The sequence below is a fragment of the Rhodobacteraceae bacterium M382 genome (assembly GCA_025141015.1).
GTDB classification, from domain to species: Bacteria; Pseudomonadota; Alphaproteobacteria; order Rhodobacterales; family Rhodobacteraceae; genus Aliisedimentitalea; species Aliisedimentitalea scapharcae.
Genome location: CP081101.1, coordinates 1 through 57,671, shown reverse-complemented (window position 1 = coordinate 57,671; position 57,671 = coordinate 1). Strand labels below are relative to the sequence as shown.

The following is a 57,671-nucleotide window of genomic DNA, read 5'->3' as shown; positions in this document are numbered from 1 at the left end:
TTGGGGGACGGCATGGCCAGATTGTCAAATGCGGCGATGCTGATTGCGATTGGGTTGATGGGCTATCTTCTCATCCTTGGACCCACTTCTTTTCTGATGAACGGTATAGTGGCCGGGTTTGGGCGATATATATTTGGCGCCTTGCCCGCCGGATTTTCGACAGCCGCGTTTTTTGACGGATCTGTTGTCGACTGGTTTCACGGATGGACGCTGAACTATATGATCTGGTGGTTGGCCTGGTCCCCATTTGTCGGCATTTTCATCGCCCGGATTTCCAAAGGACGAACGATCCGCGAATTCCTGCTGGGGGTCATTGTTGCTCCAACCTTGTTCTCAATTCTGTGGTTTGGCGTATTTGGCGGTTTGGGATTTTTTGATGCGCTACAGCAGGACGCGGCGCTGTCGACGGTGAACAGCGAAAATCTCGATGCGACGACCTTTGCTCTGTTGCAGCGCTTTCCTCTGGATGGGCTGACCCGGACAGCAACAGTGATTGCAGCCTTCTTGTTTGTCGTGACCAGCGTCGTCAGCGCGGGCTTCACGCTGGCCATGATCGGTACGGGCGGGAACGAAAACCCCTCGCCCAGAATTCGAACCATATGGGGCGGTATCCTTGGTGCTCTCGGCTTTGCCATGGTTCTTGTCGGGGACATGTCGCTGGTGCGCTCAATCATTGCCCTGTCCGCAATTGCATTCGTGTTCATCGTTCCCATTCTGGTGCTGTGTTTGCTGAGATCCCTGCAAAAGGAGCCGCGAACATGAGTGGCACGTTGATCGACACCCTGCTGAACCTCGTGGTGTTTGCCTATATCGGCCTTCTTATCTGGCTAGCCAGTCGACCGAATACTTAGGTTCGGGTTTTTGGCCCTGGTTCACGTCCAGGTATTGGCGGCAATCATTTTGCGAAAACCGGGATAATTCGCTCCTGAAGCTGGGCCAAAGTACGTGCCTTGGTGATCATAAAGTCACCAGTGACCTGGTTCGGGCGCTCAATTTTTGGCCAAACCCATCTAAGTCAGAAAAAATGCTGCAATTGCATTGCTGCACTGCGGCATGGCGGCTAGATCTATTGGTGACCAGGAACAATAGCGTTCCACCGGTCAACACAGAGTACTGCCGCCCATCCTGCCCCTTCCTCCTCCCGCGGGCGAGATGGGCGGCTTTTTTCAGCCCGGACCACGGGGCAGGAAACAGGACAACATGTGGGTCCCCCACGCGTCAGTACTGCTCCTGAGTTTTGGACGTGGCGGGGACTTGTCCCACTCAAAAATCCGCGTTTTCCAAATTCGTATCCCTTGGGATTGTCAGGTTCCTGATGCTCTCCTCTTCCCGCCTCGCCTGTTCTGGGGGGCCAGATCCGAATGAAGAAATCACGCCTGGCACCACTCGAAACTTTGACAGGCTGCCGGTATCAAGCAAAAACATCCCCAACCGGCCTTTGTCACATTTCAAGACCAGCCGCGAACAGGCTATAGAAGACCCAAGCACCAGAACACGCCGAGACGCGATGATCGTCCGCTATCAGACAGGATAACGCCTTTGACATACGCACCGCCCCTTCAAAATTCTGCTCTTGAAGCCGAAATCCTCATGCTGTCCCGACAGGAACAAACCGGCCCCTTGTCTGACTGGTTCGCCCAGACATTCCAGAGTCAGATCGAAAGCGGCGTTTTTGCCCAACCTTTGGTTCTCCGGCAGGATTTGAATGTGTTGATCGACAAGGTCCGCGACTATGGCAAGGCGAGCGGGCTGTCGACGGTGATCATCGGCATGTCCGGCGGGGTCGACAGTGCGCTGACTGCGGCTCTGTTTCGCGAGGCAGGGTGGCGTGTGGTCGGCTATACAATGCCAATTCTGCAGAACCCGGCCGAAACCGAACGTGGCGTCGAAGCCTGTCGCAGTCTGGGTATCGAGCACGCCCAAATTGATCTGACTGACCAATACCGATCAATGGTTCAGGCGTTGCAGCCGGTGGATCAGTCGCTGTCCAATGCAGAGTCACGCGCGGCTCGCATTCGTCATGGCAACATTCGCGCCCGACTTCGGATGATCACACTGTACAATCAGGCACACAGCTTGAGAGGGCTGGTTGCCAGCACGGACAACTTCTCTGAACTGTCTGCGGGTTTCTGGACGATCAATGGTGACGTGGGTGATCTCGCGCCCGTGCAATCCCTGATGAAATCCTGGGAAGTGCCGTGGATGGCACGCGAGATCGGCGTACCGGAAACGATCTGGCGCGCCAAGCCGACAGATGGCTTGGGTATCGACGATGGTGACGAGGCACAGATTGGAGCCACCTATCTGCAATGGGATATTGCCGTGCGCGCGTTGATGAAGCTGTTTGCTGACACTGTTGCACCCGGCACTGACAAATGGTCCGAAGCCCTGGACGCGACACATGATCATGCAGCCTGTCGTATTCTTGAAACGGTCGAAACCCGTCTAAGAGCAACACGCTTCAAACGTGCGGGGTCGCAGATGTTGGCCCACCCACGCGAACCCCGGTTCGAATGTCTGACGCGGGTTGATGCAGCTTAGGGGCTGGAGTGGCCAATCATTTACCAACAGGAGAGTGGGCCCGCCTTGACGGATCAAAGCGGGCCAATGGCCGTTCACCGCAAGGCGAAAGACCGGGAGGGAATGCCGAGTTTCGGGGCAAATCCTGATGGTCCGCCTTGAGATGTGCGACCTCTGCAAGACATCAAACGACACTGTGGCATTAATTCTCAATGGATTTACCGCTGCCGGCACCGCAGAGATTTGCAAACTACGCAGGTACTCGGCGCGGCCCTTTGGGTGTGTGATCATTCTCTCTGACAAAACTACTGTGGAACTCTGATCTGCAACGTCACTCTTGGGGCGTTTGGCATTCCCCGCGAACCCCCTCATTCAGGGGACGACCCAGGCCATGATCACACCGCGGCCGGACACCTACCAGGCTGTCAGGGTCCTTCATTGGGGGGGGGGGCCTTTGGGCTGTACTTCCGGGCGACCTGACCCCATTTACGGTCCTTGGCTAATCGCAAAAATGGCCATAATGTGCAGCATCAGAGACTGAGAGAGGCCTCTCACCCAACCATTTTTTTCTTATTACAAAAGAGGGTCCATTTTGGATTGTCATTCTAATCACAGTGTTTTTCTGCGCGCGAATGGATCTTTGGCATGTTGGTGTGATGCAGGTAGCAAGCTGACCCTCAAAGCCTATGACCCGACCGTCAATTATTCCAAAGACGTCGTTTTTGGCCCGGTCTTTTCAGGTCTTAGAGGCAAACTCCAAAAGGGGGAGATGCCATTTCCCGACTATTGCCGCGATTGTATGGTGCTGGCCAGCGGGGCGTGTTTCAATCGGCAATGGGAGGAAAAAAAGGAGATTCACATTTTCCAGGTTGAAGCTTCGATCGCTTGCATTTTGGAATGTCCTGGCTGCATGACATTGGCCGCGCGAAAAAAGAACCATGGTCGGCCCTGGCATCTTGAAGTGGAAATCTTTGAAAAATACCTCTCGGACTTCAAGAACGATGGTGTTTCCATACGAACGATCGACTTTCAAGGACATGGAGAGCCGCTCCTGAACCGGAATGTCTGGAAGATGGCTGGGCTTGCCAAATCCTATTTTCCACAGGCCAACATCACCATGTGTACCGTTGCCCATGGAAAATACGACCGTAGTCAAATTCATTCAGGGATAGATGAGGTCATGTTTGCGATTGATGGCATTGATCAGACGAGTTTTGAAGAAAACCGGATCCGCGGCAACTTTGACAAGGCCTACACCTTCATGAAGTCGTTCTGCCAAGGCGTCATAAACGAAGGCCGCGAGATCAAAACCATTTGGAAATACATCCTCTTTGATTGCAACAACAGCCCGGAACAGTTGATCAGAGCTCAGGAAATGGCTGCCGAGGCGGGGGTCCAGGAGATCCTATTCGTCAATACCCAACTAGGCCCTAAATCATCCAAGGTTTTTTCTCTCGACGAGATTCCCAAGGTCGACAATGGAGTCAAAGTCAGCATATCGGGTTACCTCAACAATTTTGGCGACACGCTCCATGGAATTGACAAGGCGCGGTTTGCCCTTCTGCAAAACGACCCGGATGCCGCCGGGTCCCACCTTCTTTATGCAGCGAACATGATCCGACGGCGCTTTGAGGGAAGCGAACAGGGTGACGTCCTCCCCAAAGATTACCAGGCGCTGATATACGAGATCCTGAATCTCGGCGAACACGACCTGTTCACGCCAGAGATCCGCTCAAAGATCAGAGCAAACTTTCATCTGATCGCGGGCAAGCTCGATATAGGTGCCCTTTCTGCCAAGGACCTCATCATCCAGTGGAAGTCGGAAGAAATTCTCAGGCTGGTCGGCTTGGTCTATGGGACGGACAGGCGCAGAATTTTCACCATCGCCAGTGAAAAGATGGAATATGGGTTCAACACCTTGGGAAGCAAACTCGCCCTGCAGACCCTTTTGGCAAAGAACCGTATTATCAAGCGCAAGTCACAGAGAGTTCTCAAGCTCGCTCAGCGGCTTGATCAGCAACCCGGGCCTGGCGTCTCTGTCATATAAAGGGCCTTTGTTTGATCGCGCATCTTGCACGTTCCGCCGGGTGGGTGCGCTTTCCCGTTTTGACATGTTTAATCGACGTATCAGCAGGTGATTGAGGTGAACAGGATGCCAGCGCGTGGCACGGATTTGTTTTCGAACTTTTATATCGAGAAGAACCATTTTTTCGAAGTTGATGTTTTCCCCGACACGACATCGATCTGGGACATTGGTTCAGTTATCCCTGAGAAGAAAATGATTGCTGCGTATCCCGGATTGCCAAATCCAATGAGTTTTGAGGCCCCGTTGGCGGGTTGGGCAATGCTTGATCCTTATGGGGTTCGCCTTCCAACCGGCAGTTGGCTTAGGGCAGAAGGTCTCTTCAATTCGGAACGGCAAATGGCCGACACACGGCTGACCACGCAAAATTGGGTCATCAGCGCAGCCAAATTCTCCCTGTTCGGCACCGCCGAAGACGATGTTCTGGATGACACGACTGCCACCACCGGCAGCCGTTTAGAAGGGCTGGATGGCGACGATCTCCTAATCGGCAGCACCCATGACGACCGGCTCTCGGGGGATGCAGGGGCCGATACGCTGATCGGTGGGCCGGGTCTGGATACGCTGATCGGCGGCGAAGGGCATGACGTTATCTATGGCGGTTTGTCAGAGGGTTCTTCTGAGACGGATCTGGCTGACCGCATTCTGGCCGGATATGGCAATGATTTTGCTGATGGCGGCTATGGCAATGACCTGTTGCGTGGCGGTGTTGGCAATGACACGCTGCTGGGCGGGTTCGGGTCGGACACGCTGATCGGCGGCGAAGGGCATGATGTGCTGACCGGCTCGGCGCTCAGCGATGTGATCTTTGGCAACTCAGGCGCGGATTTCATCAATGGCGGGTTTGGGCATGATCGGTTGAATGGCGGTTGGGGCGCGGATCGGTTTTTCCATCTGGGAACTGCGGGGCACGGGTCGGACTGGATTCAGGATTATTCAGCCGCCGACCGGGACGTATTACACTTTGGCGGCACTGCAACCGCAGACCAGTTCCAGCTCCAATTCGTCGAAACACCCGGAGCGGGTAAAGATGGGATTGCCGAAGCCTTTGTGACGTATCGCCCCACGGGCCAAATCCTGTGGGCCTTGGTTGATGGCCAGAACCAAAAAGCGATCAACCTTTTGCTCAACGGTGAAACAATCACCCTGCCCGCGCCAAACAACGTTATGGTAGGCGGCCCCGGGGTGGATTCATTCATTGGCGGACCCGGCATTGATGTTGTCAATTACCAACAAGAAACGGGGCCGCATGGCGTAACAGTCAACCTGAGCGCTTCTGTCAAAGACGTCGATGGGGTTCTGTTAGCCGCCCAAACTGCGAGCGATACATACGGAACTGAAGGCGAGCATCTCGAAGGCATCGAGACGCTACATGGCACACGCCAAAATGATATCCTGATCGGTTCTGACACCGACAAGCTGGAAACCTTTTATACCTACGGCGGTGCAAATTATATCGATGCCGGTGATGGTCATAGCCGGATTCATTTGCGCGGCGATCTGGACGGAACCATTGTTAATGTGGGAACCAGTCAAACAAACACCCGCGACGTGCTTGTTTTTGGGTTTGCCAACAACGCCATTGAAACAACCGGACATATCACGATCACTGGCCAAGGCAGCGCAGGATCTCGATTTCACCACCATCTCGTTTTTGAAGCGTTGCATGACGGAGTGACTGTCAATCTCGGCGGAACCACGGGATCTGATCTGAGTGTCGCCTATGGCGCGACCTGGGCAGGCGGGAGTTTGGATTTTACCAAAAGCCCACATTTCCTCGAAGTGGAGGGCAGCCAGTTTCCAGACGTCATAATCGGTGGAAATCCCAATCACAATTATCTGGAATGGCTTCACGGCAACAAGGGTGCCGACACAATTCATGGCGGAAGCGGTACCGATGACACGGTCGTTTATGAGTACGAAAAAGGAACGAGAGGGGTCGTGGTATATCTTGATGATGGCGGAGCAACATCAGGCCATAGCAAGGCGGCGCTGGAAGATTCCTATGGCTTTGCGGTGACGTCAAACGGCTATGCAACCGACCGATACGGCGATACCGATACACTGGTGAACATTGACGATGTCAGGGCCACATCGAGCGACGATTACCTGGTCGGCAGCGCCGGGGACAATTCATTCTGGGGGTTGGCTGGCGATGATACGATCAACGGCGGTGCCGGAATCGACGCCGTGCATTATCGCGGCGATATCTTTTTCACAGAGGTTGGCGACCCCGCTCTGACAACATCTGGTATCACTGCAAACCTGTTCTTGGGTACCGTCTCCAATGATGGGTACAGCGGTACAGATACGCTGATCAATATTGAAAACCTCTTTGCCACGGACCACGCAGATCGTGTCATCGGCAACGATGCAGACAATCGGTTGCGCGGCTATTCGGGGCACGATCATCTTTCAGGCCTGCGAGGCAATGATACGCTGATTGGCGACGGGGGCAACGACACTCTGGATGGCCTGGAAGGCAATGACGTTCTGATCGGCCTGACTGGAAATGACAGTCTCGCCGGTGGTTCAGGCAGAGATACCTTTGATTTCGACGTCCTGATGGGCGATGACGTGATTGCAGATTTTGAAATAGATCTGGACCGACTGCGGTTCACCACGGCGCTCGCAGGTGATCAATCTGTGAATGACATCGCACAAAATGCCGAACTGACGTCACGAGGTTTGGAAATTACCTTTGACGGGAATGGAAGTCTCCTTCTTGTCGGGCTGACTCTGACCGACCCGTTGGAGCTAGCCGATCGCATATTCTTGTTTTAGATTTGCAAAGCACCGCCAGTCTCTGGCACGGATCAGCCATCCAAACAGTGTTTTGCAAACCTGACAAAGGCCTGAACCAATGGGTTCTCTCGGTTTGATGAATGATACAGACACCACAGTTCTGACACCTCGGGAACCTCTACGTCTGACAGGGTAACCAGCCCATCGGTGATACGGGCCAATCCAGGGAGCGCGGCCAGTCCCAAACCCGATTTTGCGGCCTGTACCAAAAGGTTCATGGAGTCGAATTGCGTCACGGTATCTGGGTTGGAAACCTGTTGCGAAAACCATTTGCGCACCGGGTGGTTTGTCAGCGTCCCTCCCGGAATCAACCAATCTCCACCCTGGATCGCACGGCCCGACAATTTCACCTTGGGCTGATAATTCGACCCATGGACAAGTTTGTAATCCAACGGGCGTAAAAAGTGGCCAATTAAATCACCTGGCGGGTTGGACGACGGACGCACAGCGACGTCAAACCCTCGTTCCCACATCTTGGCAAACTGATTGGATGTATTGAATTCGATGTGTGTACCCGGATATTTTGCACGAAACTGGTCAATGTTTGGCAAAATGTAACAGGACAATATCACATCCGTCGTGGTTACTCTCAGCTTCTCAAATCGGGCCAAATCCAACTGAGACGCAATATTGTCCGCATGTCGCAGGGTTTCGCTGATCTCTCGGCCTTTTTCGGCCAGTTCGCGGGTCAAACCCAAGGGTTCAAACCCCGATTTGGAGCGCGAAAACAACGGGGTTCCCAACCGGGTTTCAATGCGTTTGATAGCTCGAAACACCGAAGAACTATCCCGCCCCAACCAGGCGGCTGCCCTGTCCAGAGTCTGTTCCCGGCACAGGGCAAGAATAACCAATAAATCTTCGCTGCTCAGGGGCATAGGCGTTCGTGAAACGAGAGGATGCAGCGCTGCATATTTTCCAATTTCTCCCACTGGTTAGGTTTGCTGCCATCACCATCGAAATGGCAGCGGCGCTGATCGTTCGCTTCCTTTCCAACATCTGAAAAGGAGTTCAGACTATGACACTCAAGAACCTGTTCGTCGCGGCATCCCTCGTCGTTGTCGGCGCAACGTCCGCATTGGCGGATACCGGTCTGATGACCAAATTCGACGATATCAAATGGGCCCCGATCGAAGGCACCCCGATGGAAGTTTCGATCCTGTGGGGCAGCCGCGATACTGGGCCTTATGCCATGTATCTGAAGATGCCCGGCGGCTTTGAAGTGCCCGAACACGCCCACACTTATGCCTATGAAGGCATCACCATTCAGGGCGAGTGGAAGCACAGCTTTGCCGGGGAATCCAAGGTCCTGCCGGTTGGTTCGCGCGTGGTTCAGCCTGGCAATGCCTTTCACGGAGATGCCTGTGTCAGCACCGAGGACTGTGTACTGTTCATCTATCAGGACGGCAAAGGTGACGCGTTGTTCCACAGCGAATAACACCTGTTCAATGCGTTTTACGAGTTTTGCCGCCCCATGTTAATTGGGGCGGCCTTTTCATGTCCGCTCACTTCTGGCTAAGCGATTGAGCGGCTTTGAGTGCGTCCTGCCAACGGGGCCCATGCACAGACATCACCTGGCCATCGCGTGACACAAAGAAAATCGGCGGATAGGTCAGCTCCAGTTGTTGCGCAGCGATCCGCAGGATTGGATCACGTTCACCATAGACACCGACATCGGGAACGTCGCGGGTGCGGGCGATGACGTTGTCTTCGACAGCAAACCCCAACGCCCGCCCCTCAGCCTGCACATCAGCCAGGTGATCGCGCTTGAAAGCCATACAGGGCGGGCAATCCTGTGCCCCATAGAAATGAAATGTGACCGGTGAATTCGCAGCAAAGACCGCAGACGTGTTCATGGTCAACGCGGTCAATGTGATCGCGAGAAAGCTTCGTTTGTTCATGGTTTCTCCAGTTTTTCGGCAAAAGCGGTTGGGGGTTGAGGTTCAGATTATTTCCCTTGGGCCAGCAACGTCTCGACCCGATGAGCGATGGCAACGCCCAGGCGACGGTGGGTTCCTGCGGTCAGGTGCACGCCGTCCCGCCCATCCGCCACCGACACCTGCCCGGCGTCAAAAACCGACAGGTTCGCCCGTTGGGCAGCCGCCCTGTAGGCCGGTGCCAATTGTCGGGACAGAACCGCCGAGCGTGTATTGAACAAATGACCCAGCGCCCCGTCTTCTGGGTGGTGCAGGGGAGGCGGGACCACCAGCAGAACATTGATTTGCGCTTCCTGGATCAGTTGACCCAGAGATACAGCAGAAGCCGCCACCTGTTGAGGTGTCCGGTTCAGCCCCGATTGCAGATCATTGGTCCCCAACATGACCACCACCAGATCCAATGGTAGATGTCGGCGAACCAACTCCGGAAGCGGGTCGGTTTTGGGGTTCACAGGGTATTCGAAATTCAGATCGCTCCGGCGACCGATGCGGCCCTCCTCGATCACCACCACAGTGGGGAGAGCCGCATCCACCACCCTGCCCCATCGCACGACGTCGCCGTGTCGGGGTCCGGATGCATTTGATCCCCAGGTATTGCTATCACCCAGCACCAATACGCGCTGATCTGCCCATCCGATTACAGGCTGGAAAAGGATCGTCAGAATCAGAAACAGGCGTCGTACCATAAGGGAAATACCCCGCAACATATCGAGTCCTAGATTAACCGAGCCCGCTGAACCTTCGAAGAAGGCACCTTTTGGTAACCATGCCCGTGCTGATCAAATTCGAGTGAGCTCAAGAGGCACCGATCCTAGTCGGTCACAGTTTCCACCAACCAATCGACAAACTGGCGCACCGCACGCTTGCGCATCGCCGCAGGCGACCGGATGACGCGATAGAAGTACCCAGGCAGCTGCGGCCCTTCGAGCTGGACCAGATCCGCGTCAAATTCGGATGATTTGACAATCGTCCGGCTCAACAACGCTGCCCCGTGGCCACGTTTCAAGGCATCAAACGCCAGATTGTAAGCGTCAAAACTCATCCGGCGGAAACTGTCGAAATTGGTCTGCCCTGCTTCACCAAACCAGATCTTCCAGGATGGCGCGATCAAGGCCGAGTTCTCCCATCGGACATCAATCAGCCGTTTGGCAGTTAACGCCTCGATCCGGGGGGCACGATCAGGAGGCAACAGGCTGCGGCACACAGCCGCCACATAATATTCCTGATACAGCCCCAGTTCATCGGATCCATCCGGCGGTTTCAATCCATATCTTACGGCCACGTCGATTTCGCTGCCGGACATGTCTGCCACCGTTTCGGATGCATAGATGTTCAATGTTAGCGCAGGAAAAGCTTCATAAAAGGCCCCCAGCCGCGGTTGCAGCCAATAGCGCGCGAATTCCCGGGTGGTCGAGATATTCACCGTGTTGGTGTCGATATTGCCATAGGTTTCCTCGAACGCTGCAGCAAGACTGTCCATCCCTCGGGTGATGTCGGGCAACATGCGCCCACCTTGATCAGTCAGCACGATATTGCGCCCCGATCTTTCGAACAGCTTGATGTCCAGCAGGTTTTCCAGATGACGGATCTGATGGCTGATGGCAGTGGGCGTCACCGACAGCTCTTCGGCCGCCTCGGAAATGCTTTCCAATCGGGCAGCGGCTTCAAAGGCGCGGATCGCATTCAGAGGTGGCAAGCGTCGTTTCATCTTGTCCTTTCATGACACGAACAATCGGGTCCAACAAAGTTGAAATATATACATGAAAGAGATGGATACGTCGAAAACCGCCGGGCCGTCCTGTGAACGGGCGGCCCGGACTGTCAGATCAATGGATATCGGAATAGGCAATGGTGACGGAGTCGACATTCACCAGATTCAGGAAATCCTTGTTCACCGGGTCAGCGACGAACTTGTCCAACGCCGCGCGGCCTGCCTCTTCGCTTTCCCAATATACAACCTCAATCCAAACGCCATCGGCCTGCAGCGCCACATGACGGTCTACAAATCCATCGTAATTGGCGTGCAGGTTGGCATTCACGGTGCCCCCAGCGGCCGCTTCGGACATCGCATCGACCGATACACCGTCCTTGGCCTTGAAGGTCACATATTCGATGGTTCCGGCTTTGCTCAGATCTGCGGCAATTGCAGCGTTCATAGTTCCAATGGCCAGAGTTGTCGCAAGGGCTGCAGACTTCAGGCCGGTAACAAGTTTCATCATGAGGTTCTCCTCCGTTTACATGATGGATGGGTTAAGTGGTGGTGAATTCGGTTCACAGATCGCGCACGATCCGGGCAATCGCCCGGCCAAGATCTGCGTGTTGGGTCTTGCTCAGGTGCAACCCGTCGATTCCGCGCACGTTGCCGACAACTGCACCTGCATCGAAACTTGCAATTCCGGCCTTGTCCGCAGCCGATTTCAGCGCCGCGCCCACGGCCTCGGATTTGACTTTTCCGCCTTCGAACATGGCTGCGAAATCAGGGTGTGGCATGTCATTGAGCGGCGCTGGAGAAACGACAAGCACCTTGGGCGCGTCATAGGTATACGCAACCCCACCTGCACATCCCTGCGCGACCTTCGCCACATCAATGATGGCGTCGGCGACCTCTGCCGCTGACCGGCTGGTTTCAGCCTTGAGATCATTGGTGCCCAACGCAATGATTACCAGGTCAACAGGCATTTCCCGGGCAATCGCGGCAGGCAGCATTTTGGCACCGTTGAACATGTCCGCCGTGATGGCATTCCAATCCATCGCATCGTCCAGATTGGTGGCGCGCACGGTGAGCCCATCCACAGCGACGTCATATTCATCGCCCAATTCGGTGGCCATAATGCCCGCCCAGCGTTCATCGTCGCCATAACGCGACGAAGGGAATGCCTCGTGCACCCCGATCCATCCCCAGGTGTTGCTGTCTCCGTAAACAAGGATCTTTTTCTGTGCCATGATTGGCTCCTTTTGCCTGTTATGCGTTGTTGATCAGATGGCCGTCTTCGGGGTGCCAGCTGGCGGTGACGCCAGCGCCCACTTCGATGTCCAGCGCCTGCATGTCGCGCTGTTGCAGCTGCACGTTGACCGCAGTACCTGCGGCTGTCTCCAGCCGCAGGTTGACCAAGGCCCCTACAAATTCCTCGCCGATGACCTTGCAGCGAACTTCATTTTCAGCCCATCCACCTTCGGCCGTGACTGAAATCTGGTCAGCACGCACAATCAGACTGGTGTGTTGCCCTTCTTCGAGGTCGGGGAACTCGGACGCGTCACATTTGAATGCGCCATCAATGCTCTCCAACACAAAGTCACCGGTTTTACGGGCGCGAGCAGTGCACTCAAAGATTGACGAACCTCCCAGAAATTCGGCCACGAACGGGGTTGCCGGGCGCAAATAGATATCTTCGGGGCTGCCGGCCTGTTCGATGCGCCCCTGGTTCATGATCACCACGGTGTCGGCCATGGAAAATGCTTCGGAGTGGCTGTGTGTGACATAGACAAATGTGATGCCCAATTCGCGTTGCAGACGCTTCAACTCTCCTTGCATCTGAACCGACAGATGCGCATCCAGTGCTGACAAAGGTTCGTCCAACAACAGGACCGACGGTTCCGTGACCAGGCACCGCGCCAAGGCAACGCGCTGACGCTGCCCTCCGGACAGCTGATTGATCGACCGATTGGCAAAGTCGCCTAAACCCAGTTTTTCCAACCACTCCAGCGATCGACGTTGGCGTTCCGATGCCTTGATGCCATTCATGCGCAGGCCAAATTCTACATTCTCGCGCACTGACAGGAACGGAAACAGCGCCAGCGACTGCCAGACCATCGGCATTTCGCGTTCCCAGATCGGCAACTCGTTGATCCGCGCACCTTCACGCAGAATGTCGCCGCTGGTCACGTCCTCCAGCCCGGCCAACATCCGCAACATGGTGGACTTCCCGCATCCGGACGGCCCCATGATGGCAATGAATTTACCCTCTTCGATGTCCAGGTTCAGATCGTCGACCGCGACAGCCGAGCCATAGGTTTTACGGATGCTTCGCAAGGAAATATGGGCGTCGCTCATCGGGCGCTCCTGCAGTTCGGGCGCAAATGCGCTGTTGGTTTGAAAGTTCATGACGCCTCCTTGGTCAGGCGACGCAGCACCAGAAACTGCGCGCCCAGGATCAGAGAGATGGAAGTAACAAAGGTGATCGAACCGATGGCGTTGATCCGCGGACTAACGGCCGATTGCAAAAAGCTGAGGATGCGTACGCTGCTGGTTTCTTCCAACCCGCCAACAAACCAAGTCACTGCGTATTCATCAAAGCTGACAGCCATGCACAGCAAAAGGGCGGCCAGAATGGATGTTTTGGTTGCTGGGATGATCACTTCGCGAAATGCGCGCCAATTGGAAGCGCCCAGATTTTGCGCAGCAAATTCCAAATCACCGTCGATCTGAGAAAATCGCAACCGGATGATAGCCATGGCAAAGGGGGATGTCAGAACGATATGGCTGACAATCACCGCCGGAAGCGTGCCTGACAGGCCAATGCGGGACAGATAAGCCAGCATCGACAACCCGATCACCACCAACGGTATCAGCGGAGGCATCAGAGCAAAGATCAGAACCAGCTTTTTGCCGATAAAGTCGAACCGATAGTCAGCATAGGCAGCTGCGAACCCCATGGCCGTGGCAATCGGGGCCACGATCAGTGCGACCTTGATCGTGTTTTTGAACGCGTCGATGACCAGCGCATCGGCCAGGATCAATCGGTACCAGTCCAGGGTGAAATCCCCCAAAGGAATGGTCGGGAACCGGTCCGAATTCAGCGAGAACACAAAATTCGTCAGGATCGGCGCATAGAGAAAGATCAGCGCAAGACCTACAAATGCAATTGTCAGTCGGCGAGTGGTTTGGGAAACGCGCATGGATCAGGCCCTCCGGTACGCATAGGTGATCGATGCAAGCGCAGTAACCAGCAATGTGGCGATCATCATGAGTGCCACCACAGCAGCACGAGGCCATTGTTGGCCGGATTTGACGGTGTCGGCGATCAGGATGGACAGAGTGGTGAATTTGCCGCCGCCCAGATAGGTCGCGGTCACAAAATCCCCAAAGCTGAAAATAAAGGCGAACAGGGCTCCCAGCACGATTCCCGGGCGGGTCGCAGGCAACACGGTGGCAAACAGCACCCGCCGTGGACCACAGCCCAGATTATAGGCCGCATCAATCAACGTGCGATCCAATGACAACATCGAAATCGACTGGATCACGATGACCAATGGCAATGTCAGCGTCACCAGCCCGACCATCAGAGCCAGAGGCGTATTCAACAGGCTTCCAGTTTCCATCCCGATGGCCGCCAATGTCTTCATGACAATGCCGTTTTCGGTCAGGTAGATCTGCCAGGAATAGATCCGCACCAGATAGCTGGTGAAAAACGGCACAACGAACAGCCCCAATATGATCAACCTGGCCCGGTGGCTCAGGAAGAAGCTGATGGCCAGCGCACAGGGCAACGCAACCAGGGTGGCCAATGCGGACGCGGACATCGCAATGATAAAGGTCCGCATATAGGCGGCCCAGAAGTAGTTGGCGGACAGGATTTTTTGCCAGTTCGCCAGTTGAAAATCCGGGGTCATCAGGAAATTGCGGACATCCCAGAAGCTGAGCCAGACCAACAGGATCATCGGCCCCAAAAAGAACCCGACCAACCAGATCGGCAAAGGTAAGCTCCATAAGGCCCGATAGGCCATGCGCGACAGGCGATGTGAGTGAACGAAAGAGGTCATTGGAGATCCGTGTGGTCTGTGATGCCGGGTTAAGTGCCCGCCGCCCGGATCAGATCGGGCAGCGGGCCACAGAGCGACTGTGGGAGTTCAGGAGAGGTCAGGCGCTCTTGTAGGCGGACCAGAAATCGTTCCAGTCGGCCAGATCCTGTTGCAGCGGCAGCTGGCGAATGTGGATACGGCCCTTGCGGATCAGGTCGATTGCGTTTCCGTCACCCTGGAACATGCCCAGGTGGCGCGCATCATCCGGCTTTTCCGCAATCATGCGGTCCCAGCCGGATTTCGATGGTATAATCGCCGGGAACACGTTCAGGTTTGCCAGATTGTATTGGCCCTCTGGGCTGGAAACATGCTGGATAAACTTGCGGGCCAACTCTGCCTTGCGCGACCCGCGCCCGATCGAGAAGCTTTCAGTGAACTGAATGCCGCCCTGTTCCGGAATGGTGGTGGTCACATTGGCACCGTCACGACGCAACACCCCGGTGATCCATTCACCGATACCAGGCATAACCGTGACTTCGCCTGACTTTAGCGAAGACAGAACCCCGCCGTAGTCATAGAACCCCCTCACCTGCGGCTTCAGGCTCAAAGTGGTGTCCTGTAGTTTTGCCCAGGCGTCGCTGCCTATGTCATAGGGTTCGCCATTGCCGTCGCGCAGGCTCAACACACCCAGATTGGGCAGATGCCAGTCGAAATGGCCAACCTTGTCTTTGTTCTTGGCGTCCCACAGCATGTCATATGACATCGCCTCTTTGACAGACACCGCGTCCAGGTTGTGCGAGATCCCCAAAAAGCCAAAGCGGCTGATCACCGCATAAAGGTCATCATTGTGCCAGTGACCGGGGAAATGATGAAATTCGGGGAAAAAGTCGTCGAAAGGAAAGTCTTCGGCATCCAGCTTTTCGACAAAGTTGGCCCGCACCAGCTGTTGCACATATTCTGCATCGGCGTGGATCAGGTCATAGGTGCCCGCCGGCGATTGCGCCAACAATGCAAGCATCTGTTCGCCACCCACATAATATTTTGGCGTGATTTTGACATTGTGCAATTCTTCGAATTCGGCGACCGCATCCGGTTCTGCCTGACCATACCAGGCCAGCATTGTCATCTCGGTAACTGATTGGGCACGGGTGATGGATGGCATCGCCAATGCGCCTGCGGCCAATGCGCTGGTCCTCAGCAGCGCACGCCGTGTGAAAGTCGTTTTTGCCATTTTTGGCTCCTCCCTTACGTGGATGAAGGGAAGTATTCGGGCCAGGCGCATTTCCAACAATCGAGCAGAATTCAGCCATGTCCAAGTTTTTCTCAGCCTTTGAGTTCGCCAAATTTCCCCCTGGGCCGAAACGCATTTGGCGCTGTTCATCCGGAGATTGCACAAGATCTCGAAACGCGAATCATTGATCAATTCTGTGGCATGAATTGCAGCCCGTATGGGCTGTCACGAAACGCATCCGCTTCGCCGAGAAGCCAATCCTGAAAGGCTCTAACCTTGGCGGATTGGGCCCGTTCGGCCGGGCATACCAGATAATAACTACGATCCTTCAGCGCCTTTGGAATCGGAGCCGCAATGCGCCCGCGTTCGATTTCACGGGACGCTGCAATCACACTGACCAATGCGGCGGCCCGGTTGTCCATAGCTGCTTCGATGCACATGATTTCATCGCTAAAATTTGCGATCGGTTTGACGTTGCTTGCATCAACCCCGACAGAGGCGAACCAGGTTTTCCAACTGGGATCGCCGTCGCCAAATCCCAGCCATTCATATTCCACCAGGTCGCGGCACAACAAATCCGCGGGTGTTTTAATCTTGCTTTGCATCTTGCGAGAACAAATCGGAGTGACATAGTCATCCAGCACCCATGCCGCATGAGCGTCGGGGTCCGGTGCATCCGTATATCGGATCGAGATATCGACCGAAAAGCGCGCGAAATCCAGAACGCTATCAGATGCGATAACCTTGACATCCAGCTCAGGATACAACCGACTGAACTTCGGCAAACGGGGACTTAGCCAGCTCCAGGCAAACGAGCGGGTTGTTGTCACCACCAGCTCGCCTTCGATCTCATCCATACTCAGCTGGGCCACCCCCTGGTTCAGCTGTCGAAAGGCGTTGCTGACAAACGGGGTCAGCATCTCGCCTTCGGCGGTCAGTTTCAGCGACCGGGTCAATCGGTGAAACAGCTGTACGTCCAACTGTGTTTCCAGGGTTTTCAAACGGTGACTGATCGCAGTGGGGGTCAGCAGCAATTCTTCGGCAGCCAGCTTGATGCTCAGGTGCCGCGACACGGCCTCAAAAGCCTGCAAGCTGGTCAAAGGTGGCAAACGTTTCACGGGCGAACCTCTTCCTCCAAAGGCGAGACCCCTCCACAAGGAAGGGGCCAATGGGGATAGTCTGGGTTCAGCTTCGTCGTGAACGCAACACGTCCAAAGCAGCGGCCACAACCAGAACAAGACCAGTTGTCATCAAACTCAACTCTGTTGGAACGTTCATCAGAATCAGCCCGTTTGCCAACATGCCCAACAACCACACCCCCAACACGACGCGGATCACAGATCCCTTGCCACCGGCAAACGGGATTCCACCCAACAACACGGCCGTCAACACACTGAGTTCAACCCCGACCCCCAGGGTGCCCGCCGGTGCCGAATTGATCCGCGAAATGCTCATCAAAGCGGCGACCGCCACAAAAAATCCGGTTCCGGCATAGAGAGCGATACCAATGGCCTTGACCCGCAACCCCACCAAAAAGGCGGCCCGCTGGTTTACACCCAGGGCCACAATCTGGGGTCCGATGGGCAACAAGGCCATTACAGCCGCCCCCAGCGCAATCACTGCCATCATGATCCACGTCAGGATTGGCAACCCCAGCACCCGCTCATAACCAATGACCAAAAATTCCTCAGGAAAGCCAAAGATCGGATTGGGGGCCAGCCATTGCGCCAAACCCCGGATCAGAGTCAGCGTTCCGAGCGTGACAATGATCGGCGACATCCCCAACGACGCGACCAGCAAACCATTGATCAATCCGACTCCGGTCCCGACCGCCAATGTCAGCAAAACAGCGCCAGGGATACCAAGCGGCTCAAAGCTGAGACCGGCGACGACACCACATAACGCCAGGGTCGAACCCACAGACAAATCAATCTTGCCCGCCATCAACAGCATTGCAAAGGGGATTGAAATCGTCATCAATGCAGACACCTGCACCGAAATCGAAATCCAATTGTTGGCGGTCATGAACACCGGCGCATTCAGATAAAAAAACACGGCCAGAGCCGCGATCGCAACCGGCAGCGCCGCCGCCACCGACAATTCAAACCAATCACGGTTCTTGGGGGTTTCGGGTGCTGCAGCCGCGCCCCGCGTCATTCCTGTATCGGTCATCAGGTCAATTCCATCTGTTCGGCGCTGTGTTCGGCTTTGTGTGCCAGTTCAATCAGCTGTTCTTCGTCGTGGGGATTGTCGATCAGGGCCACTTGTTGACCGCGGCCCAGCACCATCACCTTGTCCGCTAGCAGACAGATTTCGGTTGCATCCGAGCTGGCCACAATGATCGTCGTGCCCTTGCGTTTAACGTCGGCCAGGGCCTCGTACAATTCGTGGCGTGCGCCGATATCGACGCCTTGAGTTGGTTCATCCAGCAACAGCAATTGCACCCCCGACCCTTCAAGCAACCAGCGAGAAACCATGATCTTCTGGGCGTTGCCGCCGCTGAACCGCTGCCCCTGCAAACGGGGGTTCGGTGGTTGGATGTTCAAACGCCGGGCCGCCCGTTCAAAACCACGTCCTTCCTGCTGAAAGCTGCGCAGCAGCCGTGGCATCGGCGATCGGCCCATATGTGGCACCATCAGGTTTTCAACTGCCGAAAAACTGGCAAACAGGCTTTGCTCCTTGCGATCGCTCGCCACCAGTGCAACCCCGTTGGTCAGCGCATCGCGTGGCGAAGAAAAGGCGCGTTTTTCGCCATTCAATATCATCTCCCCCCCCGACAGCGGCGCGGCACCCGACAGACATTCCAGAAATTCGGTGCGCCCCGCACCCATCAACCCATAGATACCCAGCACCTCGCCCCGGTGCAGCCCCACGTTGATGGGGCCAACAAATCCTGTCTTTAGCTGACTCAGCCGCAGGGCTTCGGGGCCATCCGCGACAAAGGGGATACTCTCCAGCCCGCTCATCAGCGCATCCGGTGAAATCGCATCCGTCATGTCGGCAATCGACACCTCGCCCACAGGCCGGGTCCACAAAATGCGACCATCGCGCAGAATCGTGACCTGATCGGCAATCTTGGGGATTTCATCGAGAAAGTGGGTGACATAGATCACCCCGATTCCGTCATTTGCCACCGCCTGGCGGATCACCTCGTGCAGGGCTTTGGCCTCTTTGTCCGACAAGGATGCGGTCGGTTCATCCAGGATCAAGAATTTCGGTTTCAATCGCAGCGCGCGGGCAATTTCCACCACCTTGCGTTCTCCGACCCCCAGCGCGCCCAAGTAGTCGCGCGGGTCGATATCGTCAACTCCCAAACGCGCGAGCAGATCGCGCGCCTGGGCGTTCTGGGCGCGGCGGTCCACCCGACCGCCACGCTTGATCTCGTGACCGAGAAAAATGTTGTCGGCGACGCTCAGACCTTCAAAGACTTGGAAGTGCTGATAGATGATCGCAACTCCCTGGTCTTGAACCTGTCTGGGTGACGCGCCCCGCAGCGATGCCCCGTCGACAAGGATATCGCCTGCATCCGCGTCCTGCGCCCCGCTGACACAGTTCAGCAGCGTGGATTTCCCGGCACCATTGGCCCCGAGAAAGGCCAAAACCTCTCCGGCCTTTACGGTCAGATCCACCCCTTTGAGCACGGCAACCGGGCCATAGGATTTGCGCAGGTCTTTCACCTCAAGACGCATTGGTTGTCTCCTTGTCCGGGACGCATCAGTTGGCGTAATTGGCGAGCAGCTTGTCCAACAACGCCTGATCCGCCTTGCTGGCCAGAACCGTCGGGGTATAGGCAAAGCTGGGTTCGACATCGCGCACGGCATTCAGCGCCAGATCGACGATATTAGCACCAAGTTCGTTGATCAGGATCGCTGCAGAGGCGCGGTACGCCCCACCGTCGTTCACAGCAGACAACCCTTCGAGCGAGCCATCCTGACCCCCAACAAACATCGCGTCACCATTGGCACCACTCAGCTTGATCGCACGCAGCGCGCCCACGGCGGCGTCATCCGCCATGCCGATGATGATATCGAGATCGGGATGCTGTTGCAGCACGGTTTCGGCCACCCGCAGACCATTGGTCTGGTCGGCGGCATCCTGTTCGGCCACGACCGTGATCCCGTTTTCGGCAAATATTCGGGTAACTTCGGTCCAACGCGGGGCCAAAGGTGGCAGCGGCGTCAATGTGGTTACCAACGCTTTGGCATCTGTGACGTTGTTGGCCTTGGCCCAATCCACGGCGGCCTGCGCCACGATCTGACCGGATTGCGCGTGGTCAAACCCAACGAATCCGTCCGATCCGTCCATCTTGCCCAGATAGGTAAGCCATTTGATGCCCTGTGCCTGCGCCTGGCGTTTCAACGGCTGCAACGCAGTGGGTTCGATCGGCAAGACAACAATGGCGTCAACGTCCAATGTAATCCAGCCCTGGATGGCGTTGATCTGCTGTTCCAGGTTATTGGCCTGCGTGTTGTCATGCAGCACTGTCACACAGCCCAGATCCGCGGCGCGCGCATCGGCAAACCGGCGCACCTGCTTGACGATCGCAACCTCGGAAACCGAATGGCTATAGGCGACCTTGTAGGTTTTGCCACCCTCACAGGCCTTGGCCGCCGCGGCGCGCACCTGTTCGGTCGTGACGTCGTTGATATCAGCGGCTTGGGCTAGCGTGCCGACGGTCAGGCCCATCGCAAGAGCGAAGGTTCTAGTCATGTTTTTCATGGGTTTGTCCCTGTTGGTCTGTTGGAAGAGGTCCGCGATTTTACGGTTTGTATCAGTGGGGCGAGGCAGCTCCGGGCCGCCCCGCCCAGATCATCAGAATTCAAAGACGTTGGAGTATTTCACTGACAGCGAGTCCCCATCGACCAGCGACAGAAAGCCCTTGGTGCGCGGATCTTCGACAAAACGGGGCAACGCGGCTTCAGCAGTTTCCAGCGAGGTCCAATAGACGACTTCGACCCAGGAGCCGTCGGTGTTGCGCGCCAGGTGGCGGGCGACGAAACCGTCATAGCCCTCCAGAACCGCGTCCATCGCCAGGGTTTCGCGCAGGAATTCATCGGGGTTGGAGCCATCAACCAGGTTGAACTCCAGGTATTCGACGATCACGGCATCGGTGATCGGGCGGTCTTCGGCAAAGCTGGCGGTAGCGGCGCCGACGACCATCGCAGCGGACAGCGCAAGGGCTTTGAAGGTGTTTTTCATCTTTGTTCTCCTGTTGGAAGTGGTGATTTCATTCGGCAAAAGAGAACCCGACCCCCGGAGAGTTCGGGAGAGTTCAGAGGGCCGGGTCCGGAGGAAACCGTTCGCGGGGAGTTAGAGCGCGATCCGGTCATAGTGCTGCGCCCAGGGACGCAGACGTTCGAATGCGGCGGCAGCGGCCAACACGTCGCCATCGGCCTGACGACGTCCAGCGATATGCAGGCCTACCGGCAGGCCGGATGTCCCCAGCCCGGCAGGCACGGACACCGACGGATGCCCGGTAAAGTTTGTCAGGAACGTCGGGCACCAGCCGATCAGCGGATCTATTTCGATGCCATTGATCCGGATTGGACCTTTGGTATTGCCATCGGTTGTGTTTTTCACCGGCATTGCCGTCACAGTCGGCGAGACGATCAAATCATATTTGGCAAATGTGGCCTGATAGGCGTCGAACACTTCGGAGCGGACCGACAGATCACGAAACAGGTCGTCAGCGCTGTAGCCCGGCCCGACGCGTTCAACCCACTCCAATAGATCCGGGGCCAAACCATGGCGGTGTTCGTCAGACAGCAGATCCAGACCGCTGGCTTTGAGCGCATCAAAACTGTGGCGCATGATGGGTACAAACAGGCGGCACCAGATGTCGCTGTATTCGCGTTGATCCCGGGTCAGGCCGATTTTGATCTCTTCGACCTCGGCCCCGGCCTGCTCGAATGCTTTGACAGCATCCGCGACAACATCCCTGACCTCATCTTCTACCGGGAAAACATCCAAATTCGGGCTATAGCCGATTTTCATGCCCTTGATGCCGCGCAGGCCCGCATCGGCAAAATCATTGACCATGTCGTAGCAATTCGGGTCGCCCGGATGGGCACCCTGCAAGACGCCCAGCGACACGATGGCATCTTGGACATTGCGGGTGATGGTGCCCTCAAAGATATACGGCAACGTGTTGGCAAACGCGTTGGGGCGCACCAACAGCGGCGTGCGCCCCGCCGATGCGCGGTAGCCAACCGTATTGGTCCAAGCCGCCGGAATGCGGATCGACCCACCTCCATCGGTGCCTTCGGCCACGGCCAGCATACCGCTGGCCACAGCAGCCGCAGATCCACCTGACGACCCACCGGCATTGCGGGTGGTGTCAAACGGATTTGACGTCGGACCAAAGGCCGCGTTGTCCGTGGTTCCCCGGAAACCCATGGCCGGGCTGTTGGTTTTGCCCACAAAAATCGCGCCTGCGGCCTCCATGCTCTCGACAAAGCCGCACTTCATGTCAGCGATGTTTTCCTTGAGCTGAGGAATGCCACCCAACGTGCTGGGCCAGCCAGGTTTGAAGTCGAACAAATCCTTCATCGCGGTCGGCACACCGTGCAGCGCGCCCAATGCATCGCCGCGCGCTACGGCTTCGTCGGCCTTTTTGGCATTGTCCAATGCTTCGTCAAATGACGTGAACACAAAAGCGTTCAACTTGGGATCTGCAGCTTCGATCCGGGCAATTGCGGCCTGCATGACTTCGGTGGCGGACACCCGGCGTTCGCGGATGGCCAGGGCGGTTTCTGTCGCGCTGAGTTTGGCTAGATCGGTCACTGTGTCGGTCTTCCTGTTGGTCACTGTATGGCCCTCACTTATTGGAGGGCCTGGTTGTGTACACAGGATCGCCGCACACCGGATTCCAGCAACTGAGAAAAGCTCAGCCCATGAGTGAAACGCCGTGAACAGTCAGATTTACAATGAATCATAATTAGTTATCGGTTCCGCGTTCTGAAATTTCTGACATCAGAAAATTGTGTTTGGTGTTAGACAGTTCACCAACCTAATGTCACATTGACCGATTTGCTGGAGTTCTCGCCTTGAAGACCCTGACCACCTTTGTCTGCGCTTTGTGTCTGAGCGCAGGATCTCTGGTTGCCCAGGAGATCCCCAAACCACAGGTAAAGCTGCTGTTGTCCGCAGGGGAAACCGTGTTGGGGCAAGAAATCACTTATCCCTCAGATCCCGCACAAATCACCACCGCCATCGTGACCCTGCCGCCCAATGCGCAAACCGGATGGCACCACCACACGGTTCCATTGGTGGGCTACATGCTCGAAGGCGAGCTGACCGTGGATTATGGAGAACATGGCACCCGCACTTACACAGCCGGTGAGGCGGTGTATGAGGCGATAGCGACCTCGCACAATGGGCAGAATACCGGCGATGTGCCAGTGCGCATTCTGGTGGTGTTTGCCGGAGCAAAAGGGATCCCCAATTCGGTAGCAGACCAATGACACCAACCGGGGCAGCCGATCAGACCAGCGAACCCTGCCAGATCGGCGACGTTTTTTCAGACCGCTGCCCGTCGCATGTCTTTCTGGGAAAGTTGTCGAACAAATGGGCTTTGCTGACAATTGATGCCTTGGGCGATGGGGCGATGCGCACCAATGTGTTGCGCAACCGATTGTCCGGCATCTCACAAAAGGTTCTCACAGGCGTGTTGCGCGATCTCGAAGGCCTTGGACTTGTCAGTCGCAAACAGGTCCAGATCTTTCCACCACATGTGGAATACACCCTGACGGATCGGGGGGCGTCCCTGCGCCGGGTCGTGGCACAGCTGGATCGGTGGGTTGAACGGAATTACCAATAGAGCCAGCCAGATACCGGGCGGGCCCCATTGGTTCACGGCTGCTTTGATTGTCTTTCAAACAGCCCCGCAATCCCCCGAGGCAGGCATATTACCGTCACCACCACGACCACTCCGAGCAGCAGCAGCCGATAGTCATCAAAACTGCGCAGCAGCTCATTGCCAATGACCACCAGGAATACGCCCAATATCGCTCCGGGGAACCGACCCATTCCGCCAATGGCCAACATGACCATTGCCATCAGAAAAAACTCGGTCCCCAGAATCTTGGGCGTTACGACGCTGGTATAATGGGCATAGATCCCTCCTGCGACGGCTGTGAAAACGGCAGATACAACAAAGGCCAACAGTTTGTATTTATATTCGTTGACGCCAATTGCCTGAGCAAATGTATCCGCATCCCGCATCGCGACAAAGGCCAACCCCATACGCCCCCGCAACACGATGAAATAGATCAGCCAGACACACAACGCGCCCAGAAACAGCGAAACCCAATACCAGGTCAGCTTGTCAATCGACGACACCTGAAAGCCGAACAGGTTCAACCACGGGATACCTAGCAATCCGGTGTTGCCACCCATGCCAATCGCCTTGCCCTGTTGGATGAGCGGCGGTAGCGCCAGATGCACGGCAAAAGTAAACAACGCCACATATTCGCCCTTCAATCGCAGGCTCGGAATCGCAATGACCACGCCGATCACTGCACCGATTGCGGCGGCGCTCAGGATGGACAACAGCGGCGTGAAACCGGCATAGATTGACAACATCGCCGAGCCATAGGCTCCGAATGTAAAGAACACCAATTGGGCATAGTTGAAAATCCCGGCATACCCCAGAATCAGATCCCAGCTGGCAATCACGATGCACCAAATGAACACCAGGATAAAAATGTGACGGACATAGCTGTCCCCCAGCACCGCACCCAGCATCGCCAACCCAGCGATCACCGCCCAAAAGACCAGCGAATCCCGCACCAACCCCTTGCCAGTAAATACCGATGCAATCATCGACGTATCGGGTTTTGAAAAATCAGACATCTCAGTTCTCCCACACACCGAACAGACCCTTTGGACGGACCATCAGAACGACGATCAACATCACCAGCCAGGCCGGCATGGCCCAGCTCGGGCCAATATAGAAAATGACAAACGCTTCTAGAACGGCCAGGATAAAGGCCGCGACGAACGCGCCCTTGGTGCTGCCCAAACCACCAAGAACAACGATCACAAACGCCTTGAGAAAAGGGGCCCATCCCCCCAACGGAGACACCAGAAACACCGGTGCCAACAGGATACCGGCGATCCCGGTCAAAACCACCGACAGCGCAAAGGTGAACGAAAACACCTGATTGACGTTGATCCCCACCTGATTGGCACCCTGCATGTCCTGACTGACGGCGCGCACGGCCTGGCCGTACCGGGTGTGGCCTAGAAAATACTCCAGCGCCCCAACCAACATCAGCGAAATCGCAAAGATCCAAACCTTGTACCAGCTCAGCGTAATCCCCCCAAGTTCCAACGTCCCCTCGACAAAGGGCGCAATGGTGCGGGTGCCCGGGCCGAACACCAGCTGCAGGCCGTTTTCAATGATAAAAGCCAGGCCCAGCGTCACCATGATTGTATTGATCTTCCAGTTGTCAGAGCCGCGCAGCGGACGGATGATCACGCGTTCGATCCCGATCCCGGTCAGGGCCAGAACCGGCAATATGATCAGCACGGCCATCCACAATGGCAGGTCAAACCCGCCTGCCACGAGATACCACGCCAGAAAACCGCCCAGAGAATACAGCGACCCATGGGCAAAGTTCAAAATGCGCGATGCGCCATAGACCAGCGACAGCCCAACCGCGACCAAACAATACACAGCGCCCTGGGTGATCCCGCTCAGCAGAATTTCGAAGATCTGGGTCATAGGACCTCCTGCATGTTGTCGGTGTCCGTTTCGCTGACCGTGCCTTCTTCGATTGTGTAAACCCGATCAATCATGCCCTTCAAAAGTGCGAGGCTTTGCTCCACCAGCAGAACCGTCAGGCCGTCGCGGTTCAGCTGAGATACGGTTTGCAGCATGGTTTCAGTCAAGTTCGGAGCCAGGCCCAGCGACGGTTCATCAATCGCCAATAGCGTCGGGTTCGACATCAACCCACGCCCCAGCGCCACCATCTGTGCTTCTCCCCCCGATAGCGAGCGGCACAGTTGGTGGCGCCGTTCAGCCAACCGGGGGTAAAGCGAAAACACATGATCCAGATTGCGTTTTTCCTGTGCCCGCGCTTGCGCGAGATAGGCCCCCAATTGGAGGTTTTCCAACACGGTCATGTCCGGAAACAACCGTCGGTCCTCGGCAACATAAACCAACCCCTGCGACACCAGATGCGGTGCGCGACGGCTGGTCGTGTCGTGGTCGGCGAACCGGATTTTTCCAGACTTCACCGGGGTCAAACCGCAGATCGCTTTGAGCAGGGTACTTTTGCCATGTCCGTTGGCACCGACGACAGCCACCAACTCTCCTTTGTTCACCTTCAGCGACGCATCATGCAACACATGGAAATCGCTGTAGAAGGCGTTGATATTACTCACCTCAAGCATCGTGTTTCTTTCCCAGGTAAATTTCGACCACATGGTCGTCATTCAGCACCACACCGGGCGTATCCAGCATGACAAACGCGCCGAAATTGATGATCAGAATGCGGTCTGCGATCTCAGCCAGGGCACGGGTCTTGTGTTCGACCATAACAATGGTGATGCCCAATTCTTCACGCACATGGCGGATCACTTGCAGGAATTCGACAATTTCCTGGGCGTTCAACCCACCCAAGGGTTCGTCCATAAAGATGATCTCGGGGCCTGTAGCCAGCGCCGCCCCCAACATGATCCGCTTGCGGGTCAACAAATCCGCCTGAGATGCAGGCAGGGTCAACTGATCCTCCAGTTGGGTCAGATACAGGATATCGCGCAGCGGAATGTCCATCGCCGCGCCGCGAACTTCGTGCCCAAAGATCTGACCCGCCAGCAGGTTTTCACCAACCGTGACCGACGACAATAGCGTCGGGATCTGAAAGGTCTGAGCAATTCCCAGCCCACAGCGGGAATGGCGCTTGAACCCGGTGATGTCCTGCCCGTTAAACACGACGGAACCACGGGTCGCCTGCAACCCACCGGTACAGACATTCATCAACGTCGATTTCCCGGCTCCATTTGGCCCGGCAACGCCCAGAATTTCACCACGTTCAATTTCAAACGACAGATCCGTCAACGCCCGGAACGGTCCAAATTGCATCGTGACGTTTGTGAGAGACATTTGTGTCATGCAGAGGCTCCTTCCGGCTCTGAGTGACGGAAAACGAGAGAAAACAACGCCGCACCTTTGCAAGAAAAGGGGGAGAGCAAAGGCGCGGCGGACGTCGGGATCGTTATTGGATCCACGACGGTTTCACGATGTCACCCACACGGGTGTCACCCACGACCAGGCGCACGCGCTGGCCGTTTTGCACCTGGAACAGCTGCGCGGGCTGGGTCTCGGACCCGTTGTCGATAAAGTTGCGGTCGTTAAAGGCGAATTTGCCAACCAGACCGTCATATTTCATGTCTCGGATTGCACTGGCGACGGCGGCGTGATCATCCGCATTGCCAACCTGTTCTACGGCAGCGGCCCACATGTTGACCATGTCGTATACAGCGGCAGCCAGGCTGACCGAAGGTTCTGCGCCATAGGCGTCTTTCCAACGCTCGACGAATGCATTGCCCGCTTCGTTGTCCTGATGAGCATTCAGAGTGAACGTCAGGATGCCTTCGGCCTGACCCTGTACAATCACATCATCCAGACCGGGGGTTGCACCGATATAGCCGACATTCAACAACGCCTCGCCTGCTGGGTTATTCTTGTATTGCGACAAAAACGTTGTGGCGACTGCAGGCTCGAGCGCTTCGAGATGAATCAGCGATGGCTCTGCTGCCCGGATCTGGGACTGGATACCCGTCCATTCCACGGTGTCATACGGCACTTCCTGAACGTAAACGACTTCCCAACCGGCGGCTTCGGCTGCATCCGCCATGGATTTGGCATTGTTGATGTCCCATTCGAAATCACCGTGCACAATGGCCAGACGTTTTGTGCCAAAATCATGACCGGTATTCAGCACCATATCAAACTGTGATTTGCCGTAATTCACATCCACATCCGACGCGTTGAAGATGGCATTGCATCCCATACGTTCTGCCAGGTCGATCACGCCGATCACAGCGTCATTGTGGATATAAGGGATGCCATACGGACAAAACGCCGGAATGTCCGGCCCCATACCGCCATAGCCGTTGATCAGCGCGCTGACACCGCCGCGTTCGATCAGGTTTGCAGCCGCAGCGGCCAGCTTGTCCGGGGTCAAATCGCCGATGTCAAAGGTCACGACTTCTACTTCATTGCCCAGCAAACCGCCCTTGGCGTTGATTTCATCCACCGCCAAGGTGATCGCCTGCTCCATCGTGACACCATCGGCAGCAAAATACCCGGTCAAGGGAATAGGCGCGCCCAACGAGATAATGTCCGCCGCTGCCGTGAATCCACAGGCCGCCATCGCACAGGCCAACAGGCCGGTTCGGGCTCTGGTCTTGAATGTGTTGAGTGTCATTTTCGTGTTCCTCCCAGTTGGAACGTTTTGGTTTTCTGTCCTTGGGCGGGGCGCAGGTGCGTTTGAGCAAACCTTTCCCGTAGACCGAAACCACAAGGGATCGGACCTGTCCGCCATTTGTGTGATGGGCCGTTGCGCACGGTCATCGCCGCTCTGCCGGAGTCGATGGAACATCGGACACCAACCAAGAGGCTGACGGCAGTGTTAGCGGGGATTCCCTGAAACAGTGCCTGAAATCTCCTCAGCCCAGGCATGAGGTTTCGTCGGGTGACACAGGCACCGTCTGGTTGCCACGGTGCTCCCGACCGGAAACAGGAGACCAACATGACCGAACAGGATCGCAACAAACAGACCGTCGCCGATATCTATGGCATCTGCTGGAACCAAGGCAACATGGACAAGATCGACGAAATCTTTGACGAGAACGTCAGCCACGCCCAGTTTCTCGAAGGCTGGCCTACGGGCCGCGAAGGGTTCAAGACGCTGGTGAATTTCTGGCGCGCCGCCTTTCCCGACATCCATGAGGACGCCATTGATCTGGTCGCCGACGGCAACACTGTGATGAGCCGGTTCCGCCTGCGCGGCACCCACAAGGGAGACTTTTACGGCATCCCCGGCACCGGCCGCAAAGTCGACATTTATGGTGCCGAGTGGTTCAAGTTCGACGCGAACGGCAAAGTCACCGACTACCTCTATCACGAAGACACTCTGGGCCTGTTCTTCCAGCTTGGGGTGATGCCTTTACCGCATCTTGCCATCGCCGGTGTCGACGGTACCGAAAAGTAAGGAGCCGGCCCATGGACCTGTCCACCCTGCCATCTGTCGTGACCAATGAAACGTTGTCCAATACCTTTCTGGGCAACGTCGTCGAATTGTGCATCGTCACCGACGACCATATCAAAACGATGGAAGGCTTGTGCAAATTGGGCATTGGTCCATGGGCCGTCTATACGTTTTCACCGGAAACTGTGACGGATCAAACCTATCGTGGCACCCCTTGCGAATTCGCGCTCAAGGTGTGTTTTGCCAAATCTGGCAACATGATCTGGGAGCTGATGCAACCTTTGTGGGGGCCATCCATCTTTCAGGATTTCCTGGACCAGCACGGAACCGGTTTTCACCATATCGCTTATGACTGCAATGACATGCCGTGGGAGCAACGGATTGCTGATCTGGAACAACGCGGGTTCGAAATGGTGCAGTCAGGCAAATGGCAAGGACGCAATTCATTTGCCTTTTTCGATACCCAGGACGCCACCGGCACCACGTTTGAAACCTACGTCTTTCCCGATGATTGGGACTATCCCGAACCCGAAAGCTGGTTTCCATCCCGACCGGCCGCAGGACTGACCTGGTAAGACATACTCCCTGAACTCAAACGGTGTCTGGCTCTGGCCGGCACCGTCCTTTTTTGTCGGAGACACAGAACATGCAAGACATTCGCGGGCTCGATTTCAGCGGGCAGACCGTCATGGTGACAGGTGCCAGCCGAGGCATCGGATATGGCGTGGCCCACTCCTTTGCCCACCAGGGCGCAACGGTTCACATTCTGTCACAAGGAGAGGATGTACATGATGCTGCGGCCACCTTGGCCGGGGAAACCGGACAATCCGTCACCGGCTGGACCTGTGACATTACCGATAGCGCACGGGTAGACGCCATATTCAGCCAGATCCCGGCATTGGATGTGTTTGTCGCCAACGCGGGTCTAGAAGCTGTGACCCCTATTGATGATCGCAGCGCCGATGCCGAAGCCACGTTTCGCCGCGTCATAGATATCAACGTGGTGGGCACCTATCTTTCCACCCGCGCTGCTGTTCCGCTGATGCGGGACGGAGGACGTATTATCATCACTGCATCAATTTGGGGCAGCACGGCAGTGCCGGAGCTGGGTGCGTATGTCGCCTCCAAACACGCCAATATCGGGTTCATGCGCACGTTGGCGCATGAATTGGGTCCCCGCGGGATTCGGGTCAACGCGGTCTGCCCGGGTTGGGTAATGACCGGTCCTGCGTTGAATACTCTAAAGGAAATTGCGCGCGACCGTGGCATCTCTGCGGAAGAGGTTGCGCGCGAAATCAGCAATGATCAATCCCTGCCGGGTGTTCAATCCGCCACAGATGTTGCGCTTTCGTACCTCTACCTCGCATCGCCGCTGGCCGTTAACATTACCGGACAGAAACTGAATGCTGACCGCGGTGCGGTGCAGGGATAGGAGACAGGCGGGATGAGCAAAAATCGCGACATGATTTTGGGCGCACTGGTCGGGGATGCCGCATCCCTGGGGCTGCACTGGATTTATGATCAACCGCGCATTCGTGCCGTAGGGGGGGCAAAACCGGAATTCTGCATCACCACCAGGCAAGATTATGACGGGATCCCGTCCTATTTCGCACACCCGTCCAAGGCACCTGGCGATCTGACCCAATACGGCGAACAGCTGATGGTCATGTTGCACGCACTTGCGACATCAGAAGGGCGATACAACCAAACCCACTACGAACAGGCGTTTCTGAGCCATTTTAGCGACGGCGGGAGTTATCAGGGGTATATTGACCACGCCACCCGCGAAACTCTGAAAAACCTGATGGCCCGAAAGACGGGGGATTCTGCCTGTCCTGGAGCAGACGACACACAGTTGCCCGCGGTGGCAAAGCTGCCGGCATTGATCGCCGCCGGGCAAGAACGCAATGCCGTGGCCGCTATTCGCACCACAAACAACACGGATATCGCCGAGGTTTATGGACAGGTTGCAACCGCAATGCTGGTCGCCGCCCGCGATGGTCACAACGCCCGCCAGGCCGTGAACGCCGGGCTCGCAGTCGCGGATACCTCCATTCGCGCCACTTTGGAGGCCGCCTGCGCCGCTACCGATCAAAGCACCGAAGACTTTACTGCCGATATTGGCATGGCGTGCGAGCTGTCCTTTGGTCTACCCAGCGTGGTTCATACCCTGTTGACCGCTCCGACTTACACAGATGCCATCCGTCGCAACATTCGGGCCGGGGGTGATTCCTGTGGTCGTGCAATCCTGCTTGGGGGTGTGCTGGGCGCGGTTCATGGTCCACCACAGGACTGGGTCGATCGCCTTGTCAGCATAAAGGACATTCAACAGCGCATGGAAACTCTGGGGATTTGATCGCAACACAGGACCTGTTTTGGTTCAGAGCCCTTCAACCCTTTTGCCTTGGGGGAAACCTTAGAAAACCTTTGGTCTGACCTGAATTTTCCTCAGTTTTCGCGAGCCCCGCTTTGGTGTGTGCTGGAGAGGATGATTTCCCGCGAAAGGTCCGCACCATGACTGTATTCGATCCCGGCCAACCGGACGGTACCAACCGTTCTCTCGACATAGCGATTTCGGCAGACGGGTCGCCCGAACCGGGACGGCTTTACACCATCGCAGCGCGTTGCGGCATGGCTGTGCGGGTTAATGCGGGCCAAACCCTGACCATTTCGAACCCATCCGGTCATCAGGTCTGCGATTTCTGGATCTTTGCCTCGGATGACTTGGGCGAATATTCCTCGATGGAACATCTGCACACCGCGCTGGGATCGATTTTCCCCAAGGTAGGAGACGGGATCACATCGAACCTGCGGCACGACCTGATGACGATCACCGAAGATACATCCCCCGGTGTCCACGACACGGTGATCGCGTCCTGTGATCATGCGCGTTATCAGCAGCTGGGGTGCGCCGAATACCACGACAATTGCTCCGACAACCTGCGTCAGGCATTGATCGCTATCGGGTTGCGCGCCCCTGCCATACCTGCGCCCTTTAACCTGTGGATGAATGTGCCGGTGCGCGCCGATGGCAGCACCAGTTTTGAACCGCCTGTGTCCGCCCCTGGCGATCAGATGTCCTTTCGCGCTGAAACCGATGTGGTTGCTGTCATGTCCGCCTGTCCACAGGATGTGACACCGGTCAATGGCGTTGGCACCACACCAGATACTCTGGAATTTCGGGTAACAGGCGGCTGAGATGACATCGCTGTTGTTGACCGGCCGGTGGGTGGTTCTGTGCGCGCAGGACGTGCGCACCAACACCTCTGTACTGATCCGCAATGGTCGAGTTGCTGACGTTGGACCCACCCGGGCCCTACGTCAGCAGCACGCGGGATTGCCGGAAATTGGCGGGCTCGGCTGTGCCATTCTGCCGGGTCTGATCAATGCGCATCATCATTGTTACGGTGTCGAACTGGCCAATCAAGCGATTGCCGATGACTTTTTGGAACCGTGGATGTTCAACGGTCCGGCGATGGTCGACCTATCCCCACATGTTGCAACAGCCCATGCCGGGGCCCGCCTGTTGCAAACCGGCGTGACAGCCGTGGTTGACATGTGCGCGGCTGGGGCATCCCGCGCACAGGCGGAAACCTCTCTGACGGCCAAAGCCGACGCTTATCGTCAATTGGGACTGCGCGCTGCTATTGCACCCGGCGAACGTTGGCAGAACCGAATTGTGCATGGCACAGGAGAAGAAGCCGCGTTTCTTGCGACATTGCCCCTGTCATTGCGCAGGCAACTGGCCCGCAGCGAAGCTGCGCGGGAGCGATTGTCGGCCACTGATTACCTGGATCTGGTTTCTTCCCTCGCCCGTGATGCATCGGGACCACAGAGTTTCTGGTTCGGGCCCACCGGCCCGCAATGGACACCGGACAATGTACTGCGCAAAATTGCCCAGGCCGCTGAGCGGGTGGATACCCGCATTCAGACCCACGCGCTGGAGAGTCACTACGAAAGCCTGGAAAGCCCCCGCATTCGTGCACATTCGGTGATCGCGCATTTTGAGCGCATGGGATTGTTGGGCGGGCGGCTGTCGCTGGCTCATGCCGTATGGGCGACACCATCGGACATAGACATGATTGCTGCGCGCGGCACTCAAGTCAGCCACAACCCAGGTTCGAACCTGCGGTTGCGATCCGGGATTGCCCCTGCTGCGACGATGCTGGACGCCGGCGTCACCGTCGCTTTGGGCATGGATGGCACAACATTGGCCGGGGATGAGGACATGTTCGCAGAAATGCGACTGGCGTTGACCCTGAACCAGCCGCCCCACGTCACCGCCCCTGCCCTCACGGCACGCCGTGTGTTGGAGATGGCGACCCAGGATGGCGCCCGGCTATTGGGGCGCGGGCACGAGTTGGGCCAGCTGTATCCCGGATATTGCGCTGATGCCGTGGTTCTGGATCTGACCCGCATGACGGCCCCCTGGACCAGCCCGGCCATTGATCCCGTTGAATTGATCGTGGGCCGGGCCAAAGCACAGGATGTACGTCATGTTTTGATTGATGGGCATACCGTCCTTCAGGATCGCCACGTCACCGGACTCAACACCAATGCCCTGATGGATCAGCTGCGCGCCGAATTGGACCGTACGCCCCCTGCCCCGGTCGCTGCCCAGCTCCAACGTGATCTGCGCCCCTATTTGATGCGGTGGTACGCCCGTTGGGATTGCAACGCTGAGAACACCCATCCGCCGGTGACGCGCTATGGTGCCCGGTCTAATGAAAAGGACTTCCAATGATCCGCACTCCAATCAAATGGCCCAACGGGGCCCGCTGTGCCTGTGCCATCAGCTTTGATATCGACGCCGACAGCCTGATCCATATCTCGCGTCCAAAAGACGGGCATGACCGGCTCTATCCTATTTCGATGGGTAAATATGGCCCGACGGTCGCCATCCCGCGCATTTTGGAAACCTATCGCAAATTTGGTTTGAAACAGTCGTTTTTTGCCCCTGGGTGGGTCGTCGAACAATACCCTGACGCCATGGAGATGATCCTGAAAGATGGCCATGAAATCGGCCACCACGGGTATCTGCACGAAGACCCTACTGACCACGGACCGGCCGAACAACGGGCCTGGTTCGAACGTGCCATGGACAGTCACAAACGGGTGATCGGTAACACTCCTCGGGGCTATCGTGCGCCCGTTTACAATGTAAACCAGACCGTGATTGATTTGCTGATCGAGCACGAGTTTTTGTATGACAGCTCGCTGATGGCGGATGACATCCCCTATCAGATGAAAACAGATCAGGGATCACTGGTCGAACTGCCGGTACATTGGGGCACAGACGACTGGCCCACTTTTGCCCACTACGCGGAAATCGACTACATGATGCCGATCGTCGGTCCCAGCCACGGGCTGCAAGGGTTTTGGGAAGAATTCGAAGCCCAGTACACTGCTGGCGGGTTTTGGCTGGCGATCTGGCATCCTTTCCTGACCGGGCGCCTGGCGCGCTGGCAACAGGTGGAAACTTGGCTCGAAGGGGTTCTGAACCGGGGGGATGTCTGGTTTGCGCCTCTGCATGAAATCGCCGCCCACGTGCGCGCTGAAGCGGCCAAGGATTCCACAGCCGTCCGGCTGGAGGAGTTGCCCTATTACACGCGACCGGTTCTGTTCTGATGGGGGCGGTAAAGCGGCTCGCCCGGGTTTTGGAGCGCGTGGAACAAAACACGGCGGCTTCGGTGTTTCTCAGACGAGACGACGCGCGGCTGTATGATCTGGCCCGGGTGTCTGACGCCAGACGCAAGGCCGGAGTATCGTTGGGGCCGTTGGACGGGCAAGTTGTCGTGATCAAGGGCAATATCGACGTGCGGGGCCTACCGACCACGGCCGGTTCGCGCAGCTTTGGTGCGCCAACCGCAACCGAATGCGCCCCGTTGGTACGCCAGTTGGTTGATGCCGGTGCCCTGCCCATGGGGCACGCGAATATGTCCGAATTTGCCTTTTCAGGATTGGGGACAAACCCGCATTTTGGCACGCCTCCAAACGGCCTGAATGCCGATCTGGTTCCGGGCGGATCATCGTCTGGATGCGCGTCCGCCATCGCTCTGGGCATCGCTGATATGGCGGTAGGCACCGACACGTCGGGGTCCGTACGGGTTCCTGCCGCGTATCAAGGGATCATCGGATTCCGCCCGACACTTGGTCGATATGACAATCGCGGTATCTTGCCCCTGGCACCGGCACTGGACACGCCCGGCCCCATGGCCCGCAACATGCAGACCATAACTTACCTGGATCAGGCCATGCGGTTGACTGCGCCTTCGAAAACGGTCCCGCCCGTGCACCGTCATGTGGTCCTGCCCACCGCTGCGGATCTGGGATGTCTTTCACCAGAGATTGAAACGCTTTTGGACGATGTGTGCCGCCAACTGCAAACCGACGGATGGCGCGTTCAACGCCGTCCGATACCCGTGTTACCCGCGGTCCGGGCATTGTTTGCCCAATACGGAACACTGGTCGCAGCCCAGGCGCGGATCAACCTGGGAGCCTATACCCGGTTGGACAATCCGCGACTTGATCCGAATGTCAGGGTCCGTTTGGACGCAGCTCGGCAAATATCCACGGCAGACATCGCCGCGTTGACCGACGCACGACCGCGTCTTCAGGCCCAATTGCGTGATCAACTGGACGGCGCAGTGATGATCCTGCCTACCGTACCGGACCTACCACCCCGTCTGGACATGATTGCGGATCAGACCGGGTTCGCCCGTCACAACGCGCGGGCACTGAGCCTGACCATGCTGGGTGCCTTTCTAGACATGCCCGCCCTGGCGCTGCCGTTCGGGCAGGGTTTGCCCGGCTATTCTCTGACCATAACAGCCCCTCAGGGAACAGACGATGTTGTCCTGAATACCGGAACCGCCCTGGAACCGCTTTTGTCACGCACCAATCAGGTAATATCCGCATGACCGACACAGACCAGATCGCCCAGGATCGCGCCGAAATCACTGCGTTGATCCAACGCCAGTTCGCTGCCCTTTGCTGGGATGAACACACCTCTCCCGACACACAGGCCCTGATCAGCGCATATCTGCCAGACGCGTCGTTGTTCGCATCTGCCCGCCCCGCCACTGCCCAGACAGCGGCCGATTTTGGCGAACGAATGGTTGCGCTGCGTGACTCAGGCGCATTGCCCGTTTTCAGCGAAAAAGGGCGGGGCCTGCATATCTGGATCACTGGTGCCGTGGCTGTGGCGTTGGCAGGCTGCGAAATGCACGAAAACCGCAAGACAGTGACCCAGGATATCAGCGCGTTTCTTTTGGTACGCAATCCCCAAGGCTGGGTCATCGCATCCCAGGCCTGGGATATGTTGCCATCCATTGCCGATGCCTTTGCCGCGACCGGCCTGAATGCAGAGCCGTTCTTTTCCGGCTGAACCCCATCCCACCACAAAAATCCAACACACGTTCAACATCAATGGAGACCCTGATGTCTACCAACAAATCCCTTCTGATGGTGCATTCCAGCGCACGTCAAAACCGGTCGCACACCCGTGAACTGTCGGCTCTGTTTGCCGAAACTTGGACCGCCCAAGGCGGCGGGCAAATCACCCATCGCGATGTCGGCCTTTTCCCGCCAACAATCATCAACGAAGACTGGATTGCGGCCGTCTTTTCCGACCCTGAGCAATTGACCGCGCCCCAAAACGCCATCCTGGCTGAATCCAATGCCTTGATCGACGAAATCAAGGCAGCTGATGTGATCGCCATCGGTGCACCGATGTACAATTATTCGATGCCTGCCGCGCTCAAGGCGTGGTTCGATCTGATTGCGCGGGTTGGATTGACCTTTAGTTTTGACTTGGCTCGGGGCGATACACCCATCGAACCGATTTTGAGTGGCAAACAGCTGGTCATCCTGTCATCTCGTGGCGAATTCGATTTCGCGCCGGGCGGATCTCGGGCTCATCTGAACGGGTTGGACCCTGCCCTGGCTGCCTCCGCCCTGTATCTGGGTGCAAAGCGTGAAGAAATGGAAACGGTCGCCATCGAATACGAAGAGTTCAAGGACGCCCGTTGGGAACGCTCGGTGGCAATGGCCCAATCGCGCACGGTTGATCTGGCCCGCAAATTGGCCACCGAGTAACAGGGGAGCACCCTGTTCAGAACAGAAGTTTGATGAACATCAGGCCGGGCCCCAAAAGGGCCCGGTTATCCGATGATGTCCCTGGGATACCTGTGGCTCACACCCGCCTGCTGCCTTTGGGAAGCCGTCACCTGTGCATTTGCTTGACGCAGTTCATCGCATCTGACTTTCAGCCAGTTGGCCACGGGTCTGCTATGGCAACGATGTGCAAAAGACCGGCCTGCAGAATCTCTGCCGCCCTTCGATCCCCACAAACACAAAGGGGGCTGCAATCGGTTGGCAAACCGATCCATCCGGTCAGGGAAACGCCCCATGGGGACGCGTCCTGATCGCATGGTTTTATGTCTTGGCTACGGCATGAACGTGTGCGGCAAAAGAAGGGTCCAGCATCAGGGTTTTGCAACGTTCAAATCGGGTGATGGCATACAGCCAAAAGTCTTCAGCAGGATTACCGTCGGCGTGCTGGATCAGGCCCCAAAGCGTCCACAGCAAATCACACATTGCCTTGTAAATCACCACACGCCCCAATTCTGCGTCTGTTGGTGCGCGACCGAAATAGCCATGCAGCAACTCTGCCTCCTGAACGGCATCCATTTCGGCTTCGACCGACAAATCTCCAACGTCCCACAGTGGGTCATTCATGCCTGAGTATTCCCAGTCGACAATCCACATCGCCTGACCCTCATCCAAAAAGTTTTCGCACAACGGGTCGCAATGGCACGGGGCCAAAGTGGCCGGGTTGGCCGCCAGCGCCTGTTTGACCGGTTCGGCTGCTGTGACGATGTCATGATAGCCTTCTGGCAAACTCACATCCCGAGTTGATAGAACACCGAGATATTCGTCTATCATGGCAAACAACTCAAATCGGAATTCGAATGTTTCTCCGGAATTATGCAGCTTTGACAGTGCCCGGCCCGCCCGGCCCGGCGACCCGGAACGGGATTTGAACAAAGCCGGGGTCATGGTTTCAATGTTGTCGATGGCCCGGCTGACCATGTCACCAGATGTGGGATCCGCCCAAAGAACTTCGGCCGAAATCCCTGCCCGCCACGCGGCCGTGGCATTGGAAATCTCCGTCGCCCGATTGATATATTCCTCGGTACCTTCGCCGGGAATGCGCACGATCACCCGGTCATTCCCGGTGTCGACCAGATGAACAAGGTTTGTTAACCCGCCCAGCCGGGTAATCGTACACTCATTGGCGACAAGGGAACCAAACCCCGGTGTTTTGCGAAGCGTGCTCAGAATGGTTTTGGTGTATTCGGACATGACGCCTCCTCAGGACTTCAGGTTTTCATTTTGCGGATCATACAGTGGCCCGTCGACCCGCGTGACAGGATGGCGCGCGCCAAACACCTCGATGTCAAAATGGGACTGGTTCCAGAGTTCGCGATCCAGATAGCCAAAGATTATTGTCTGACCAACCGAATGGCCAAATCCGGCGCTGGTCGCGAGCGAGACAACAGTGTCCTCTTGCAGAATGGTTTCCCCCCCGTACAGCGGCAGCTTGTCCGGCGTTACAAAGGTACACAGTTTTCGATCCGGACCATCGGCCTTTTGCCTGGCCAGCGCATCGCGACCAATGAAATCACCGCCTGACTTCAGATGAACCCGAAATCCCAATCCGGCCTCGATCGGGGTGTAATCTGGCGATATTTCACCGGACCAATACAAGTATCCTTTTTCCAGTCGCAGCGAGTCAATCGCGCGATACCCGACGTCACGGATATCATGAACTGCCCCAGCCACGCGCAACGTCTGATACACATGGACAGCGAACTCGGTGGGGACGTGCAATTCCCATCCCAGCTCACCGACAAATCCAATTCGAACCGCCCGAACCGGGGCGCTGCCAACAGTAATGTCCTGAGCGGTTCCAAACGGAAACGCAGCGTTAGACACATCCTGTTCGCAGACAGACTGCAGCACATCGCGTGCTTTTGGTCCGCAAAGGTTTATGACCGCCCGCCCCGACGTGACTTCGACGATGTGAACCGACCCGTCTGCCGACATACTCCGGCGAATCCAATCGGCGTCATGGGTGCCAAAACCAGAACCTGTCACCAGATAGAAATGATCGCGACCCAGGCGTGTAATGGTTACATCCGCTTCGATGCCACCGGTGTCGTTGCAGAACTGAGCGTAGATCACCGTGCCGTCGGGTTTGTCCATGTTGCACGCAGCGAGTCGCTGCAACAGATCCAGCGCACCGGGGCCCATGATCTCGAATTTGGCAAAGCTTGACTGATCTATCAGGGCCACCCCTTCACGGATGGCCAAATGTTCCAAGGCTGCGAACTGATGCCACCCTGGGTTCAGAAAATCGAGCTGGTCAACAGCGTCAACACCTTCGGGCGCAAACCAAAGCGGTCGCTCCCAGCCGTTCTTCGATCCGAACACTGCACCATTCGCCTTTAGAATTCCGTGAAGGGGCGACAGTCTCAGATTGCGCGCGGTTTCATGCTCCTGACCTGGATAGCGCATTTTGTAGTGATGCGCATAATGTTCGACAGCGCGGGGATACATAAAACTCTTGGTTCCGTGATGCGGACCAAAGCGTCGGCAGTCCAATGGCCAGAGATCCAAACTTGGGCGACCTTCGGTGATCCATTCCGCGATCATTTCACCCGCGCCGCCCCCCGCTGCAATGCCATACAGGAACCCGGTGGCCATCATCAGATTGTCAAACCCTGGTGCCCAGCCCATGACAAAATCACCATCAGCGGAATAGGGGATTGGCCCATTGATCACGGATCGTATGCCGACTTGATTCAAAACCGGTGTCACCTGTGCGGCAAGCTCGGCCAAGGGGCCAAAGCGCTCCAGATTGTCAGGCAACAGCTGGCGCACGAATTCGCCGGGAATCCCGTCATCTCCGAACGGTAACGTGCCTTCCTCGTATCCGCCGATCACCAGGCGGCCTCCGGCATCGGGTTTGTAATAGACTAGCCGTTCGGGATCGCGCAGCGTTGGCAAGCCTTTGACCAGATCAATATCCGGCAAGGGCTCGGTCACGATATACTGGTGTTCCACAGCACAGGCGGGCACGTGTATCCCCAATTTTGCGCCCAACTCCCGGCTCCACATGCCAGCGGCCATGACGATGGTTTCCGCCTCATAGTCCCCTTCGCTGGTCAACACCTTGGTGATACGGCCATTGCGTATCTCAAAATCCAGCACCTTGACGCCCTGGCGAATTTGCGCCCCATGTCTGCGCGCGCCCGATGCAATCGCCTGGCACAGGCTGGCCGGGTCGACGTGCCCATCGGACGGGATATATGCAGCCCCCAGAAGTCCGCTGTCGTCTATATAGGGAAACAACTCCTTGGCTTCCTGAGCCGTGATCATTTCCATTTCCAGGTCAAAACTGCGGGCCATTGTGGTCAACCGTTTTGCTTCGAGCAGTCGCTCTTCTGTGGCGGCCAGACGCAGGCTGCCAACCTTTTTCCAATCGAACTCCATACCGGTTTCTTCGGCTAGCCGATCGTACATCGCGACGGACCGTTTCAGCATCCGTGTTGTATTGCGCGATGATCGCAACTGACCGACCAGCCCGGCGGCGTGCCAGGTTGCGCCTTCGGTCAGAGAAGCTTTTTCCAGAAGGACCACGTCCTTTTCACCGGATCGCGCCAGATGATAGGCGGTCGAACACCCGATGATGCCTCCGCCAATGATGAGATGTTTTGCAGAATGAATGGCCATTGCAGCTTCCCTGTTGAAGTTCTTGTGGGAATGAAACCTTCATTTGCGACATATTTCAACATTTTTGATCGCTTTATGTTGATATTTGTTGGTTGTGCGGCGTGTGCACAGGGCGTAACCTCCAGAAATCACTATATTTGCGTCGGAAAATGTCGAAATACGAAAAAGACATCCTCAACACCGTCAACTTGCGAGGACGGGTTTCGGTCACTGAACTGGCCGAAATCTTGCAGGTTTCGGACCAGACCATACGTCGAATCGTCAAACCAATGGTCGAGGACGGCCGCCTGTCCAAGGTACACGGCGCTTTGGTCAGCACACAGAATGTGCTGGATCCGCCATTCATGGCACGGATGGAAAAGAACCGGGCTGCCAAGGTGGCCATTGCCAATGCGGTCGCCGACCGAATTCTGGACGGTGCTGCCATCGCCATTGATACCGGATCAACGTCTGGATACGTAGCGCAGGCGCTGCGGGCGCGTAAAAACCTGACCGTCGTGACCAATTCGGCCTATATCGCCGCCATCCTGGCCATGACCGACGGCAACCGCGTGTTCATGGCAGGCACGCAACTGCGTAACCACGATGGGGCCGCATTTGACAGGGCCGCATTTGACGTTATCGCCAGCGTATCTGTGGAAACAGCCATCCTCTCTGCGTCGCAGGTTCACCCCAGCCGCGGCTTTATGGTGTTTGATCAATGCGAGGCCGACATGGCCGCAGCCATGAAACACGCTGCCGAGCGGTCCTTTATGGTTGTTGATTCCACCAAGTTCAGCGCAAGCGGCTCCAGCCCCGCGCTACTCCTGCCGGAACTCTTGCCGGCTGATTTGATCGTCACAGATCGCCGCCCGCCCCCAGAATTCCGGGAACTCCCCGGACAGGCCGAGCTGGTGATCGCAGACATGCAAAGATAGGCGGGTCATCAGCCGGGGCCGACACCCGCCACAGGGGTCATCATTTCCTGTTGTGAAAGATGAACCCGATAAAGTTCAGCAAGAGCTGCGCAGCCAGGATCTGAGTGCTTTCGCTCGGGTCATAGGCCGGGGCCACCTCAACCAGATCAATGCCCACCACATCTCCGCGCTTGCTCAGACCTTGGAGAATTTCGAGCACATCGTAATACTGAAACCCTCCGTGGCTGGGTGTGCCGGTTCCAGGTGCAATCGACGGGCAAAAGGCGTCGATATCGATGGTGACATAGTAACGCGCACCTTCGGGAATCCGATCCAGGATCGCCTCGGTGCCCAGCTTGCGCACCTGGCGGACTGACAAGATATCCGACCCGCGTGCGCGGGCATCGTCATAGCCTTCCTTGGCGGTCGAAGACACATTCCGAATACCCAACTGGGTCATGCCCGACACATAGTCCTTTTCAATCGCACGACGCATTGGATTGCCGTGGCCGTCTGTGACACCGTGGCGTTCATCAACAAAGTCCAAATGGGCGTCGATTTGGACCACATGGATGGGCCCCTTTTCTGCACAATCAGCAGCATAAGCATTAATGCAGGGAATATTGATCGAGTGGTCGCCACCGATTGTGACCGGAATAGCACCGGCATCCAGCGCCTTTTTCACACCATATTCAATGTTGGCGTGGCTTTCATTTGTTTTGGTATGGATGATATCCGCATCACCCATGTCGATAATCCGTACATCTGCGCCCAGATATGTGGCGTCATCTTCGTGATCATAGGCCCCTGCGTGGCCAAAGCTGAACAAAGTTGATGCCTCCCGTACAGCACGCGGGCCAAAACGTGCTCCCGAACGGAATTGGCACCCAAAATCGAACGGCGCACCCAAAATCGCTACATCGGCGTCAATCTGATCCCAGTCTTCGACATAAGGCTTCTTGCCAAATGTAGCGATGCCGACAAATGGCAGGTTCAACCGACCTGCTTCGTAACCATGTTTGGACATGATGGTCTCCTGTGTTTTTCTTAGCGTGTGTTAGGCCAGTTCCAGCTGGACCCAGTCGATGTGTGGTAAGACAACCCGTTTCCCCTGACCCCGTCGGTGGCTGGAGGGAACGGAAAAATCGGACCCCGCATCACCAAGGTCAAACACCTTTTCCCACTTGGGTTTCACAGCTGGTGACCAGCATGAACGCGCCCGCAATTTGCCGGATCACATATTTCAGGGCGGTCAATGGCACCCGGTTCAACAAGGTTGCAACCGTGATGATCTTCGGGTGTTTCAGGCTGAAGGCCATATGATGTTTTCCCCAAGACTTGTTCCATTCGGATCGCAAAGGACAAAAGCACGAGCAAAAACATGAAAAAATATCAAACTCTTTATCTTTGAGTGAATTTTTTTTATGAAACGAATGGGGTGCAGGTGCCCATGGGGAACGCCATTGAAACTGTTAAGAAACACGTTGCTCGAAACCTTTGTGAGTGTGGTGGAATGTGGCGGGTTCACTGACGCCCAATATGCTTTGGGTGTAACCCAATCCGCGATCAGCATTCGTATCCGCGATCTGGAAGCTGCGCTGGGGTATCGTGTGTGCGAACGGGGGCGCGCGGGGTTTCGCCTGACCGAACGGGGTGAAATAGCCTATCAGAAAGCACGGGACATCCTGCGCAGTGCCCGGGATTTTGACGCAGAACTTCTCGAACTGCGCGATGTCATAACCGGAGACCTGAGAATTGGTATCATTGATGCGACCAGCACTTTGCCCGGAATTGGTTTGGTCACGGCCATACGGGAATTCCTGTCCCGGCCAAACGACGTACGGCTCGAAGTTCTGATTGCATCACCAACTGACCTGACACAGGGGTTGATATCCGGTGATCTGCACGTCGCGATCGCGCCGTTTCGCAACCTGGTTTCCGAATTGAGCTATACTGAACTATGCACCGAAGAGCACCGGCTCTATTGCAGTGCGTCACACCCTTTGTTCGACAGACCCGACCCAGAAATCAACTTGGATATTCTGGCATCCTATCCACAGTGCCAACGCGCCTACGATCTGGCTGTGCCCCCCGAACTCGGATCGCCTGAGCCCAAAGCCGTCGTGGCCAACATGGAGGCTATGGCGATGTTGATCGAAACGGGTCACTACCTTGGAGCCCTGCCAACCCATTTTGCCAAAACATGGGTTCAAAAGGGTGTCTTCCGTGAATTTGGAAACGAGTCCTTGGTCCGAACGTCGGCCTTTTATCTCGCAACGCGGCATTCGCAGCTTCATCGCCGCGCGGTTGAGCTTTTTGTTCAAGACGTAACTCGGCAACTTCGCCGTTTGGCCTAGAACGTTGGGATGTTGGCAAGGCTTGTCGTCGATTGCCCCCAAACGCCCAATCATGTTGAGAAAACGCACCCCAGTGACCCGGCCGCTGCTTGATCCAACCTTTTTGGCAAAAACGCCACAACGCCCGATGGCACGGAAAATTTGGCTGTGCAGCGCTGGAGACAAACCTGTACACTGTCCGAGGCTGTTGCAGTGTCGCCCTTGGATACAGAACGTGGCGGCGCTTAATCCGTAAATTATTCGAAAAACCGCCGCGTCCTGCGACCCAAGGCTATGTCCAATAATATTGCGTTCAGGATCGTTTCTGCCCAGTCTATCTCCCAGATCAACCCGCACCTCCAGGGCCTGGGCAAAAGTGACTGATCCGTCAATGAAACCGTGTCACAAGGTAGCGTCGCAGAGTCCGGGAACCGAAGGTCCAGACCATATGTCCGAAACTGACACCGACCACGCTCCCCAGACTACTGCGCCTGCAACAATTGTCGCGTACAAAGCCGATTGGAAGCACTTCACCCGCTGGTGTCGCCAACACGGCCTGGACCCATGGCCCCCATCCCCCGATCTGGTCAGCCAATATATAGCTGATTGTGCATCGCCCAAATCCAAGGCCCCTGCCCTGTCGGTTTCCACCCTAGAACGACGCCTGTCTGGCCTCGCCTGGCAGTACGCACAACGTGGTCAACAGTTGGATCGATCCGACGAGCGCATTGGCGCGGTGCTCGCGGAGGTTCGCCGCCAACATGCCGGTCCTGCCCGACAAAAGATGGCCGTTCAGACCCAGGACATTCTGGCCATGGTTGGCACTTTGTCCTTTGGTCTGCGGGACATGCGCGACAAAGCCATTCTGCTGATTGGATACGCCGGCGGGTTACGACGTTCCGAAATCGTCGGGCTCGACATTCGGCACGGTGACACAATAGACGGACACGGATGGATCGAGATCGAAGACCAGGGTGCCATTGCCATTCTACGCGGCAAAACAGGTTGGCGCGAAGTTGAAATCGGCCGCGGGTCCGGCGAACACACATGCCCTGTTCATGCGTTGGAAACCTGGGTTCACTTTGGCAAGATTACATCCGGCCCGGTGTTCCGACAGGTCAGCCGCGACAATCAGAGAACCAATGCCAAGCGCCTGAATGATAAGCATGTTGCACGCCTGATCAAACGCACCGTCTTGGCCGCCGGCTTGCATCCCGAATTGCCTGAAAGAGAGCGCATGGCCATGTATTCGGGACACTCTCTTCGCGCCGGGCTGGCCACCAATGCCCAGGTCGAGCACTTGGCAGCGCAAAAGCAACGGGAACATATCTCATCAGAATTACCGCCACGACACCGCCACACCCGGGCGCGATTTCGGGTCAACCTGACCAAGGCTGCCGGGCTTTAGGGTGCCCCCCCCTTGATTGCAGCGCGAATTGCCCGTCAACTTGGGTTGACGTTTCCACGCTGGCAGCAAAAAAGGCCCGCCTCATGACCCAACGGTTTTCTGATCTGGTCTCACGACTGCCTGTGTTATCCAAATTCTCCAGACTCCCGTTGTATGACACACCCACCCCGCTGCAAGCCATGGCAAACAGCAGCCGAAATCTGGGGGTGAAAATCGACATCAAACGCGACGACCTGTTGCCCCTGGCCATGGGCGGAAACAAAGTTCGCCAATTGGAGTTCTACTTGGGGCAAGCCAAAGCCAATGGCAGCGACACTGTTTTGATCACCGGAGCCGTTCAGTCGAATTTTGTGCGCCTGTGCGCGGCGGCCGCGCGAACTCAGGGGTGGCACCCGATTGTGCAGCTTGAAGACAGGGTTCCAAATACAGATTCCCATTATGCATCGTCGGGGAATGTGTTGCTGCTCAAACTGCTGGGCGCTGAAATCATCCGTTATCCCATGGGCGAAGACGAAGCAGGCGCAGATGCCAATCTGGACGTGATCGCGGACAGGCTGCGCCAGAACGGCAAACGCCCCTATGTCATCCACTTGGGGCTGGACCACGCTCCCTTGGGTGCGTTGGGATATGTGGCGGCGGCCGTTGAAACCAGATTGCAATACCAGGTCCGCGGGATTGATCCCGATCACGTAGTTATCGCATCAGGCAGCGGATTGACACATGTCGGCTTTCTGGCCGGTGCCCGAGCAATTGGATGGAACGTAAATGTATTAGGTGTTTGTGTCCGTCGATCTGCCAGCCTGCAAATCAAACGGATCAAACAACGCGCGATGGAGACGTTCCTTTTGTTAGACTCTGATTATCACCTAAAAAGTTCCGATATTGACGTTTGCGACGTCGTTCTTGCTCCGGGATATGGACAGATGAACAAACCGGTATCCGACGCGATAACTCTCGCAGCGCGTCAGGATGCAATTTTGCTGGATCCCGTCTATACCGGTCGCGGTTTTGCCGGTCTTTTGCATCAAGTTCAGACCGGCAGAATCCGGCCCGGCGACCGAGTTTGTTTTTTGCACACCGGCGGGACACCTGGGATTTTTGCTTATGGCGATCAAACGATAGCAGATTAGAGCCTAATACAGGACGTTTTGACCCGTATCCGCCAACTCATACCAACTGATACGATTCGACAATTACGCCCGCGATCTGCCTGTCAGCTTTCTTTTCTCGCTTTTTTCTGAGAAATCTGGATTTTGGTGGATTCAAGGAAAAATGGTTTTTATTCAATCAGTTATGGATGAAACGAAACTTATCCACAGTGATTTGGAGTGCTGGGGATAACACTCCAAGTAACAGGAAATTCAAGAATCTATTGCAAAACGCCCGTCTTCTTGCTTAAAGAAACGGTAAATAAGGCGCTGACGATAAACAGCGTTACTAAAGCAGAGGGCAGACTGTGGCACAATCGATCCACATCAACCAGCGCGTTCGCGAGAACGCGGAGAATCTCAGTGCGGCTTTGGAAAGCCACATGCTCACGGTTTTCGCACCAGATGCACGCAAGGAACTGAGGCTGTTCAGCGCCGGAGAAGCCGCCGAATTGTTGGGTATTTCCGCGTCATTCCTGCGTAAACTGCACTTCGACAATCGCATTTCAGAGGTTCATACCACACCTGGGGGACGGCGCCACTATTCCGCTTCGGATCTGTTGGAAATTCGCAAGACCTTGGAAACCACAGCCAAATCCGAAGGGACTTATTTGCGTGGCCGTCGCCCGGGAGACAAGGTTCAAGTCCTGTCTTTTCTGAACTTCAAGGGCGGGTCAGGCAAGACCACGTCTTCGATCCACGCTGCGCAAAGGTTAGCGCTAAAGGGGTATCGGGTGCTATGTGTTGATATCGACCCGCAGGCCTCGTTGACCACGCTCTTTGGCTATCGGCCAGAGTACGACTTTCTTGAATCCGGGACCATCTATGATGCCATCAGGTATGATGATCCGCTGCCCCTGTCACAGGTTATCCAGCAGACATTTTTCACCGGGATCGACCTCGCTCCGGGTGGGTTGATGCTTCAGGAGTTTGAACATGAAACCCCTCAGGCGCTGATGAACAATATTCAGCCTGCGTTTTTTGCCCGCATGGCCGCGGCCCTGCAGGAAGTCGAGTCCAATTACGACGTTATCATTTTTGATTGCCCGCCGCAGCTGGGCTATCTGACGATGTCAGCACTGTGTGCTTCGACCGGGATCCTGATCACCATCGTTCCCAATATGCTGGACGTTGCGTCCATGTCGCAGTTTCTGCAGATGAGCGCCGACCTGTTGGATGTGGTGTCCAATGCTGGTGCCAGTATGGAATTTGATTTCCTCAGGTTCCTGATCAACCGCTATGAGCCAAATGATGGCCCACAGCAGCAGGTCGTCGCATTCTTGCGGCAATTGTTCGGCGACGAGGTCATGGTGGCCCCGATGCTGAAATCCACTGCAATTTCTGACGCGGGGCTGACCCAGCAGACAATTTACGAAGTCGACCGATCCCAGTTTCATCGCAACACCTACGACCGTGCGGTGGATTCCCTAAATCTAGTGAATGATGAGATCGAGTCCTTGCTGCAACAAGCATGGGGGCGTTGATGGCACGCAAAGGTATCCTGACAACCAAAATCACTTCTCCGGATGAACGCCCCAAACCCGCTGCGCGGATGATGCCACGCGGGGCAGTTGGTGCCTTGCAGTCGTCCCTGACCAAGCTTCAGGAAAACGCCGTTCAAGAGGTGGACGCCGCGCTGATCGACGACGCCGGGTTCGAAGACCGTCTGGGTATCGATTCCGCCGCTCAAACTCAACTCAAGGATAGCCTGAAGACTTATGGTCAGCAGGTTCCGGTCTTGTTGCGCCCCCATCCTCAGCAAACCGGACGATACGAGATTGTGTATGGTCGTCGCCGGTTGATGGCACTGCGCGATCTGGGATTACCGGTCAAAGCCATGGTCCGACAATTGGATGACCATGCATTGGTGATGGCCCAAGGCCAGGAAAACACATCACGCCAGGATCTGTCTTTTATCGAAAAGGCCAGCTTTGCCGCCCAACTGCAAGAAGCCGACTATGACCGGCAGACAATTGCAGCGGCACTGTCAATCGACTTGCCTATGGTCAGCCGAATGCTCAAGGTCGGAACAGCTTTCGACTTGGGCTTTCTTCGCTTGATCGGCTCGGCCCCCGGAATTGGACGAGAACGCTGGATTGCCCTGGCTAAACTGTTTGAAGACCGGTCCGCCAAGACCCGAGCCATATCATTTGCAGGTCAATCAGAGATCTCCGGTCTTGATTCAGATGCACGGTTCGAAGCTGTTTACAGCCGCGCTGCCCATCAGCCGGAAACCACAAAACCCAACTCGCCTGCCCCCGCCAAACCCCGCACTTTACGCGGGACCGATGGCAAAGCCTTGGCTGACATCCGCACGACCAAACGAGGCGTGACGTTGAATGTCCCCTCACGCACGGCAGCTGGCTTCGATTTGTGGCTGAATGACAACGCCGAGGACCTGATTACCGAACTGCACGATCGCTGGAAAAATCAGCAGTCGGACAGCTGAAGACCAAAAAGAAACAAAGCAGGAGGCACGAGAGCACGACGGCAAAAGAAAAGCCCCCCAGGAAAATCCCAGAAGGCCCTTCTCAAACTTAGCACCTTGGAGATACCCCGCCTTCCCTGAACCTGTCAACTCTGCGTATGCGCGTGGGGCGTGGATTTTGTTGTCATTCGTGAAATTTTCATGGAAATCACGTCCCAATCACAATTTGGGCGAGCGGTAGAGCTGTCTTTGACGCCTGTCGCCTTGCTGACGCACGATCTATCGCAGGCTCCGCAGTATGATAAATGGGAGGTGCTGAATGCACTGACCGAAGCCGCAGACCATTTTGAATTGTCACACCGCACGCTGTGCGTGCTCAAAGCTTTGGCGACATTTCTACCTGAACGCGACATCACCGCCCTCCCCGGCTCGGCGATCGTTTTCCCGGCCAACCGCACACTGTCCACCCGCCTCTCGGGAATGCCCGAGAGCACGCTGCGGCGGCATTTGGCTCGGTTGGTGGACCTCGGAATTATCAAACGTCATGACAGCGCAAACCGCAAAAGATTTGCCCGCCGTGTTGGTGGCAACGTCCAAATTGCCTTTGGGTTTGATCTGGCCCCGCTTGCCTTGCATGCCAATCAGATATTTGACGCCGCACAACACATCCAACACCAAACCGAACAGCTTCGTGTGTTGCGTGATCAGGTGATTCAACTTCGCCAGCAGCTGGTTGAACTTGATGAGGGCGCGGATCACAGCCAACTCATTGCCCATGCCGGCCGGGTTCTGCGTCGCAAACCCGAAGCCAATTCATTGCTGAACCTAATCGACGCGATCAAAGCTGGCATCGAAACCAGCAGACAATCGGCCGTTGATCAAGGCGGAGTTCTTGTGAAACCAATGGAATTGAGCGGCACTGACATCCAAATTGAGCGGCACATACAGGATTCAATAAACCAATCTTTTGACTCTGAAGAAGAAGGGCAGGGAAGCAATCAATGTGCACAAGACACAGAATGTGAATTGCCGGGAGAAAATGCCGAGAGCAGCAAAGATCCCAGTCTTTCGCTTTTGAAATCTGTCTGTCGAGAGATCCAAAGCTACTTTCCTGACTTTGGATGGTCCAAACAGGAGATCTATCGAATTGCTGACCAGGTGGCTCCCATGCTAGGCATTGATCAACCCGTTTTGCATCAAGCGCGTCAATCCATGGGCCCTTTGAATGCAAGCATCTCTATCATGTGCATTCTCGAACGCACCCATGATATTCGCAGCCCGGGTGCGTATTTGAGGCGCTTGTCGCAAAAGGCGCAAATCGGGCAGTTTTCTACACTTCCGATGGTTCAGGCCTTGTCAAAGAGACCCTCGGCACGGAATTGTCAGGTGACAATCTGAAAAAATGTTCGAAAACAATGAGATAGGTGGTTCTAACCTCTGAAAATGCGTGATTTTCCGGCAGATTCAAGTATTTGGGCATCACACCAAAGGTCAGGGGTGGTTTATTCCCACTTTTGACCGGCTGACAATATAGACGCCCAGCAGGCACAACCCAAAACCAATGACGGTATGCAGCGTTATTGGTTCGCCCAACAACCCCCAGGCCAACATCAGCGCCAACGGGGGAACCAGATACATCAACGTGGACACTTGGGTCATGTTTCCACGTTGAACCAATGCCACATACAGGCTGATGGAGATCAGAGAGTTCGCAATGATGAGATATGCCAGAGAGATAATCAGATTAGGGTGCCAGTTGATCACCTGTGTTTCGCTCCACAACGCGATCGGCGTCAGAACACACACTCCAACGGCGTATTGAACCACCCCACCCAGGATCGGATCCGTGCGACGTCCATGGGCTTTCTCCAACAGTGTTGCAGCAGAAATTCCGGCCAGGGCCCCCAATGCCAAGAGTCCGGCAGATAGTGGAACACCCTGATTGCCGGTGTTGTCGAGCACAGACAGAGCGACGCCTGCAAAACCCAGGCCAAGCCCAACCCACATAACCGGACGGCCCCTAGGCTCGGCGACCAAGGGTGCCAGTGCCGCCACCAAAGCAGGTTGAAGCGCCATGATGATCGCTGTGGTTCCAGCTGCCAAACCTTGTTTCATGGCCAGATAGGCGAGGCCAAAATATACGCATTGGATCAAGAAGCCACTCAAAGCCATTAACAACCAATGGGTGGCATCCCGGGGCAGGGCAGGGCGGTATATTGCCAGCAGTGGAAGCAAACAAAGCACGGCCAGCCCATACCGCACCGCCAACATTGTCATCGGCTCAATGTGGGGCAGGCCCAGTTTGGCAAAGCTGTAGCCGCCAGCCCAAAACAGGACGAACACCACCGGCGCACATGCCCAGAATAGGCGGGACAGGCCCGGCGTGGTCATGTCATCGCCAGAAGATGGCATGACATTGCGATAGGGGGTTCATCCATCGCATACTTCTCCCATTCCATCTGGCGATGACGGTGTTCCCGTCACTCTTTGACAAACAACCGTCGTTCAATGTTGCACAGCGGTTCGGCTGCTCCACTGTCGGTGATCAGGATGGTTTCGGTCGTTTCTAAACCCCAACTGTCCATCCAGAGGGCGGGCATGAAATGAAACACCATCCCTGGTTCCAGGACGGTTTCATCTTCGCTGCGGATAGACGCGGTGCGTTCGCCCCAATCGGGGGGATAGCTCAGCCCGATGGGATAGCCACACCGCCCCTCGCGATGGATACCGTGTTCCTTCAGCACTCCGACAAACGCATTGGCAATATCGCACGTCCTGTTGCCGGCTCGGGCCGCATTCAACCCGGCTTCGATCCCTTCGAGCTGGGCCTGTTCGGCGTCCAGCATTTCCTGAGGCGGCGTCCCCAGAAATATGGTCCGACACAGCGGGGCGTGATAGCGGCGATAACAGCCCGACAATTCAAAGAAGGTGGCCTCGCCCTTGCGCATTGGCGCGCCGTTCCAGGTCAAATGCGCGGCTGTGGCGTCCAGACCCGAAGGAGTTAGTGGGACGATTGCGGGATAGTCACCCCAGATGTCATCCACCCCGGTCAAACCGGCGTGATAGATGTCTGCAACCAGATCGTTTTTTCGCAAACCGGGTTCGGCCCGGTCCAGAGCCGTGTTGATTACCTTTTCCGTAATGCGCGCGGCCTTGCGGATGAAACCAATTTCGTCATCGGATTTTACCAACCGTTGCCAGTTTACCAATGCCGTGGCATCCGCAAAATGCGCATCTGGCAACTCGGCTGTCAAAACAGCATGGGCTTTGGCCGAATAGTAATAGTTCTCCATCTCGACGCCAATGCGCGCCTTGTGCAGACCCAGCGCCTGAATATGCCCGGCCAGATCCTGCATAGGGTGGCGCACAGTCGATTGTACATAATGGTCGGCGTAACCGTGAATCGCGTCCGCCTCCATCCAGCAGGTGCGCAAGGCCCCAAGGCTATCCATATGGCGCCCCCACCAGATCGGGTCCCCGTCCATTGCCAGCAGCACACCCTGATGCACGTAGAACGACCAACCATCATAGCCAGTCAGCCAGGCTTGGTTCGATGGGTCGGTGACGAACAGCAGATCAATCCCCGCCTGCGCCATGGCTGTGCGGGTTTTGGCAATGCGGCGATCATATTCGGAAGTCCCGAAGGCAGCAGTGTTGGCGGGCATGAGTGTCCTCGTGGTCAGTGACAGAGCCGAATATCGCTCCCAACTTGTGACCCTAGAGAACAAATTGGTTTTGGGAACTCCTGATTTCGGTTGCAGGGTAAATTTTTCCGGGTCCCTGTTGTCAGGGGAGGCTCAGCTTGGCCATGCGGCCGCCGTCGACGGAATATATCTGGCCGGTGATAAATCCGCTTTCCTCGGCCGCGAGAAAGGCAACCAATGCTGCAACCTCTTCTGGCGTTCCAGTACGGGCAACGGGATGTATTTTGCCGACGTCTCGACGAAACGCGCCGGGGTCGGGCATGGCATCTATGAAATCAACGTTAAGGTCGGTGTCAATCCAACCCGGAGCCACAGCGTTGCAGCGGATGCCTTCGCCCCCATGATCAACCGCCACGGCCCGTGTCAGGCCATGCAGGCCGGCCTTGGACGCGCAATAGGCCGCGTGACCGGGGTTGCTGCCCAACCCTTCGATGGAGCCGGTGTTGACGATGTTGCCGCAGGTCTCGCGCAAATGGGGCAGGGCGGCCTGGATCATCAGGAAAGGCGCGGTCAGGTTCACGGTCAGGGTCTGGTGCCAGTCCGCCGCGCTCATGTCTTCGACGCGGGCCTCTTGCATCATCCCCGCGTTGTTGACCAAGACGTCCAATTGACCGACTTTGGCGATAAGCTGGGACACGACTTGGGCCGGGCTGGCCGGATCCAGAAAATCCGCCGGGATTGCGTCAAATTCGCTATCGTTGCCCCGTTGGGCGGTAAACACCTGCGCGCCCTCATCGCGCAGACGGCGGGCAATGGCCCGGCCGATACCGCTGCGTCCGCCGGTCACCAATGCCACCTTGTTTTCAAACCGCTTCATGTGACGGGCTTTCCGCCGTTGACCTCAATCAATGCACCACACATATAACGTGCCCCATCCGAGGCGAGAAACAGCACAACGTCAGCGATGTCTTCTGGTTCGGCAATCCGGCCCAACGGTACGGTTTTGCCCAATTCAGAGACAGCACTGTCTGGGTCGAACCCACGCTGAGCAAAGCCCGACCGCAACATCGGAGTGTTCACCTCATTCGGGCAGACGGCGTTGATGCGGATACCCTGGTGGGCGTGATCATGGCCCATACACTGGGTGAGCGAGGCAATCGCCGCCTTGGTCATGCAATAGACCGCATGATTTGGCCCAGGACGCAGTCCCCAGCAAGAGGCTGTATTGACAATAGCTCCGCCACCGATCTGAGCCATTATCGGGATGGCAGCGCGACAGATGCGAAATGGCGCTTCGACATTGACGCCCATCGACAATGCCCAATCGTCGTCAGAGGTCTCGGTCACAGAACCCCGTGTGATGACACCCGCATTGTTGATCACGATGTCCAATCCGCCAAGAGCCTCGGCGGCCTGAGCAGGCAGAGTGTTGGCATATGCGGGGTCCAGCAGGTCTCCAGGCAGATGCGTGTCGGCCGAAATCGCTGACACGTCCTGGTCCGCCACGGCAACCCGAGCGCCAGCGGCGCGCAGCTTGGACACGATAGATTGTCCAATCCCCCCAGCAGCCCCCGTGACCAGTGCGTGTTTTCCTAAAAAATCCATGCGAAATCTCCGTGGCGTCAAAAGGAGGCGACCGGCGCGCCAAACAGGGTTTCATCTGGGGTTACCCCCAATCCGGGACCGGTGGGAACTGCAATGTGCCCGTCCACGATTTCAATGCCGTTCTCGGCGTCGTAATGCCCTTCGATATAGGGCGCGGCCAACCACACCCCTTCGAGCAGATCGGGCTGCACCGTCGCGCCGATATGGGTACAGGCGGCTGCGATGATATCTCCGCCCCAACTGTCGTCGCAGGTGTGAGGCAGATTGCGCGCCTCGCAGATGTCGCGAAAGGCCCGCATGGGATGCAGACCGCCGATGCGGGTGACCTTCATTCCGAACCCGTCGACCAGCCCGGTACCGGCAGCGGTAATCACCGTGTTCAGATCCAAGCTGTTCTCATCCATATAGATCCCATGGGTGACCTGAGGGCGGATCTTTTGCAGATCTTCGATCGTGTTGCAGGGTTGTTCTATGATGAACGGCACATCCGGGCATTCCCGGCTGACCCGCAGGGCGTCGCGGGTGGTCCAGCCCCGGTTGCCATCTACAGCCAGCTTCATGCCGCTGCCGCGCACCTCTTGCCAAACCTTGCGAATGGTCTCGATGTCGATCTCAACCGGGCGGCCTCCGACCTTGATCTGTAGACGTCGGTACCCTTCATCGCGTTTTGCACCGGCCAGGCGGGCGATATCATCGGGGGCTCCAACGCCGGTGGCGTAATAGGAGGGCACGCGATCTGTGGCCGCCCCGCCTAGCAGATCGGACACGCTAAGCCCCAAATGTTTGCCCAGCAGATCGTGCAGGGCGATGTCCAGTGCCGCCTTGGCGTAATTGTGCCCGTTCAACTGGCCGTTCATCATCCGGTGCAGAGGCAAAGGTAGCGCCTCGACACCAATCAATCCTGGTGCCATTCGTGCCAGCGCTGCCCGGGCCCCCCCGGCATGGGCTTCGGCATAGGTCGGACCCACTGGGCAGGTTTCGCCCCAGCCTGACAACCCATTGTCCGAAACCAATTTGACCAATGTCGTATCCAGAGCCCAGACCTGGGCATTGGCCATGGTATAGGGACCGTCCTTGACCGGCAGATCGTGCTGATAAATGTGAATCTCGGTGATTTTCAAACTGTGATATCCTTGAAGCCAACAAATGGCCCCGCCATAACCGGCGGGGCAGGGGGGATCAGTATTCCTGGTTCAACTCGTCAGCAGCGGGAATTTCGCGTTCGCGTCGCGCAATATAGTCGCGCAGTTCTTCGTCCTTGGCGATGTCCAGCTTGGGTTCCTGATACTCGCTCAACAGTTTGCGGGCGTGGTTCAGGGCGCGTTCTGTGACTTCGATGCTGCCTTCGGCCACCCATTGTTCGATCGAATTGTTGTCGAACAGCTCTGGCATGAAAAATGCGGTTTGAAAGTTATCCTGTGTATGTGGGTGGCCCAGATAATGACCGCCGGGGCCAATGTCGCTGACGGCATCAATCGCCTGATCAAAGTCGTCCCAATTCAGCCCCTGTGCCATGCGATAGGCCATGGCACATTGTTCGCTATCAACGATGAACTTGGCCACGGAACAATGCATTCCGGCCTCGTTCCAGCCTGCTGAATGCCAGATATAGTTGGCCCCCGCGTGCATCACCGCCTGCAAGGTGGTGGCAGATTCATAACCGGCCTGGGCGTCAAATGTTTTGGCCCCGCCCAACGTATTGGAGGTCCGCCAGGGCACACCATAGTATCGTGCCATCTGACCGATCATGAAATTCATCTGGCTGATTTCGGGAGTGCCTGCCATCGGGGCACCCGATTTCATCGAGACCGTAGACAGATAGTGGCCGTAGATCGCAGGCGCACCGCGGCGGATCACTTGGGTATAGGCCAATGCCGAAAGAGCTTCGGCATTCAATTGGGCAACAGAGGCTGCGACCGAGGCGGGTGTATTGGCCCCACCCAGCACAAAGGGAGAGCACAGCACTGGTTGATTGCGGCGGCTGAATGCCCGCATCGCCCCCAGCATGGTTTCATCCCAGACCAAGGGCGAGTTTCCGTTGATATTGCCGGTCGTGACCGGGTGGGTATCGATGAAATCTTCTCCAAACAGGATGGCGCACATGTCCATAACGTCTTCGGCGTTCTTGGGGCTGGTAGTCATGCCCATGAACATTTTGTCAGAGTGTTTCATCGACGAATAGGTGATACGCAGATGGCGCTGGCTGATCGGGTGATCATAGGGTTCTACGATGTGATGGGCCGAACTGTGCAGCGCAGGCATCATGTGGCTGAGTTTGTGAAACATCGCCAGATCGTCGAGCATCGGATTGCGACGCACGTCGTCCAGATCACGCAGGAAAAGGGCCCCGGTCATCGGAACAAACACCGAATTCCGACCTCCCAGCCGTACGCTTTTTTGCGGATCGCGGGCGTGATAGGTGAAATCACTGGGAATGGTCGAAATCAGGTCGCGCACAAGGGCCCGGTCTAGAAAAAACGGTCTCATCCACAACCTTGGCCCCGATGCGTTTCCAGTCGGCCAGGGCGATGGGGTCACGAAAATGCACGCCAACGTTTTCCAGAATGTCCATGGATGCGTTGTCGATGCGCTCGACCTGACTGCCCGACATGATTTCGCACAGTGGCAAGGTGTTTTCCAACCCAGGCAGCATTTCGAAATTGGGTGCACTGCGCAGGGCGCCGTGCGTTGCGGCCTCCTGCGCGGCTGCGCGGTTTTGGGGTCTGATCATTCATGACGCGATCTCCTTTGATCCAAACCCTAGGGGCGGAAACTGCGTCCGACGTGTAGAATTGCGAAATCCATTTGCAGATTGCGACCTGTTTGGATCCAACAGCGCAAGTGTCCAGCCCACTGAACCCCGTCGAATCGGTAT

Annotated in this window: 54 protein-coding genes and 1 pseudogene (1 of these 55 running past the window's edge); 24 read left to right on the top strand and 31 right to left on the bottom strand. The window is 56.4% G+C overall.

Annotation, left to right across the window (positions count from 1 at the left end; genetic code table 11):
- The 4 genes from K3727_22705 to K3727_22690 all read left to right on the top strand — a co-directional run.
- On the top strand, positions 1 to 762 hold the 3' portion of the coding sequence (locus tag K3727_22705; protein ID UWQ93867.1) for a BCCT family transporter. Its footprint begins 732 nt before the window's first position; the window shows 762 of its 1,494 coding nt (coding positions 733–1,494); its start codon lies beyond the left edge, outside the window; the stop codon is at positions 760 to 762.
- 858 nt (positions 763 to 1,620) lie between these two features.
- Entirely contained in the window at positions 1,621 to 2,541 is a 921-nt protein-coding gene (gene nadE, locus K3727_22700) for an NAD(+) synthase (protein ID UWQ93866.1), read from the top strand.
- A gap of 748 nt (positions 2,542 to 3,289) precedes the next feature.
- Positions 3,290 to 4,567: a 4Fe-4S cluster-binding domain-containing protein gene (locus K3727_22695; protein ID UWQ93865.1), complete on the top strand. Its 1,278-nt coding sequence runs from the start codon at positions 3,290 to 3,292 to the stop codon at positions 4,565 to 4,567.
- A gap of 96 nt (positions 4,568 to 4,663) precedes the next feature.
- Entirely contained in the window at positions 4,664 to 7,387 is a 2,724-nt protein-coding gene (locus K3727_22690; protein UWQ93864.1) for a hypothetical protein, read from the top strand.
- A gap of 32 nt (positions 7,388 to 7,419) precedes the next feature.
- Here K3727_22690 and K3727_22685 read toward each other — a convergent pair whose 3' ends face one another.
- Positions 7,420 to 8,283, bottom strand: coding sequence for a LysR family transcriptional regulator (locus K3727_22685; GenBank protein UWQ93863.1), 864 nt, complete (start codon positions 8,281 to 8,283; stop codon positions 7,420 to 7,422).
- A gap of 140 nt (positions 8,284 to 8,423) precedes the next feature.
- Between K3727_22685 and K3727_22680 the strand changes: the two genes are divergently transcribed.
- Positions 8,424 to 8,843 (top strand): DUF4437 domain-containing protein, encoded by a 420-nt coding sequence (locus K3727_22680; GenBank protein UWQ93862.1) that lies wholly within the window; start codon positions 8,424 to 8,426, stop codon positions 8,841 to 8,843.
- A gap of 67 nt (positions 8,844 to 8,910) precedes the next feature.
- On the opposite strand, the gene K3727_22675 is transcribed toward K3727_22680, so the two are convergent.
- The 15 genes from K3727_22675 to K3727_22605 form a co-directional block, all read right to left on the bottom strand.
- Entirely contained in the window at positions 8,911 to 9,306 is a 396-nt protein-coding gene (locus K3727_22675; protein UWQ93861.1) for a hypothetical protein, read from the bottom strand.
- Between the two features lie 47 nt (positions 9,307 to 9,353).
- Positions 9,354 to 10,028: a hypothetical protein gene (locus K3727_22670; GenBank protein ID UWQ93860.1), complete on the bottom strand. Its 675-nt coding sequence runs from the start codon at positions 10,026 to 10,028 to the stop codon at positions 9,354 to 9,356.
- A gap of 125 nt (positions 10,029 to 10,153) precedes the next feature.
- A complete protein-coding gene (locus K3727_22665; GenBank protein ID UWQ93859.1) occupies positions 10,154 to 11,050 on the bottom strand; it encodes a LysR family transcriptional regulator in 897 nt (298 codons plus the stop codon).
- Between the two features lie 118 nt (positions 11,051 to 11,168).
- On the bottom strand, positions 11,169 to 11,561 hold the full coding sequence (locus K3727_22660; protein ID UWQ93858.1) for a hypothetical protein: 393 nt from the start codon (positions 11,559 to 11,561) through the stop codon (positions 11,169 to 11,171).
- A gap of 52 nt (positions 11,562 to 11,613) precedes the next feature.
- Positions 11,614 to 12,285, bottom strand: a complete 672-nt coding sequence (locus tag K3727_22655; protein ID UWQ93857.1) for a hypothetical protein — start codon at positions 12,283 to 12,285, stop codon at positions 11,614 to 11,616.
- A 19-nt stretch (positions 12,286 to 12,304) separates the two neighbouring features.
- Positions 12,305 to 13,393 (bottom strand): ABC transporter ATP-binding protein, encoded by a 1,089-nt coding sequence (locus tag K3727_22650; GenBank protein UWQ93942.1) that lies wholly within the window; start codon positions 13,391 to 13,393, stop codon positions 12,305 to 12,307.
- A 47-nt stretch (positions 13,394 to 13,440) separates the two neighbouring features.
- Positions 13,441 to 14,238, bottom strand: coding sequence for an ABC transporter permease (locus tag K3727_22645; protein UWQ93856.1), 798 nt, complete (start codon positions 14,236 to 14,238; stop codon positions 13,441 to 13,443).
- A 3-nt stretch (positions 14,239 to 14,241) separates the two neighbouring features.
- A complete protein-coding gene (locus K3727_22640) occupies positions 14,242 to 15,102 on the bottom strand; it encodes an ABC transporter permease (GenBank protein ID UWQ93855.1) in 861 nt (286 codons plus the stop codon).
- A 97-nt stretch (positions 15,103 to 15,199) separates the two neighbouring features.
- Positions 15,200 to 16,312 carry an extracellular solute-binding protein gene (locus K3727_22635; GenBank protein UWQ93854.1) on the bottom strand — a complete coding sequence of 371 codons (1,113 nt, stop codon included), beginning with the start codon at positions 16,310 to 16,312 and terminating at the stop codon, positions 15,200 to 15,202.
- 188 nt (positions 16,313 to 16,500) lie between these two features.
- Positions 16,501 to 17,430, bottom strand: coding sequence for a LysR family transcriptional regulator (locus tag K3727_22630; GenBank protein UWQ93853.1), 930 nt, complete (start codon positions 17,428 to 17,430; stop codon positions 16,501 to 16,503).
- A gap of 67 nt (positions 17,431 to 17,497) precedes the next feature.
- Positions 17,498 to 18,484: an ABC transporter permease gene (locus K3727_22625; GenBank protein ID UWQ93852.1), complete on the bottom strand. Its 987-nt coding sequence runs from the start codon at positions 18,482 to 18,484 to the stop codon at positions 17,498 to 17,500.
- Complete coding sequence (locus tag K3727_22620) at positions 18,484 to 20,001, bottom strand: sugar ABC transporter ATP-binding protein (protein ID UWQ93851.1); 1,518 nt, start codon at positions 19,999 to 20,001, stop codon at positions 18,484 to 18,486. The genes K3727_22625 and K3727_22620 overlap by 1 nt, the downstream gene beginning before the upstream one ends.
- 25 nt (positions 20,002 to 20,026) lie before the next feature.
- Complete coding sequence (locus K3727_22615) at positions 20,027 to 21,031, bottom strand: sugar ABC transporter substrate-binding protein (protein UWQ93850.1); 1,005 nt, start codon at positions 21,029 to 21,031, stop codon at positions 20,027 to 20,029.
- A 93-nt stretch (positions 21,032 to 21,124) separates the two neighbouring features.
- Positions 21,125 to 21,511: a hypothetical protein gene (locus tag K3727_22610; GenBank protein ID UWQ93849.1), complete on the bottom strand. Its 387-nt coding sequence runs from the start codon at positions 21,509 to 21,511 to the stop codon at positions 21,125 to 21,127.
- Between the two features lie 111 nt (positions 21,512 to 21,622).
- Positions 21,623 to 23,095, bottom strand: coding sequence for an amidase (locus tag K3727_22605; GenBank protein UWQ93848.1), 1,473 nt, complete (start codon positions 23,093 to 23,095; stop codon positions 21,623 to 21,625).
- Between the two features lie 263 nt (positions 23,096 to 23,358).
- Between K3727_22605 and K3727_22600 the strand changes: the two genes are divergently transcribed.
- Positions 23,359 to 23,775 (top strand): cupin domain-containing protein, encoded by a 417-nt coding sequence (locus K3727_22600; protein ID UWQ93847.1) that lies wholly within the window; start codon positions 23,359 to 23,361, stop codon positions 23,773 to 23,775.
- Positions 23,772 to 24,131: a helix-turn-helix transcriptional regulator gene (locus K3727_22595; protein ID UWQ93846.1), complete on the top strand. Its 360-nt coding sequence runs from the start codon at positions 23,772 to 23,774 to the stop codon at positions 24,129 to 24,131. The genes K3727_22600 and K3727_22595 overlap by 4 nt, the downstream gene beginning before the upstream one ends.
- A gap of 32 nt (positions 24,132 to 24,163) precedes the next feature.
- Here the strand turns inward: K3727_22595 and K3727_22590 are convergent, their stop codons facing one another.
- The 5 genes from K3727_22590 to K3727_22570 form a co-directional block, all read right to left on the bottom strand.
- The gene (locus K3727_22590) at positions 24,164 to 25,165 is read right to left on the bottom strand and encodes a branched-chain amino acid ABC transporter permease (GenBank protein ID UWQ93845.1); all 1,002 of its coding nucleotides are present in this window, start codon (positions 25,163 to 25,165) and stop codon (positions 24,164 to 24,166) included.
- Between the two features lies 1 nt (position 25,166).
- Entirely contained in the window at positions 25,167 to 26,039 is an 873-nt protein-coding gene (locus K3727_22585; GenBank protein ID UWQ93844.1) for a branched-chain amino acid ABC transporter permease, read from the bottom strand.
- A complete protein-coding gene (locus K3727_22580) occupies positions 26,036 to 26,710 on the bottom strand; it encodes an ABC transporter ATP-binding protein (GenBank protein ID UWQ93843.1) in 675 nt (224 codons plus the stop codon). Before K3727_22580 ends, K3727_22585 begins: the two co-directional genes overlap by 4 nt.
- Positions 26,703 to 27,431: an ATP-binding cassette domain-containing protein gene (locus K3727_22575; GenBank protein ID UWQ93842.1), complete on the bottom strand. Its 729-nt coding sequence runs from the start codon at positions 27,429 to 27,431 to the stop codon at positions 26,703 to 26,705. The genes K3727_22580 and K3727_22575 overlap by 8 nt, the downstream gene beginning before the upstream one ends.
- A 103-nt stretch (positions 27,432 to 27,534) precedes the next feature.
- Positions 27,535 to 28,749 carry an ABC transporter substrate-binding protein gene (locus K3727_22570; protein ID UWQ93841.1) on the bottom strand — a complete coding sequence of 405 codons (1,215 nt, stop codon included), beginning with the start codon at positions 28,747 to 28,749 and terminating at the stop codon, positions 27,535 to 27,537.
- A 324-nt stretch (positions 28,750 to 29,073) separates the two neighbouring features.
- Between K3727_22570 and K3727_22565 the strand changes: the two genes are divergently transcribed.
- From K3727_22565 to K3727_22520, 10 genes are all read left to right on the top strand, one after another.
- Positions 29,074 to 29,535: an ester cyclase gene (locus K3727_22565; GenBank protein ID UWQ93840.1), complete on the top strand. Its 462-nt coding sequence runs from the start codon at positions 29,074 to 29,076 to the stop codon at positions 29,533 to 29,535.
- 11 nt (positions 29,536 to 29,546) lie between these two features.
- On the top strand, positions 29,547 to 30,107 hold the full coding sequence (locus K3727_22560; protein UWQ93839.1) for a VOC family protein: 561 nt from the start codon (positions 29,547 to 29,549) through the stop codon (positions 30,105 to 30,107).
- A gap of 71 nt (positions 30,108 to 30,178) precedes the next feature.
- On the top strand, positions 30,179 to 30,964 hold the full coding sequence (locus tag K3727_22555) for an SDR family oxidoreductase (protein ID UWQ93838.1): 786 nt from the start codon (positions 30,179 to 30,181) through the stop codon (positions 30,962 to 30,964).
- 12 nt (positions 30,965 to 30,976) lie between these two features.
- Positions 30,977 to 31,888 carry an ADP-ribosylglycohydrolase family protein gene (locus tag K3727_22550; GenBank protein ID UWQ93837.1) on the top strand — a complete coding sequence of 304 codons (912 nt, stop codon included), beginning with the start codon at positions 30,977 to 30,979 and terminating at the stop codon, positions 31,886 to 31,888.
- 158 nt (positions 31,889 to 32,046) lie between these two features.
- The gene (locus tag K3727_22545) at positions 32,047 to 32,730 is read left to right on the top strand and encodes an urea carboxylase-associated family protein (GenBank protein ID UWQ93836.1); all 684 of its coding nucleotides are present in this window, start codon (positions 32,047 to 32,049) and stop codon (positions 32,728 to 32,730) included.
- Between the two features lies 1 nt (position 32,731).
- A complete protein-coding gene (locus K3727_22540; GenBank protein UWQ93835.1) occupies positions 32,732 to 34,276 on the top strand; it encodes an amidohydrolase family protein in 1,545 nt (514 codons plus the stop codon).
- Positions 34,273 to 35,160 carry a polysaccharide deacetylase gene (locus tag K3727_22535; GenBank protein ID UWQ93834.1) on the top strand — a complete coding sequence of 296 codons (888 nt, stop codon included), beginning with the start codon at positions 34,273 to 34,275 and terminating at the stop codon, positions 35,158 to 35,160. The genes K3727_22540 and K3727_22535 overlap by 4 nt, the downstream gene beginning before the upstream one ends.
- A 38-nt stretch (positions 35,161 to 35,198) precedes the next feature.
- Positions 35,199 to 36,452, top strand: a complete 1,254-nt coding sequence (locus tag K3727_22530; GenBank protein UWQ93833.1) for a hypothetical protein — start codon at positions 35,199 to 35,201, stop codon at positions 36,450 to 36,452.
- The gene (locus tag K3727_22525) at positions 36,449 to 36,919 is read left to right on the top strand and encodes a nuclear transport factor 2 family protein (GenBank protein UWQ93832.1); all 471 of its coding nucleotides are present in this window, start codon (positions 36,449 to 36,451) and stop codon (positions 36,917 to 36,919) included. The genes K3727_22530 and K3727_22525 overlap by 4 nt, the downstream gene beginning before the upstream one ends.
- 53 nt (positions 36,920 to 36,972) lie before the next feature.
- Positions 36,973 to 37,629, top strand: coding sequence for an NAD(P)H-dependent oxidoreductase (locus K3727_22520; protein UWQ93831.1), 657 nt, complete (start codon positions 36,973 to 36,975; stop codon positions 37,627 to 37,629).
- Between the two features lie 339 nt (positions 37,630 to 37,968).
- Here the strand turns inward: K3727_22520 and K3727_22515 are convergent, their stop codons facing one another.
- Together K3727_22515 and K3727_22510 are read right to left on the bottom strand one after the other, a co-directional pair.
- Positions 37,969 to 38,898: a phosphotransferase gene (locus tag K3727_22515; GenBank protein UWQ93830.1), complete on the bottom strand. Its 930-nt coding sequence runs from the start codon at positions 38,896 to 38,898 to the stop codon at positions 37,969 to 37,971.
- A gap of 9 nt (positions 38,899 to 38,907) precedes the next feature.
- Complete coding sequence (locus K3727_22510; protein ID UWQ93829.1) at positions 38,908 to 41,331, bottom strand: FAD-dependent oxidoreductase; 2,424 nt, start codon at positions 41,329 to 41,331, stop codon at positions 38,908 to 38,910.
- A gap of 149 nt (positions 41,332 to 41,480) precedes the next feature.
- Here K3727_22510 and K3727_22505 point away from each other — a divergent pair, with 149 nt between their 5' ends.
- Positions 41,481 to 42,248, top strand: coding sequence for a DeoR/GlpR family DNA-binding transcription regulator (locus K3727_22505; GenBank protein ID UWQ93828.1), 768 nt, complete (start codon positions 41,481 to 41,483; stop codon positions 42,246 to 42,248).
- A 40-nt stretch (positions 42,249 to 42,288) separates the two neighbouring features.
- Here K3727_22505 and speB read toward each other — a convergent pair whose 3' ends face one another.
- Together speB and K3727_22495 are read right to left on the bottom strand one after the other, a co-directional pair.
- Positions 42,289 to 43,254 (bottom strand): agmatinase, encoded by a 966-nt coding sequence (speB, locus tag K3727_22500; GenBank protein ID UWQ93827.1) that lies wholly within the window; start codon positions 43,252 to 43,254, stop codon positions 42,289 to 42,291.
- Between the two features lie 139 nt (positions 43,255 to 43,393).
- The gene (locus K3727_22495; GenBank protein ID UWQ93826.1) at positions 43,394 to 43,546 is read right to left on the bottom strand and encodes a hypothetical protein; all 153 of its coding nucleotides are present in this window, start codon (positions 43,544 to 43,546) and stop codon (positions 43,394 to 43,396) included.
- A 144-nt stretch (positions 43,547 to 43,690) separates the two neighbouring features.
- Between K3727_22495 and K3727_22490 the strand changes: the two genes are divergently transcribed.
- The 6 genes from K3727_22490 (at position 43,691) to K3727_22465 (ending at position 50,945) form a co-directional block, all read left to right on the top strand.
- Complete coding sequence (locus K3727_22490; GenBank protein ID UWQ93825.1) at positions 43,691 to 44,584, top strand: LysR family transcriptional regulator; 894 nt, start codon at positions 43,691 to 43,693, stop codon at positions 44,582 to 44,584.
- Between the two features lie 370 nt (positions 44,585 to 44,954).
- A complete protein-coding gene (locus K3727_22485) occupies positions 44,955 to 45,971 on the top strand; it encodes a tyrosine-type recombinase/integrase (GenBank protein UWQ93824.1) in 1,017 nt (338 codons plus the stop codon).
- 83 nt (positions 45,972 to 46,054) lie between these two features.
- On the top strand, positions 46,055 to 47,101 hold the full coding sequence (locus tag K3727_22480; GenBank protein UWQ93823.1) for a D-cysteine desulfhydrase family protein: 1,047 nt from the start codon (positions 46,055 to 46,057) through the stop codon (positions 47,099 to 47,101).
- 326 nt (positions 47,102 to 47,427) lie between these two features.
- Positions 47,428 to 48,603 (top strand): plasmid partitioning protein RepA, encoded by a 1,176-nt coding sequence (repA, locus tag K3727_22475; protein ID UWQ93822.1) that lies wholly within the window; start codon positions 47,428 to 47,430, stop codon positions 48,601 to 48,603.
- Complete coding sequence (gene repB, locus K3727_22470; GenBank protein UWQ93821.1) at positions 48,603 to 49,568, top strand: plasmid partitioning protein RepB; 966 nt, start codon at positions 48,603 to 48,605, stop codon at positions 49,566 to 49,568. The genes repA and repB overlap by 1 nt, the downstream gene beginning before the upstream one ends.
- Positions 49,569 to 49,748: 180 nt before the next feature.
- Positions 49,749 to 50,945 carry a replication initiator RepC gene (locus tag K3727_22465; GenBank protein ID UWQ93941.1) on the top strand — a complete coding sequence of 399 codons (1,197 nt, stop codon included), beginning with the start codon at positions 49,749 to 49,751 and terminating at the stop codon, positions 50,943 to 50,945.
- Positions 50,946 to 51,038: 93 nt separating this feature from the next.
- On the opposite strand, the gene K3727_22460 is transcribed toward K3727_22465, so the two are convergent.
- The 6 genes and pseudogenes from K3727_22460 to K3727_22435 form a co-directional block, all read right to left on the bottom strand.
- Positions 51,039 to 51,938, bottom strand: a complete 900-nt coding sequence (locus K3727_22460) for a DMT family transporter (GenBank protein ID UWQ93820.1) — start codon at positions 51,936 to 51,938, stop codon at positions 51,039 to 51,041.
- 89 nt (positions 51,939 to 52,027) lie between these two features.
- Positions 52,028 to 53,212 (bottom strand): M24 family metallopeptidase, encoded by a 1,185-nt coding sequence (locus K3727_22455; protein UWQ93819.1) that lies wholly within the window; start codon positions 53,210 to 53,212, stop codon positions 52,028 to 52,030.
- A gap of 121 nt (positions 53,213 to 53,333) precedes the next feature.
- Positions 53,334 to 54,068 (bottom strand): SDR family oxidoreductase, encoded by a 735-nt coding sequence (locus K3727_22450; GenBank protein UWQ93818.1) that lies wholly within the window; start codon positions 54,066 to 54,068, stop codon positions 53,334 to 53,336.
- Entirely contained in the window at positions 54,065 to 54,796 is a 732-nt protein-coding gene (locus K3727_22445) for an SDR family oxidoreductase (GenBank protein UWQ93817.1), read from the bottom strand. Before K3727_22445 ends, K3727_22450 begins: the two co-directional genes overlap by 4 nt.
- A 17-nt stretch (positions 54,797 to 54,813) precedes the next feature.
- On the bottom strand, positions 54,814 to 55,917 hold the full coding sequence (locus K3727_22440) for a mandelate racemase/muconate lactonizing enzyme family protein (protein UWQ93816.1): 1,104 nt from the start codon (positions 55,915 to 55,917) through the stop codon (positions 54,814 to 54,816).
- A gap of 58 nt (positions 55,918 to 55,975) precedes the next feature.
- Positions 55,976 to 57,449: pseudogene (locus K3727_22435) on the bottom strand (trimethylamine methyltransferase family protein).
- Positions 57,450 to 57,671: the final 222 nt, after the last annotated feature.

Coding starts and splice junctions, on each gene's coding strand:
- K3727_22535 (UWQ93834.1), top strand. CDS start 34,273: ATGATCCGCACTCCAATCAAATGGCCCAACGGGGCCCGCTGTGCCTGT.
- K3727_22570 (UWQ93841.1), bottom strand. CDS start 28,749: ATGACACTCAACACATTCAAGACCAGAGCCCGAACCGGCCTGTTGGCC.
- K3727_22645 (UWQ93856.1), bottom strand. CDS start 14,238: ATGCGCGTTTCCCAAACCACTCGCCGACTGACAATTGCATTTGTAGGT.
- K3727_22595 (UWQ93846.1), top strand. CDS start 23,772: ATGACACCAACCGGGGCAGCCGATCAGACCAGCGAACCCTGCCAGATC.
- K3727_22670 (UWQ93860.1), bottom strand. CDS start 10,028: ATGGTACGACGCCTGTTTCTGATTCTGACGATCCTTTTCCAGCCTGTA.
- K3727_22555 (UWQ93838.1), top strand. CDS start 30,179: ATGCAAGACATTCGCGGGCTCGATTTCAGCGGGCAGACCGTCATGGTG.
- K3727_22680 (UWQ93862.1), top strand. CDS start 8,424: ATGACACTCAAGAACCTGTTCGTCGCGGCATCCCTCGTCGTTGTCGGC.
- K3727_22640 (UWQ93855.1), bottom strand. CDS start 15,102: ATGACCTCTTTCGTTCACTCACATCGCCTGTCGCGCATGGCCTATCGG.
- K3727_22445 (UWQ93817.1), bottom strand. CDS start 54,796: ATGGATTTTTTAGGAAAACACGCACTGGTCACGGGGGCTGCTGGGGGG.
- K3727_22655 (UWQ93857.1), bottom strand. CDS start 12,285: ATGGCACAGAAAAAGATCCTTGTTTACGGAGACAGCAACACCTGGGGA.
- K3727_22480 (UWQ93823.1), top strand. CDS start 46,055: ATGACCCAACGGTTTTCTGATCTGGTCTCACGACTGCCTGTGTTATCC.
- K3727_22455 (UWQ93819.1), bottom strand. CDS start 53,212: ATGCCCGCCAACACTGCTGCCTTCGGGACTTCCGAATATGATCGCCGC.
- K3727_22660 (UWQ93858.1), bottom strand. CDS start 11,561: ATGATGAAACTTGTTACCGGCCTGAAGTCTGCAGCCCTTGCGACAACT.
- speB (UWQ93827.1), bottom strand. CDS start 43,254: ATGTCCAAACATGGTTACGAAGCAGGTCGGTTGAACCTGCCATTTGTC.
- K3727_22675 (UWQ93861.1), bottom strand. CDS start 9,306: ATGAACAAACGAAGCTTTCTCGCGATCACATTGACCGCGTTGACCATG.
- repB (UWQ93821.1), top strand. CDS start 48,603: ATGGCACGCAAAGGTATCCTGACAACCAAAATCACTTCTCCGGATGAA.
- K3727_22550 (UWQ93837.1), top strand. CDS start 30,977: ATGAGCAAAAATCGCGACATGATTTTGGGCGCACTGGTCGGGGATGCC.
- K3727_22460 (UWQ93820.1), bottom strand. CDS start 51,938: ATGACCACGCCGGGCCTGTCCCGCCTATTCTGGGCATGTGCGCCGGTG.
- K3727_22465 (UWQ93941.1), top strand. CDS start 49,749: ATGGAAATCACGTCCCAATCACAATTTGGGCGAGCGGTAGAGCTGTCT.
- K3727_22625 (UWQ93852.1), bottom strand. CDS start 18,484: ATGACCGATACAGGAATGACGCGGGGCGCGGCTGCAGCACCCGAAACC.
- K3727_22485 (UWQ93824.1), top strand. CDS start 44,955: ATGAAACCGTGTCACAAGGTAGCGTCGCAGAGTCCGGGAACCGAAGGT.
- K3727_22685 (UWQ93863.1), bottom strand. CDS start 8,283: ATGCCCCTGAGCAGCGAAGATTTATTGGTTATTCTTGCCCTGTGCCGG.
- K3727_22635 (UWQ93854.1), bottom strand. CDS start 16,312: ATGGCAAAAACGACTTTCACACGGCGTGCGCTGCTGAGGACCAGCGCA.
- K3727_22540 (UWQ93835.1), top strand. CDS start 32,732: ATGACATCGCTGTTGTTGACCGGCCGGTGGGTGGTTCTGTGCGCGCAG.
- K3727_22615 (UWQ93850.1), bottom strand. CDS start 21,031: ATGAAAAACATGACTAGAACCTTCGCTCTTGCGATGGGCCTGACCGTC.
- K3727_22620 (UWQ93851.1), bottom strand. CDS start 20,001: ATGCGTCTTGAGGTGAAAGACCTGCGCAAATCCTATGGCCCGGTTGCC.
- K3727_22525 (UWQ93832.1), top strand. CDS start 36,449: ATGACCGACACAGACCAGATCGCCCAGGATCGCGCCGAAATCACTGCG.
- K3727_22665 (UWQ93859.1), bottom strand. CDS start 11,050: ATGAAACGACGCTTGCCACCTCTGAATGCGATCCGCGCCTTTGAAGCC.
- K3727_22505 (UWQ93828.1), top strand. CDS start 41,481: ATGTCGAAATACGAAAAAGACATCCTCAACACCGTCAACTTGCGAGGA.
- K3727_22610 (UWQ93849.1), bottom strand. CDS start 21,511: ATGAAAAACACCTTCAAAGCCCTTGCGCTGTCCGCTGCGATGGTCGTC.
- K3727_22695 (UWQ93865.1), top strand. CDS start 3,290: ATGCCATTTCCCGACTATTGCCGCGATTGTATGGTGCTGGCCAGCGGG.
- K3727_22650 (UWQ93942.1), bottom strand. CDS start 13,393: ATGAGCGACGCCCATATTTCCTTGCGAAGCATCCGTAAAACCTATGGC.
- K3727_22575 (UWQ93842.1), bottom strand. CDS start 27,431: ATGACACAAATGTCTCTCACAAACGTCACGATGCAATTTGGACCGTTC.
- K3727_22585 (UWQ93844.1), bottom strand. CDS start 26,039: ATGACCCAGATCTTCGAAATTCTGCTGAGCGGGATCACCCAGGGCGCT.
- K3727_22515 (UWQ93830.1), bottom strand. CDS start 38,898: ATGTCCGAATACACCAAAACCATTCTGAGCACGCTTCGCAAAACACCG.
- K3727_22560 (UWQ93839.1), top strand. CDS start 29,547: ATGGACCTGTCCACCCTGCCATCTGTCGTGACCAATGAAACGTTGTCC.
- K3727_22450 (UWQ93818.1), bottom strand. CDS start 54,068: ATGAAGCGGTTTGAAAACAAGGTGGCATTGGTGACCGGCGGACGCAGC.
- K3727_22495 (UWQ93826.1), bottom strand. CDS start 43,546: ATGGCCTTCAGCCTGAAACACCCGAAGATCATCACGGTTGCAACCTTG.
- K3727_22565 (UWQ93840.1), top strand. CDS start 29,074: ATGACCGAACAGGATCGCAACAAACAGACCGTCGCCGATATCTATGGC.
- K3727_22520 (UWQ93831.1), top strand. CDS start 36,973: ATGTCTACCAACAAATCCCTTCTGATGGTGCATTCCAGCGCACGTCAA.
- K3727_22545 (UWQ93836.1), top strand. CDS start 32,047: ATGACTGTATTCGATCCCGGCCAACCGGACGGTACCAACCGTTCTCTC.
- K3727_22580 (UWQ93843.1), bottom strand. CDS start 26,710: ATGCTTGAGGTGAGTAATATCAACGCCTTCTACAGCGATTTCCATGTG.
- K3727_22510 (UWQ93829.1), bottom strand. CDS start 41,331: ATGGCCATTCATTCTGCAAAACATCTCATCATTGGCGGAGGCATCATC.
- K3727_22590 (UWQ93845.1), bottom strand. CDS start 25,165: ATGTCTGATTTTTCAAAACCCGATACGTCGATGATTGCATCGGTATTT.